60 protein-coding genes and 1 riboswitch (2 of these 61 only partly in view) are annotated in these 54,278 nt (G+C 68.2%); of the genes, 43 read left to right on the top strand and 17 right to left on the bottom strand.

Going from position 1 to position 54,278, the window contains the following annotated elements; genetic code table 11:
- The 9 genes from urtA to ureC all read left to right on the top strand — a co-directional run.
- Positions 1–56 carry the end of an urea ABC transporter substrate-binding protein gene (gene urtA, locus DKG74_RS11820; RefSeq protein ID WP_109905979.1) on the top strand. 1,240 nt of this gene lie to the left of the window's left edge, so 56 of the gene's 1,296 nt are visible here — the last part of the coding sequence; its start codon lies beyond the left edge, outside the window; the stop codon is at positions 54–56.
- A gap of 137 nt (positions 57–193) precedes the next feature.
- Entirely contained in the window at positions 194–1,810 is a 1,617-nt protein-coding gene (urtB, locus tag DKG74_RS11815) for an urea ABC transporter permease subunit UrtB (RefSeq protein ID WP_109905977.1), read from the top strand.
- Positions 1,811–1,812: 2 nt separating this feature from the next.
- Positions 1,813–2,961, top strand: a complete 1,149-nt coding sequence (gene urtC / locus DKG74_RS11810) for an urea ABC transporter permease subunit UrtC (protein WP_243404107.1) — start codon at positions 1,813–1,815, stop codon at positions 2,959–2,961.
- A 13-nt stretch (positions 2,962–2,974) separates the two neighbouring features.
- Positions 2,975–3,736, top strand: a complete 762-nt coding sequence (urtD, locus tag DKG74_RS11805) for an urea ABC transporter ATP-binding protein UrtD (protein WP_109905975.1) — start codon at positions 2,975–2,977, stop codon at positions 3,734–3,736.
- Positions 3,737–3,747: 11 nt separating this feature from the next.
- Positions 3,748–4,443 carry an urea ABC transporter ATP-binding subunit UrtE gene (gene urtE / locus DKG74_RS11800; protein WP_109905974.1) on the top strand — a complete coding sequence of 232 codons (696 nt, stop codon included), beginning with the start codon at positions 3,748–3,750 and terminating at the stop codon, positions 4,441–4,443.
- Positions 4,409–5,266 (top strand): urease accessory protein UreD, encoded by an 858-nt coding sequence (locus DKG74_RS11795; protein ID WP_109905973.1) that lies wholly within the window; start codon positions 4,409–4,411, stop codon positions 5,264–5,266. The genes urtE and DKG74_RS11795 overlap by 35 nt, the downstream gene beginning before the upstream one ends.
- 126 nt (positions 5,267–5,392) lie before the next feature.
- On the top strand, positions 5,393–5,695 hold the full coding sequence (locus DKG74_RS11790) for an urease subunit gamma (RefSeq protein WP_109905972.1): 303 nt from the start codon (positions 5,393–5,395) through the stop codon (positions 5,693–5,695).
- Positions 5,696–5,706: 11 nt separating this feature from the next.
- Positions 5,707–6,012: an urease subunit beta gene (locus DKG74_RS11785; protein ID WP_109905971.1), complete on the top strand. Its 306-nt coding sequence runs from the start codon at positions 5,707–5,709 to the stop codon at positions 6,010–6,012.
- A 1-nt stretch (position 6,013) separates the two neighbouring features.
- Complete coding sequence (gene ureC / locus DKG74_RS11780) at positions 6,014–7,726, top strand: urease subunit alpha (protein WP_109905970.1); 1,713 nt, start codon at positions 6,014–6,016, stop codon at positions 7,724–7,726.
- A gap of 9 nt (positions 7,727–7,735) precedes the next feature.
- Here the strand turns inward: ureC and DKG74_RS21765 are convergent, their stop codons facing one another.
- Positions 7,736–7,888 (bottom strand): hypothetical protein, encoded by a 153-nt coding sequence (locus DKG74_RS21765; RefSeq protein ID WP_165837645.1) that lies wholly within the window; start codon positions 7,886–7,888, stop codon positions 7,736–7,738.
- Positions 7,889–8,003: 115 nt separating this feature from the next.
- On the opposite strand from DKG74_RS21765, the gene DKG74_RS11775 reads away from it, so the two are divergent.
- From DKG74_RS11775 to DKG74_RS11765, 3 genes are all read left to right on the top strand, one after another.
- A complete protein-coding gene (locus DKG74_RS11775; protein ID WP_109905969.1) occupies positions 8,004–9,545 on the top strand; it encodes an AMP-binding protein in 1,542 nt (513 codons plus the stop codon).
- Between the two features lie 157 nt (positions 9,546–9,702).
- Positions 9,703–10,233 carry an EF-hand domain-containing protein gene (locus DKG74_RS11770; RefSeq protein WP_109905968.1) on the top strand — a complete coding sequence of 177 codons (531 nt, stop codon included), beginning with the start codon at positions 9,703–9,705 and terminating at the stop codon, positions 10,231–10,233.
- A 227-nt stretch (positions 10,234–10,460) separates the two neighbouring features.
- A complete protein-coding gene (locus DKG74_RS11765) occupies positions 10,461–15,647 on the top strand; it encodes an MG2 domain-containing protein (protein ID WP_109905966.1) in 5,187 nt (1,728 codons plus the stop codon).
- Between the two features lie 78 nt (positions 15,648–15,725).
- Here the strand turns inward: DKG74_RS11765 and DKG74_RS11760 are convergent, their stop codons facing one another.
- Entirely contained in the window at positions 15,726–16,649 is a 924-nt protein-coding gene (locus DKG74_RS11760; RefSeq protein ID WP_207779335.1) for a prohibitin family protein, read from the bottom strand.
- A 150-nt stretch (positions 16,650–16,799) separates the two neighbouring features.
- Between DKG74_RS11760 and DKG74_RS11755 the strand changes: the two genes are divergently transcribed.
- Both DKG74_RS11755 and DKG74_RS11750 read left to right on the top strand, forming a co-directional pair.
- Positions 16,800–17,933 (top strand): TIGR03364 family FAD-dependent oxidoreductase, encoded by a 1,134-nt coding sequence (locus tag DKG74_RS11755; protein ID WP_109905964.1) that lies wholly within the window; start codon positions 16,800–16,802, stop codon positions 17,931–17,933.
- A 127-nt stretch (positions 17,934–18,060) separates the two neighbouring features.
- The gene (locus DKG74_RS11750; protein WP_109905962.1) at positions 18,061–18,684 is read left to right on the top strand and encodes a superoxide dismutase; all 624 of its coding nucleotides are present in this window, start codon (positions 18,061–18,063) and stop codon (positions 18,682–18,684) included.
- A 154-nt stretch (positions 18,685–18,838) separates the two neighbouring features.
- On the opposite strand, the gene olsB is transcribed toward DKG74_RS11750, so the two are convergent.
- From olsB to DKG74_RS11735, 3 genes are all read right to left on the bottom strand, one after another.
- On the bottom strand, positions 18,839–19,687 hold the full coding sequence (gene olsB / locus DKG74_RS11745; protein WP_423841696.1) for a l-ornithine N(alpha)-acyltransferase: 849 nt from the start codon (positions 19,685–19,687) through the stop codon (positions 18,839–18,841).
- A gap of 150 nt (positions 19,688–19,837) precedes the next feature.
- Positions 19,838–21,520: an AmpG family muropeptide MFS transporter gene (locus DKG74_RS11740; RefSeq protein WP_109905958.1), complete on the bottom strand. Its 1,683-nt coding sequence runs from the start codon at positions 21,518–21,520 to the stop codon at positions 19,838–19,840.
- A 17-nt stretch (positions 21,521–21,537) separates the two neighbouring features.
- Positions 21,538–22,209 (bottom strand): hypothetical protein, encoded by a 672-nt coding sequence (locus DKG74_RS11735; RefSeq protein ID WP_109905956.1) that lies wholly within the window; start codon positions 22,207–22,209, stop codon positions 21,538–21,540.
- Positions 22,210–22,401: 192 nt separating this feature from the next.
- Here DKG74_RS11735 and DKG74_RS11730 point away from each other — a divergent pair, with 192 nt between their 5' ends.
- The 4 genes from DKG74_RS11730 (at position 22,402) to DKG74_RS11715 (ending at position 26,820) form a co-directional block, all read left to right on the top strand.
- On the top strand, positions 22,402–23,259 hold the full coding sequence (locus DKG74_RS11730) for an inositol monophosphatase family protein (protein WP_109905954.1): 858 nt from the start codon (positions 22,402–22,404) through the stop codon (positions 23,257–23,259).
- 102 nt (positions 23,260–23,361) lie between these two features.
- Entirely contained in the window at positions 23,362–24,615 is a 1,254-nt protein-coding gene (locus DKG74_RS22425) for an OmpA family protein (RefSeq protein ID WP_133251573.1), read from the top strand.
- A gap of 46 nt (positions 24,616–24,661) precedes the next feature.
- Positions 24,662–25,786 (top strand): flagellar motor protein MotA, encoded by a 1,125-nt coding sequence (locus tag DKG74_RS11720; protein ID WP_109905950.1) that lies wholly within the window; start codon positions 24,662–24,664, stop codon positions 25,784–25,786.
- A complete protein-coding gene (locus DKG74_RS11715) occupies positions 25,786–26,820 on the top strand; it encodes a peptidoglycan -binding protein (protein ID WP_109905948.1) in 1,035 nt (344 codons plus the stop codon). The genes DKG74_RS11720 and DKG74_RS11715 overlap by 1 nt, the downstream gene beginning before the upstream one ends.
- 123 nt (positions 26,821–26,943) lie before the next feature.
- Here the strand turns inward: DKG74_RS11715 and hemW are convergent, their stop codons facing one another.
- The 7 genes from hemW to DKG74_RS11680 all read right to left on the bottom strand — a co-directional run bounded on the left by hemW (position 26,944) and on the right by DKG74_RS11680 (position 31,561).
- Entirely contained in the window at positions 26,944–28,122 is a 1,179-nt protein-coding gene (gene hemW / locus DKG74_RS11710) for a radical SAM family heme chaperone HemW (protein WP_243404106.1), read from the bottom strand.
- Between the two features lie 95 nt (positions 28,123–28,217).
- Entirely contained in the window at positions 28,218–28,820 is a 603-nt protein-coding gene (gene rdgB / locus DKG74_RS11705) for an RdgB/HAM1 family non-canonical purine NTP pyrophosphatase (RefSeq protein WP_109905944.1), read from the bottom strand.
- Complete coding sequence (gene rph, locus DKG74_RS11700) at positions 28,820–29,539, bottom strand: ribonuclease PH (RefSeq protein WP_109905942.1); 720 nt, start codon at positions 29,537–29,539, stop codon at positions 28,820–28,822. The genes rdgB and rph overlap by 1 nt, the downstream gene beginning before the upstream one ends.
- A gap of 64 nt (positions 29,540–29,603) precedes the next feature.
- A complete protein-coding gene (locus tag DKG74_RS11695) occupies positions 29,604–30,545 on the bottom strand; it encodes a TAXI family TRAP transporter solute-binding subunit (protein WP_109905940.1) in 942 nt (313 codons plus the stop codon).
- A gap of 189 nt (positions 30,546–30,734) precedes the next feature.
- The gene (locus DKG74_RS22515; protein ID WP_207779334.1) at positions 30,735–30,968 is read right to left on the bottom strand and encodes a type II toxin-antitoxin system RelE/ParE family toxin; all 234 of its coding nucleotides are present in this window, start codon (positions 30,966–30,968) and stop codon (positions 30,735–30,737) included.
- A gap of 55 nt (positions 30,969–31,023) precedes the next feature.
- Positions 31,024–31,260: a CopG family ribbon-helix-helix protein gene (locus DKG74_RS11685; protein WP_109906294.1), complete on the bottom strand. Its 237-nt coding sequence runs from the start codon at positions 31,258–31,260 to the stop codon at positions 31,024–31,026.
- Between the two features lie 94 nt (positions 31,261–31,354).
- Positions 31,355–31,561 (bottom strand): hypothetical protein, encoded by a 207-nt coding sequence (locus DKG74_RS11680; RefSeq protein ID WP_109905938.1) that lies wholly within the window; start codon positions 31,559–31,561, stop codon positions 31,355–31,357.
- Positions 31,562–31,723: 162 nt separating this feature from the next.
- On the opposite strand from DKG74_RS11680, the gene hrcA reads away from it, so the two are divergent.
- From hrcA to DKG74_RS11655, 5 genes are all read left to right on the top strand, one after another.
- Entirely contained in the window at positions 31,724–32,758 is a 1,035-nt protein-coding gene (hrcA, locus tag DKG74_RS11675) for a heat-inducible transcriptional repressor HrcA (protein WP_109905936.1), read from the top strand.
- 19 nt (positions 32,759–32,777) lie between these two features.
- Positions 32,778–33,350 carry a nucleotide exchange factor GrpE gene (gene grpE / locus DKG74_RS11670; protein ID WP_109905934.1) on the top strand — a complete coding sequence of 191 codons (573 nt, stop codon included), beginning with the start codon at positions 32,778–32,780 and terminating at the stop codon, positions 33,348–33,350.
- 153 nt (positions 33,351–33,503) lie between these two features.
- The gene (locus DKG74_RS11665; protein ID WP_109905932.1) at positions 33,504–33,941 is read left to right on the top strand and encodes a DUF2946 family protein; all 438 of its coding nucleotides are present in this window, start codon (positions 33,504–33,506) and stop codon (positions 33,939–33,941) included.
- A 66-nt stretch (positions 33,942–34,007) separates the two neighbouring features.
- Entirely contained in the window at positions 34,008–35,360 is a 1,353-nt protein-coding gene (locus DKG74_RS11660; protein WP_109905930.1) for a PepSY-associated TM helix domain-containing protein, read from the top strand.
- An 11-nt stretch (positions 35,361–35,371) separates the two neighbouring features.
- Positions 35,372–37,429, top strand: coding sequence for a TonB-dependent receptor family protein (locus DKG74_RS11655; protein ID WP_109905928.1), 2,058 nt, complete (start codon positions 35,372–35,374; stop codon positions 37,427–37,429).
- Here DKG74_RS11655 and DKG74_RS11650 read toward each other — a convergent pair.
- The gene (locus DKG74_RS11650) at positions 37,419–37,787 is read right to left on the bottom strand and encodes a hypothetical protein (protein WP_109905926.1); all 369 of its coding nucleotides are present in this window, start codon (positions 37,785–37,787) and stop codon (positions 37,419–37,421) included. The genes DKG74_RS11655 and DKG74_RS11650 overlap by 11 nt on opposite strands.
- A 256-nt stretch (positions 37,788–38,043) precedes the next feature.
- On the opposite strand from DKG74_RS11650, the gene dnaK reads away from it, so the two are divergent.
- The 14 genes from dnaK (at position 38,044) to DKG74_RS11580 (ending at position 47,210) form a co-directional block, all read left to right on the top strand.
- A complete protein-coding gene (dnaK, locus tag DKG74_RS11645) occupies positions 38,044–39,969 on the top strand; it encodes a molecular chaperone DnaK (protein ID WP_109905924.1) in 1,926 nt (641 codons plus the stop codon).
- A gap of 83 nt (positions 39,970–40,052) precedes the next feature.
- Positions 40,053–41,195, top strand: a complete 1,143-nt coding sequence (gene dnaJ, locus DKG74_RS11640; RefSeq protein WP_109905922.1) for a molecular chaperone DnaJ — start codon at positions 40,053–40,055, stop codon at positions 41,193–41,195.
- 126 nt (positions 41,196–41,321) lie between these two features.
- Entirely contained in the window at positions 41,322–42,125 is an 804-nt protein-coding gene (gene dapB, locus DKG74_RS11635; protein WP_109905920.1) for a 4-hydroxy-tetrahydrodipicolinate reductase, read from the top strand.
- A gap of 62 nt (positions 42,126–42,187) precedes the next feature.
- Positions 42,188–42,439, top strand: coding sequence for a BrnT family toxin (locus DKG74_RS11630; protein ID WP_109905918.1), 252 nt, complete (start codon positions 42,188–42,190; stop codon positions 42,437–42,439).
- On the top strand, positions 42,436–42,750 hold the full coding sequence (locus DKG74_RS11625; RefSeq protein WP_109905916.1) for a BrnA antitoxin family protein: 315 nt from the start codon (positions 42,436–42,438) through the stop codon (positions 42,748–42,750). The genes DKG74_RS11630 and DKG74_RS11625 overlap by 4 nt, the downstream gene beginning before the upstream one ends.
- A 58-nt stretch (positions 42,751–42,808) precedes the next feature.
- Positions 42,809–43,081, top strand: coding sequence for a BrnT family toxin (locus DKG74_RS11620; RefSeq protein WP_109905914.1), 273 nt, complete (start codon positions 42,809–42,811; stop codon positions 43,079–43,081).
- A complete protein-coding gene (locus DKG74_RS11615) occupies positions 43,041–43,325 on the top strand; it encodes a BrnA antitoxin family protein (protein ID WP_207779333.1) in 285 nt (94 codons plus the stop codon). Before DKG74_RS11620 ends, DKG74_RS11615 begins: the two co-directional genes overlap by 41 nt.
- Before the next feature lie 75 nt (positions 43,326–43,400).
- Entirely contained in the window at positions 43,401–44,000 is a 600-nt protein-coding gene (gene hisB / locus DKG74_RS11610; RefSeq protein ID WP_109906290.1) for an imidazoleglycerol-phosphate dehydratase HisB, read from the top strand.
- The gene (locus DKG74_RS11605) at positions 44,000–44,359 is read left to right on the top strand and encodes a DUF2628 domain-containing protein (protein ID WP_109905912.1); all 360 of its coding nucleotides are present in this window, start codon (positions 44,000–44,002) and stop codon (positions 44,357–44,359) included. The genes hisB and DKG74_RS11605 overlap by 1 nt, the downstream gene beginning before the upstream one ends.
- Entirely contained in the window at positions 44,356–45,012 is a 657-nt protein-coding gene (hisH, locus tag DKG74_RS11600; protein ID WP_109905910.1) for an imidazole glycerol phosphate synthase subunit HisH, read from the top strand. The genes DKG74_RS11605 and hisH overlap by 4 nt, the downstream gene beginning before the upstream one ends.
- Positions 45,009–45,740 carry a 1-(5-phosphoribosyl)-5-[(5-phosphoribosylamino)methylideneamino]imidazole-4-carboxamide isomerase gene (gene hisA / locus DKG74_RS11595; RefSeq protein ID WP_109906288.1) on the top strand — a complete coding sequence of 244 codons (732 nt, stop codon included), beginning with the start codon at positions 45,009–45,011 and terminating at the stop codon, positions 45,738–45,740. Before hisH ends, hisA begins: the two co-directional genes overlap by 4 nt.
- The gene (hisF, locus tag DKG74_RS11590) at positions 45,740–46,498 is read left to right on the top strand and encodes an imidazole glycerol phosphate synthase subunit HisF (RefSeq protein ID WP_109905908.1); all 759 of its coding nucleotides are present in this window, start codon (positions 45,740–45,742) and stop codon (positions 46,496–46,498) included. Before hisA ends, hisF begins: the two co-directional genes overlap by 1 nt.
- Before the next feature lie 11 nt (positions 46,499–46,509).
- Positions 46,510–46,836 carry a phosphoribosyl-ATP diphosphatase gene (locus DKG74_RS11585; protein WP_109905906.1) on the top strand — a complete coding sequence of 109 codons (327 nt, stop codon included), beginning with the start codon at positions 46,510–46,512 and terminating at the stop codon, positions 46,834–46,836.
- 5 nt (positions 46,837–46,841) lie between these two features.
- Positions 46,842–47,210: an HIT domain-containing protein gene (locus DKG74_RS11580; protein ID WP_109905904.1), complete on the top strand. Its 369-nt coding sequence runs from the start codon at positions 46,842–46,844 to the stop codon at positions 47,208–47,210.
- Between the two features lie 3 nt (positions 47,211–47,213).
- Here DKG74_RS11580 and DKG74_RS11575 read toward each other — a convergent pair whose 3' ends face one another.
- A complete protein-coding gene (locus DKG74_RS11575) occupies positions 47,214–48,206 on the bottom strand; it encodes an adenosine kinase (protein WP_109906286.1) in 993 nt (330 codons plus the stop codon).
- A gap of 76 nt (positions 48,207–48,282) precedes the next feature.
- On the opposite strand from DKG74_RS11575, the gene DKG74_RS11570 reads away from it, so the two are divergent.
- The 3 genes from DKG74_RS11570 to DKG74_RS11560 all read left to right on the top strand — a co-directional run bounded on the left by DKG74_RS11570 (position 48,283) and on the right by DKG74_RS11560 (position 50,159).
- Positions 48,283–48,972, top strand: coding sequence for an EI24 domain-containing protein (locus DKG74_RS11570; RefSeq protein WP_109905902.1), 690 nt, complete (start codon positions 48,283–48,285; stop codon positions 48,970–48,972).
- A gap of 244 nt (positions 48,973–49,216) precedes the next feature.
- Entirely contained in the window at positions 49,217–49,753 is a 537-nt protein-coding gene (locus DKG74_RS11565; protein ID WP_109905900.1) for a bactofilin family protein, read from the top strand.
- Between the two features lie 55 nt (positions 49,754–49,808).
- Positions 49,809–50,159: a hypothetical protein gene (locus tag DKG74_RS11560; protein ID WP_109905898.1), complete on the top strand. Its 351-nt coding sequence runs from the start codon at positions 49,809–49,811 to the stop codon at positions 50,157–50,159.
- 16 nt (positions 50,160–50,175) lie between these two features.
- Here the strand turns inward: DKG74_RS11560 and nth are convergent, their stop codons facing one another.
- On the bottom strand, positions 50,176–50,805 hold the full coding sequence (gene nth, locus DKG74_RS11555; protein WP_109905896.1) for an endonuclease III: 630 nt from the start codon (positions 50,803–50,805) through the stop codon (positions 50,176–50,178).
- A 131-nt stretch (positions 50,806–50,936) separates the two neighbouring features.
- Here nth and DKG74_RS11550 point away from each other — a divergent pair, with 131 nt between their 5' ends.
- A complete protein-coding gene (locus DKG74_RS11550; protein WP_109905894.1) occupies positions 50,937–51,434 on the top strand; it encodes a DUF2244 domain-containing protein in 498 nt (165 codons plus the stop codon).
- 41 nt (positions 51,435–51,475) lie between these two features.
- On the opposite strand, the gene DKG74_RS21760 is transcribed toward DKG74_RS11550, so the two are convergent.
- On the bottom strand, positions 51,476–51,865 hold the full coding sequence (locus DKG74_RS21760) for a hypothetical protein (RefSeq protein WP_207779332.1): 390 nt from the start codon (positions 51,863–51,865) through the stop codon (positions 51,476–51,478).
- Between the two features lie 216 nt (positions 51,866–52,081).
- Between DKG74_RS21760 and DKG74_RS11540 the strand changes: the two genes are divergently transcribed.
- Together DKG74_RS11540 and DKG74_RS11535 are read left to right on the top strand one after the other, a co-directional pair.
- The gene (locus DKG74_RS11540; protein WP_109905890.1) at positions 52,082–52,666 is read left to right on the top strand and encodes an NAD(P)H-dependent oxidoreductase; all 585 of its coding nucleotides are present in this window, start codon (positions 52,082–52,084) and stop codon (positions 52,664–52,666) included.
- Between the two features lie 49 nt (positions 52,667–52,715).
- Positions 52,716–52,825: riboswitch (yybP-ykoY riboswitch) on the top strand.
- Between the two features lie 91 nt (positions 52,826–52,916).
- Positions 52,917–53,492 carry a TMEM165/GDT1 family protein gene (locus DKG74_RS11535; RefSeq protein WP_109905888.1) on the top strand — a complete coding sequence of 192 codons (576 nt, stop codon included), beginning with the start codon at positions 52,917–52,919 and terminating at the stop codon, positions 53,490–53,492.
- A 41-nt stretch (positions 53,493–53,533) separates the two neighbouring features.
- On the opposite strand, the gene DKG74_RS11530 is transcribed toward DKG74_RS11535, so the two are convergent.
- Positions 53,534–54,278: the 3' portion of a spinster family MFS transporter gene (locus DKG74_RS11530; protein WP_109905886.1), read on the bottom strand. 665 nt of this gene lie beyond the right edge of the window; only the last 745 of its 1,410 coding nucleotides appear in the window; the start codon falls outside the window, past its right edge; its stop codon occupies positions 53,534–53,536.

The following is a 54,278-nucleotide window of genomic DNA, read 5'->3' as shown; positions in this document are numbered from 1 at the left end:
TCAAGTGCGGCAACTTCAACGTCGCCACCGGCAAGTGCGGCGGCTCGGGCAAGTAATCGCCCGGGCAGCCTGAGTTAGTCTGTTTCTGGTCTCCTCCCTCGACTTGGCATACCCCGGGCGGCATCGTCCGCCCGGGGGCTCTTTTCAGGTCGGGGCCCTTTCGCGTTGACTGTTGTCGAGAGGCGGTCGGTCCATGGTAATTTCGACACTCTCGCGGTTACGGCGGCTCTGCCTGATCGCGATGGCGATCCTGACCCTGGCCGGTGCCGGCGCCATCGGGCAAGCCCGGGCGCAGGACGTTCAGGACACCCTGAAACTCTTCTCCGGTTCCTATGACGATATCCAGAAGGGTATCGAGGCGCTGGCCGTCAGCGGACAACCGACGGCAATCGAGATTCTGCAGGCGCTGACCGACAACCGGCTGCTGGCCGGTGCGGACGGCAGCCTCGTCTACAAGGACGCCGCGGGCGCGCTGCACGATGCCGCGACCGGCACGGTCGTCGCGGCGGAGCCTGCGGGCGCCAAGCCCGTGCGCGCCAACAACCGCATCCGCCGCGCGGTCGAGGCCGCGCTCGGCCAGCTGACCCTGGTCAGCCCCGATCCGGCGAAGCGGCTCGAAGCCGCGCTGTCGGTGTTCAAGTCCAAGGATCAGACGGCGCTGCCCCTGATCGAAACCGCGCTGGCGCGCGAGACGGACGCGAAGGTGAAGACCGCGCTCGAGCGGGCGAAGGCCGCCCTCGTGCTCTATGGCCCCGGCGAGGAGCCGGCCAAGCTCGCCGCGGTCGAGGTGATCGCGGCCCAGGGCGATCAGGACGCCCTCGCCATGCTGGCGGCGACGCCGTCGCCTTCGCCCGCGCTGGCCGCGGCGATCAAGGACGCTTCCGACGCCATCGAAGGCCGCCTCGCCCTGTGGTCCGGGGTGCAGAGCTTCTATTACGGCATTTCGCTCGGCTCGGTCTTGCTGCTCGCCGCCATCGGCCTCGCCATCACCTTCGGCGTGATGGGCGTCATCAACATGGCCCATGGCGAGATGGTGATGATCGGCGCCTACACGACCTTCGTCGTGCAGGACATCATCCGCAACTCGGCACCCTGGCTGTTCGACTATTCGCTGGCCATCGCGCTGCCGCTGGCCTTCCTCGTCTCGGGCGCGGTCGGCATCCTGATCGAGCGGGTGATCATCCGCTTCCTCTACGGAAGGCCGCTGGAAACCCTGCTCGCCACCTTCGGCCTGTCGCTCGTGTTGCAGCAGGCGGTGCGCAGCCTCTTCGGGCCGACCAACCGCGAGGTCGGCAATCCCGCCTGGATGTCGGGCGCCTTCGATCTCGGCGGCCTGACCCTGACCTATAACCGCATGTGGATCATCGTCTTCTCGATCGTCGTGCTGTTCGTCCTGATGGTCGTGCTGCGGCGGACCGCCTTTGGCCTCCAGATGCGGGCGGTGACGCAGAACCGGCGCATGGCCGGTTCGATGGGCATCCGCACCAACTGGGTCGACATGCTCACCTTCGGCCTCGGCTCCGGCATCGCCGGCATCGCGGGCGTCGCCCTGTCGCAGATCGACAACGTCAGCCCCAACCTCGGCCAGGGCTACATCATCGACAGTTTCATGGTCGTCGTCTTCGGCGGTGTCGGTAACCTCTGGGGTACGCTGGTCGGGGCCATGACGCTGGGCATCACCAACAAGCTGCTCGAACCCGTGGCCGGCGCCGTGCTCGGCAAGATCTTCGTCCTCGTCGCGCTCGTGCTGTTCATCCAGCGCAAGCCGCGGGGCCTGTTCCCCCAGAAAGGCAGGGCGGTCGAGCGATGATCATGAAACGCCTTTTCGGTTCGGACGCCATGGCCTTGTGGTTCCTGGCGTGCCTCCTCGTCGTCACCGTGCTGGTCGGGGTGCTCAATCTCGCGACGCCGGCCGACTCCGCACTGCATGTGCCGACCTATCTCGTCGCACTGCTGGGCAAATATCTGTGCTACGCCATCCTCGCGCTGTCGATCGACCTCGTCTGGGGGTACGTCGGCATCCTGTCGCTGGGCCACGGTGCCTTCTTCGCCCTCGGCGGCTATGCCATGGGCATGTATCTGATGCGCCAGATCGGCCCGCGCGGGGTCTATGGCGATCCGGTGCTGCCCGACTTCATGGTGTTCCTGAACTGGAAGGAGCTGCCCTGGTACTGGCTTGGCTTCGACAACTTCCTGTTCGCCATGGTGATGGTCGCGCTGGTGCCCGGCATTCTCGCCTTCGTCTTCGGTTATCTCGCCTTTCGCTCGCGCGTTACCGGCGTCTATCTGTCGATCATCACCCAGGCGATGACCTATGCCCTGCTGCTCGCCTTTTTCCGCAACGACATGGGTTTCGGCGGCAACAATGGCCTGACCGACTTCAAGGATCTGCTCGGTTTCAACCTGCAGACCGACGGGATGCGCGTCGCGCTTTTCGCCGCCTCAGCCCTCGCGCTTGCGCTGTGCTATCTGCTTTGCCTGTGGATCACCCGTTCGCGCTTCGGCAAGGTGCTGATCGCGGTGCGCGACGCCGAAAGCCGGACGCGCTTCATGGGTTACAGGGTCGAGGGTTACAAGCTCGCGGCCTTCACCCTGTCGGCGGTGATGGCGGGCGTTGCCGGCGCGCTCTATGTGCCGCAGGTCGGCATCATCAATCCGGGTGAATTCGCGCCGCAGAATTCGATCGAGGCGGTGGTCTGGGTCGCGGTCGGCGGCCGGGGCACGCTGGTCGGTGCCGCCGTCGGCGCCATCGTCGTCAACTTCGGCAAGACCGTGTTCACCGGCGTGTTGCCGGAACTCTGGCTCTTCGCCCTCGGCGGTCTGTTCGTCTTCGTCACCCTGCTGATGCCCAAGGGCATCGTCGGCACGGTGCCGCAGCTCCTCGACATGATGCGCAGCCGCAAGGCACAGAACGCAGGCGAGACGGCCAAGCCCGAAGCCCCCAGGCCGGCGGCGGAATAGAGGAGCGAGAGCCATGCAGATCGGCGATACATCCGCCCCCAAGCCCATCCTCTATGTCGACGGCGTGACCGTGACCTTCGACGGCTTCCGGGCGCTCAACGACCTCTCCCTCGTCATCGCGCCCGGCGAGATGCGGGCGATCATCGGCCCGAACGGCGCCGGCAAGACGACCATGATGGACGTCATCACCGGCAAGACCCGGCCCGACGTCGGCACCGTCGCCTTCAACGGCGATGTCGACCTGACCAAGCTGGACGAGGCGGCCATCGCCCAGCTGGGCATCGGACGCAAGTTCCAGAAGCCGACCGTGTTCGAAAGCCACACGGTGCGGGACAATCTGCAACTCGCCCTCGCGGGCCTGCGCAAGCCCTTCACCGTGCTCTTCGCCAAGGAGACGGCGAAGGAGCGGCAGCGCATCGACGAATTGCTGGAGCTGACCAAGCTGACCGAATCCCATGGCCGGCTGGCGGGCGACCTGTCCCACGGCCAGAAGCAATGGCTGGAAATCGGCATGTTGCTGGCGCAGGAGCCGGCGCTCCTCCTCGTCGACGAACCGGTCGCCGGCATGACCGACGCCGAGACGGCCGAGACCGCCGAACTGCTGGTCGAGATCAACAAGACCCGCTCGGTCGTCGTCGTCGAACACGACATGACCTTCGTGAAGGCGCTCGGGGTCAAGGTCACGGTGCTGCACGAGGGCTCGGTGCTCGCGGAAGGCCCGCTCGACCAGGTTCAGGCCAACGAGCGCGTCATCGAAGTCTATCTCGGCCGCTAGGGGATCTGATCATGCTCTCTGTCGAAAAGGTCGATCTCTTCTATGGCGCGGCGCAGGCGCTGCGCTCGGTCTCGCTCACCGTCGAGGTCGGCAAGGTTACCTGCCTGCTTGGCCGCAACGGTGTCGGCAAGACCTCGACGTTGCGCGCGATCACCGGCAATCAGGCGGTGAAGCGCGGCAAGGTCATGTGGGAAGGCGAGGATATCACCCATCTGAAGCCGTTCGAGCGGGCACGCCGGGGCATCGCCTATGTCCCGCAGGGGCGCGACATCTTCCCGCTGCTGACCGTGCGCGAGAATCTGGAGACCGGCTTCGCCGTGCTGCCGCGCAGCCAGCGCAAGGTGCCGGACGAGATCTTCGAGCTGTTCCCGGTGCTGAAATCCATGCTGCGGCGGCGCGGCGGCGATCTGTCGGGCGGACAGCAGCAGCAGCTGGCGATCGGCCGGGCGCTTGTGATGAAGCCGCGCCTCCTCGTCCTCGACGAGCCGACGGAAGGCATTCAGCCGTCGATCATCAAGGATATCGGCCGCGTCATCGACCTGTTGCGCGGGCGGGGCGAAATGGCAATCCTGCTGGTCGAGCAGTATTTCGATTTCGCGCACGAGCTGGGGCAGACGCTGGCGGTCATGGACCGGGGCGAAGTCGTCCTGGCCGGGCCCAAGGACGAGCTGGATGAAGCCGAGGTTCGCCGCCACGTCATGGTCTGAGCCGCCGAGTGCCGCGCCGCTTGCCCGGGCGGAGGGGCGGCTGGAACTCTCCTTCCGGCGGCGGGGCGAGGCGACCGTGCTCGATCACCTCTATCAGCAGGGCTGTGCCAAGGCCCGGTTCCCGAGGCGGGAGACGGGCGCGCATATGACCGCGGTCACCCTGAACACCGCGGGCGGCCTGACCGGCGGCGACCGGCTGTCGACCCGGGTCGACTGGGGGCCGGGGACCAGCGCCACCGTCGCCTCCCAGGCGGCGGAGCGGGCCTACCGCGCCATCGGCGGCGTGCCGGCCCGGCAGGAGACGCGGCTGAGCGTGGGCGAAGGCGCCTTCGCCGAATGGCTGCCGCAGGAAACCATCCTGTTCGACGATTGCGATCTTGCCCGCGACCTTTGCATCGACATGGCGCCGGATGCCGCCTTCCTCGGCCTCGAGCAGGTGGTGTTCGGCCGGACGGCCCGGGGCGAGAGCGTGAGCCGTGGCCGGTTCCGCGATGCCTGGCGTCTGAGCCGGGGCGGCCGGCTGATCTATGCCGACGTGCTGTCGCTCGAGGGCGACATGCAGGGAAGGCTCGACCGCCTGGCGGCGGCGCAGGGCTGCCGCGCCTCGGCCAGCATCGTTGGCGCCGGGGGCGGCCTTGCCGGGCGGCTGGACGATGTGCGTAATGCCCTCGGTAACTTTACCCTTTGGGGCGCCAGCGCCTTTGACGATATGATCCTGATCCGCTGCCTGGGGCAGACGGGCGCCGACCTCCGCCGCATGGTCCTGGCCGCCCTCGCCCCCTTGCGCGGCGCAAGGCCCATCCCACGGGTCTGGCAAATCTAACCCGGCGATGTCCCGGCAACGCCGGGACGAGCCACGACATTCAAGGGCCATTGAGGCCCCGCGCAGCTTTAGCGAAGCGAGCCAAGGTCGCGGATGCGACCGCCCGGCGCTTGAGGGACTGAAAAGATGAATCTTTCACCGCGTGAGAAGGACAAGCTGCTGATCGCCATGGCGGCCATCGTCGCCCGCAAGCGGCTGGAGCGGGGCGTGAAGCTGAATTATCCGGAAGCCATCGCCCTGATCACCGATTTCGTCGTCGAGGGCGCGCGCGATGGCCGCTCGGTCGCCGATCTGATGGCGGCCGGCGCCACGGTCATTACCCGCGACCAGGTGATGGAGGGCATCGCCGAGATGATCCACGACGTCCAGGTCGAGGCGACCTTCCCCGACGGCACCAAGCTCGTCACCGTCCACGAACCGATCCGCTAAAGGTACAGGCCATGATTCCGGGTGAAGTCATTCCCGCCGCCGGCGAGATCGAATTGAACGCGGGCGCGCCGACGGTGACGGTCAGCGTCGCCAATGTCGGCGACCGGCCGATCCAGGTCGGCAGCCATTACCATTTCGCCGAAACCAATGCCGGGCTGCAGTTCGACCGCGCGGCGGCCCATGGTTACCGGCTCGACATTCCGGCCGGCACCGCCGTCCGCTTCGAGCCGGGCCAGACGCGGGAGGTGACGCTGGTGCCCCTGCTGGGCCTGCGCCGGGCTGTCGGTTTCCGCGGCCTCGTGATGGGAGACCTGTGACATGCCGATGAAGATGAGCCGCGGCGCCTATGCCGACATGTTCGGGCCGACCGTCGGCGACCGCATCCGCCTCGCCGACACGGAATTGCTGATCGAGGTCGAGAAGGATTACACGACCTATGGCGAGGAGGTGAAATTCGGCGGCGGCAAGGTAATCCGCGACGGCCAGGGCCAGTCGCAGGTGACGCGCGCCGCGGGCGCCGTGGACACGGTGATCACCAATGTCGTCATTCTCGACCACTGGGGCATCGTGAAGGCCGATGTCGCGATCAAGGACGGGCGCATCGCCGGCATCGGCAAGGCCGGCAACCCGGATACCCAGCCGGGCGTTTCCATCATCGTCGGCCCGGGCACGGAAGTGATCGCGGGCGAGGGCAAGATCCTGACGGCCGGCGGCATCGACTGTCACATCCATTTCATCTGCCCGCAGCAGGTGGAAGAGGCGATCTCGTCGGGCATCACCACCCTGATTGGCGGTGGCACGGGGCCGGCGACGGGCACCAACGCGACGACCTGCACACCCGGCCCCTGGCACATCGCCCGCATGTTGCAGGCGGCGGAAGGCCTGCCGGTCAACCTGATGTTCGCGGGCAAGGGCAACGCTTCCGATCCCGCCGCCCTGATCGAACAGGTGAAGGCCGGCGCCGCCGCCCTGAAGCTGCATGAGGACTGGGGCACCACCCCCGCCGCCATCGACTGCTGCCTGTCGGTCGCCGACGATTACGACGTGCAGGTGATGATCCACACCGACACGCTGAACGAATCGGGTTTCGTCGAGGATACCGTCGGCGCCTTCAAGGGCCGCACCATCCACGCCTTCCACACCGAAGGCGCGGGCGGCGGCCATGCCCCGGACATCATCAAGGTCGCGGGCCTGCCCCATGTCATCCCGTCGTCGACCAACCCGACCCGGCCGTTCACGGTGAACACGCTGGACGAGCATCTCGACATGCTCATGGTCTGCCATCACCTCGACGCCAGCATTCCGGAAGACGTCGCCTTCGCCGAAAGCCGCATCCGGCGCGAGACCATCGCGGCCGAGGATATCCTGCACGACATGGGCGCGCTCTCGATCATCTCGTCCGACAGTCAGGCCATGGGCCGGCTGGGCGAGGTGATCCTGCGCACCTGGCAGACCGCCCACAAGATGAAGACCCAGCGCGGCGCCCTGGCCGGGGACGGCGCGGGCAACGACAATTTCCGCGCCCGCCGCTATGTCGCGAAATACACGATCAACCCCGCCATCGCCCATGGCATCAGCCCGCATGTCGGCTCGGTCGAGGTCGGGAAATATGCCGATCTCGTGCTGTGGTCGCCCGCCTTCTTCGGCGTGAAGCCCGACATGGTGCTGAAATGCGGCACCATCACCCAGGCGCTGATGGGCGATCCCAATGCCTCGATCCCGACGCCGCAGCCGGTGCATTACCGCCCGATGTTCGGCAGCTTCGGCCGGGCCATGGCGGCGTCCTGCATCACCTTCGTCTCGAAGGCGGCGCTCGATCTCGACATCGGCCGCCAGCTCGGTCTGCAGCGCATCGTCGCCGCGGTCGAGAACACGCGGATGAAGGCGGCCAAGGCCAGCATGGTGCTGAACGACGCCTGCCCGGCGATCGAGGTCGACCCGGAAACCTATGAGGTGCGGGCCGACGGCGAATTGCTGACCTGCGCGCCGGCCAAGGTCCTGCCCATGGCCCAGCGCTACTTCCTGTTCTGAAGCGAAGGTCTATTCGGCCTCGTCCTTCGGGGCGGGCGTGGGCGCGGCATCCCGGCTGCGCGCCTGCGCCTTGCGCCGGTGCAGATTGTCGCGCAGCGCCTTGGCGAGGCGTTCCGCCTTCAGCTCGGCTTCGGTCTTGGGCGGGTTTTTCTTGTCGGTCATCGCGATCGGTCGAACCAAGGTGACGAAGGCGTCAGCTTCGGGTTAGTGTTTCCCCCAGCATAAGAAGAAGGGACGAGCCGGGCAAACCGGCCGGACCGCATAAAGGGAGAGAAACATGCATCCGGGCATCCATGCCGCTACAACTCCGTCCAAGATCGCCTATCGCATGGCGGGCAGCGGCATCACGGTCACCTATGCCGAGCTGGAGGCGCGGGCCAATGCCTGCGCCCATCTGTTTCGCGACCTCGGGCTGAAGCGGGGCGACAGCATCGCCCTCATCGTCGAGAATCACCCGCGCTTCTTCGAGCTGTGCTGGGCGGCGCTGCGCTCCGGCCTCTATTACACCGCGATCTCGACCCGGCTGACCGCGGGCGAAGCCGCCTATATCGTGAACGACAGCGGCTCGAAGGCGCTGATCAGCACGAAATACATGGCCGATGTCGCGACCAAGGTCGCGGCGCAATGCCCGGGCCTCGCCACCCGCCTGATGCTGGACGGCACTGCCGACGGGTTCCAGTCCTACGAGACCGCCGTCGCCGACAAGCCGAAAGAGCCGATCCCCGATCCGTCGGAAGGCGCCGACATGCTCTATTCCTCGGGCACCACGGGCCGGCCCAAGGGCGTGCGCGTGCCCCTGCCGGAGGAGCCCTATGGCACCCCGGGCAAGCTGTTCATGCTGAATGCCGCGCTCTATGCCCCGAATGCCGACACGGTCTATCTCTCGCCCGCGCCGCTCTATCACGCGGCGCCTTTGCGCTTCTCGCTGACCATGATGCGTTTCGGCGCCACCGTGATCGTGATGGAGCATTTCGATCCCGAGGAATATCTGGCGCTGATCGAGAAGCACCGCGTCACCCATACCCAGGTGGTGCCGACCATGTTCGTGCGCCTGCTGAAGCTCGATCCGGGAACCCGCGCGAAATACGACGTCTCGTCGCTGAAATGCGCGATCCATGCCGCCGCGCCCTGTCCCATTCCGGTCAAGGAGCAGATGATCGAATGGTGGGGACCGGTCATCAACGAATATTACGCCGGCACCGAGGGCAACGGCTTCTGCGCCATCACCTCGGCCGAATGGCTGGGCCACAAGGGCTCGGTCGGACGGGCGATGATGGGCGTGCCCCATATCGTCGACGACGAGGGCAACGAGCAGCCGCCCTATGAGGCGGGCACGATCTATTTCTCGGACGGGCCGGTGTTCGAATATCACAACGACCCGGACAAGACGGCGTCCAGCCGCAACGACAAGGGCTGGTCCACCCTCGGCGACATCGGCTATCTCGACGCGGAAGGTTACCTGTACCTCACCGACCGCAAGGCCAACATGATCATCTCGGGCGGGGTGAACATCTACCCGCAGGAGGCCGAGAACCTGCTGATCACCCACCCCAAGGTGGCCGATGTCGCCGTCTTCGGCGTGCCCGACGCGGACTGGGGCGAGGCGGTGAAGGCCGTGGTCCAGCCCGCCGACATGCGCGACGCCGGCCCCGCGCTGGAAGCCGAGCTGATCGCCTTCTGCCGGGCCCATCTCTCGGCGATCAAATGCCCGCGCTCGGTCGATTTCGAGGCCGAGCTGCCGCGCCACCCCACCGGCAAGCTCTACAAGCGCCTGCTGAAGGACCGCTACTGGCAGGGCGAAAAGCGCCGCATCGCCTGAGACGGATTTGCCGGGCCGGCAGGAATTGCCGGCCCGTTTCCCGCCCCATGGTCCGCAACGCCGCGCATTCCGCGGCCCGTGACATGGCGCGTTTCTTGCTGCCCCTCCCGCCGGGTCCGGTCATGTGATCAGGCCCGTTCCACCATGGAGGGAAATCATGAGCAGCATCTCATCGGTTTCGGGTAGCCAGGCGACGCAAAGCCTGTTCTCGAAACTGGACACCAATAGCGACGGAACGGTGAGCCAGGACGAATTCGTCGCCAGCCGCCCCAAGGACATGAGCGAGACGGATGCCGCCGCGCTCTATGCCAAGATCGACGAGGATGGCACCGGCGCCCTGACCGAGGACCAGCTGAAGGCCGGCCTCGACGCCAACCGGCCGCCACCCCCGCCGCCGCCCGAGCTGACCGGCGGGGCGCCCAGCCTGTCGTCCGATCTCGTCTCGGCCCTGATCGACGTCCTGCAGCAGGCCAGCGAGGACGATTCGTCGGCCTCGTCGACTTCGACGGCGACATCCGCTTCCACCTCGGCGGCCGCCACGGCATCCGATATGACCGACACCGAAGCCAGCGGCACCGCCCTGTCGGGTGAATTGCTGACCTCGCTCTACAAGGCCATCCAGGCCTATGCCAGCAGCAACAACATCGCGCTCGACAGCACCAGCCCGACCGTGAACAGCGTCGGCTGAGATCAGGCTTGTCGCCGAGGGATGCGCAGAAGCGCGCCACCGGCCCGGGGGGCAAGCCCGTTCAGTCCCGGCGGAGACCGTCCGCCATCATCCCGTCACCTTCATCGTCAATCCTCGCTGCGCTGTGATCCGCGTCACAGGTCCGGCTGGTGCCGCGCGTCAAGATAGTCGGCACGGACCTCGGCCTTGGTGTAGGATCGCGCGGTTTTCGAGGGGGGAATCTCGTCATGGGCCGCATCGCTTCGGCGCTTCGCAGTCTGCTCGTCGCCTTTGTCCTGTCGGGGGCCGTGACCGGCGCCGCGATGGCGGGCACGCTGGACAGGCTTCAGGAACAGGCCGGCTATTACATGGATTCGATCGCCGGCCGCGACGAGGGTCCGAAAGACCTCGCCGAAGCCAAGCGCGCGGTCGAGGCGGCCGCGATCCAGGCCAAGCGCGAGCGCTGGTGGCAGGCCTCCGATTTCTACGAGCGGGCGATCGCCCTCGGCCTCGACGATGCCGCGACCTGGACGCTGCTGGCGGAAATCCAGCTGCGCAATTCCAACTACTGGCGCGCCACCCCCGCCGCCTATCGCGCCTATACGCTGGCCAAGACGAAGCCGGCGAAACTGGCCGCGCTCGAAATCCTCGGCACCTCGCTGTCGCGCAACGACAACCCGGAGCTGGCGCTCGAAGCCTATCGCGAGGCGGCCAAGGTCGCGGGATCCAACGCCTATGACGAGCAGATCGCCGAGCTGGAAGAGGCGACGCGCTTCCGGATCATCAACGCCTATGCCAACGAGGACGCGGACACCCCCGCGCTTTGCCTCGATTTCTACGGCGAGCTGAACCCGACCGCCCATTACGAGGATTACATCGAGGTCACGCCGAAATTCGACGGCGCCATCGTCGTCCGCGACAAGACCCTGTGCGTCGAAGGCGCGCGCTTTGGCGAAGCCTATGAGATCGCCGCCGCCAAGGGCCTGCCCGGCACCGAAGGTGTGAAGCTGGACCGCGACGAGGGCGCGGCGATCACCGTCGGCAACCGGCCGGAAAGCCTCGGCTTCACCCAGTCCGCCTATATCCTGCCCAAGGTCGGCGCGACCGGCATTCCGCTGCAGTCGGTCAATACCGACAAGGCCCGCCTCGTTCTCTACCGCATCAACGACCGCAACATCCTGCCGACCATCGCCAACGGCAATTTCATGCGCATCCTGACGTCCTATGACGCCGAGGAAATCGCCCAGACCTCGGGCGAGAAAGTCTGGCAGGGCGAGGTCACGATCGAGAACGAGGCGAACAAGCGCGTCGTCACCGCGATCGACATCGAGCAGATGCGCAAGACCGCCGCCCCCGGCGTCTATGTCCTGACCGCGGCGCCCGCGACCGGCGAACCCGACTATTGGGACGACCTCGCCACCCAGTGGGTGGTGGTGACCGATGTCGGCCTGACCACCTATGCCGCCAACGACGGGCTGACCGTGGTCGCCCGCTCGCTCTCGACCGGCAAGCCGGCGGCCGGGGTCGACATCGGCCTCTATGCCCGCAACAACGACGAGTTGTCACGGGCGAAGACCGACGACAAGGGCGTCGTCCGCTTCGACCCCGGCCTGCTGCGGGCCGAGGGCGGCCGTTCCCCCGCCGCCATCATGGCCTTCGCCGGGGGCGGCGATTTCACCTTCCTCGACCTGACCGGCCCTGCCTTCGACCTGTCGGATCGCGGTGTTTCGGGCCGGCCGCAGCCCGGCCCGCTCGACCTCTTCGCCTATGCCGAGCGCGGCGTCTATCGCCCGGGCGAGACCGCCCACATCATGGCCCTGCTGCGCGACGATGCCGGCAATGCCGTGGCCGACCTGCCGCTGACCCTGAAGGTCACCCGGCCCGACGGTGTCGAGATCGAGCGCCGGCCGCTGAAGCCGGCGGCGGGCGGCGCCTATGACGTGACCTGGGCGATCAGCGCCGGGGCGCGCACCGGCAGCTGGACCCTGTCGTGGCACACCGATCCGGACAAGGCGGCCGTCGGCAGCCTGTCCGTCCTCGTCGAGGATATCGTCCCCGCCCGCATCGAGACCAAGGTGAAGGCCGACGCCCCGGCGATCGAGCCGGGCCATCCGGTACCCCTGTCGATCGAGGCGAAATATCTCTTCGGCACGCCGGCCGCCGACCTGCGCAGCGCGGTCGAAGTCGTGATCGGCGAGGCCGAGGTGCCCTTCCCCGACTTCAAGGACTACAGCTTCGGCCTCGTCGACGAGAATGTGGAGCAGGTCCGCGTCAACCTCGAGGATCAGGTGACCGACGCCAAGGGCAAGGTCACCTTCGAGATCGACCCCGGCCAGCTGCCCGACACGGTGCAGCCGCTGACCGCGATGATCCGCGCCGATGTCTTCGAGACCAGCGGCCGCCCGGTCAGCCAGCGGCTGGAGCTGCCGGTACGCAACCGGCCCCTGTGGCTGGGCGTGAAGGCCGGTTTCGAGAATGCCGAACTGGCCGAGAACGGCACCCCCGGCTTCCAGCTGATCGCCCTCGACCAGTCGGGCAAACCGAGCGATGCCTCGGGCGTGCGCTGGTCGCTGGTGCGCGAGGACTGGAGCTATCAGTGGTATTTCCGCAATGGCGCCTGGAACTATGACGTCGTCGTGCGCGACAAGCCGCTGGGCACCGGCACCATCGACCTGAAGGCGGCCGGCCCGGTCACCCTGCAGACGCAGGCGGTGCAATACGGCCGCTACCGCATCGAGCTGACCGACGCCGGCACCGGCGCCGCCTCGTCGCTGCGCTTCACCGCCGGCTGGTTCATCGCCCCCTCGATCGGCGAGACCCCGGACAAGATGACCGTGGTCGCCGACAAGCCGCTCTATACCCCCGGCGAGACGGCGAAACTGCGCCTGCAGGCGCCCTTCGCCGGTGAAGTGCAGATCATCGTCGCCACCGACAAGGTGCTGGAAACCCGGAACGTCACCGTGCCCGCGACCGGCACCGACATCGAGGTGCCGGTTTCGGAAGCCTGGGGCGCGGGCGCCTATGTCCTCGCCACCGCCTTCCGCCCGGGCGATGCCGACAGCGAGCGTGGCCCGGGCCGCGCCATCGGCCTCGCCTGGCTGGGCGTCGATCCCGCTGCCCGCCAGTTGCAGATCGCGATGAACGCGCCCGACATGGTGCTGCCGCGCCAGAAGGTCTCGATCCCGATCGAGGTGAAGGGCATCGCGGGGGCATCGCCCACCTTCGTCACCGTGGCCGCGGTCGATGAAGGCATCCTGCAACTGACCGACTTCCAGACCCCCGATCCGCTGTCCCAGCTGTTCGGCAAGCGCCGCCTCGGCCTCGACATCCACGATGCCTATGGCCAGCTGCTGAACGCCAAGCTGGGCAAGCCCGGCGCGCTTCGCGAAGGTGGCGACGGCTATGCCCTCGGCCGGCGCGGCGCCCCGCCGTCGGACATCAAGCTGGTCTCGCTCTTCACCGGCATCGTCGCCCTCGACGCCAGTGGCAAGGGCACGCTGTCCTTCGACGTGCCCGATTACAACGGCCGCCTGCGCCTGATGGCCGTCGCCTGGAACGCCCGTCAGGTCGGCAGCGCCGACAAGGGCCTGATCGTGCGCGATCCGGTCGTCGTGCTCACCTCGACCGCGCGCTTCCTCGGCGTCGGCGACACCAGCCGGCTGACCGTCACCCTCAGCAACGCGGCGGGTGCGGCGGGGGCCTATTCGGTCTCCATCGCCGGGGACGACATCGTCCAGCTGGTGCCGGGCAAGAAGCCCGGCCCGGTCGATCTGCCGGTCGGCGCGACCAGGACGGTAAACATCCCGATCAAGGCGGTCGCCGCCGGTCTCGGCAAGCTGGCCCTGACCGTCGAGGGGCCGAATGGCTTCAGCTTCTCGCGCACCGTCAGCATCGGCACGCGGGCGCCGCAGCTGCCCTCCATCGACCGGCTGGTGCGCCAGCTGAAACCCCGCGACGGCTTGACCGTCGGGCAGAAGGCGCTCGACCCTTACGTCCCCGGCACGCCGGAGCTGTTGCTCAGTCTCAGCCCGCGGCCCAATGTCGATGTCGCCGGCCTGCTGCGCGGCCTCGACCGCTACCCCTACGGCTGCCTCGAACAGACCACCAGCCGGGCCCTGCCGCTGCTCTATGTCGGCGAGGTCGCCAAGCTGTGGGAGCAGCCGGACGAGCCCGACCTGACCGCGCGGATCGAGAAGGCCATCGGCCATATCCTCGAGATGCAGCGCGGCGACGGCAGCTTCGCCCTGTGGGACTATTACGGCGATACCCAGCCCTGGCTGACCGCCTATGCCCTCGACTTCCTGACGAGGGCGCGGGCGCGCGACATCGCCGTGCCGGACTTCGCCTATCGCCGCGGCCTCGCCTGGCTGAAGCGCCACGGCGAGAACCGGCGCGACGACGGGCCGGATGCCCTCGCCTCCCGCGCCTATGCGCTCTATGTCCTCGCCGAGGCGGGCGTGGGCGAAATCGGCGCCACCCGCTACATGCATGACGCGGTCGGCATCGACCTGCCGACGCCGCTGGCCATGGCCCAGGTCGGCGCCGCCCTCGCCCTGATGGGCGATACCGGCCGCGCCTCCGAGGCTTTCGACCGCGCCCTGGCGGCGCAGGACCGGCGCAACGCGGGCAGCGATTACGGCAGTCAGGTGCGCGACCTCGCCGCCATCGTCGCCCTCGCCGCCGAGACCAAGGTGCCAGGCATCGACCCCGAAGCCCTGGCCGCCAAGGTCGCCGACATGGTCGGTGGCAAGCGCTGGCTGTCGACGCAGGAAAGCGCCTGGCTGCTGATGGCCGCCCGGGCGCTGGCCGATGGCGACAACAGGATGCAGGTCGCGGTCGGCGCCACCGCCGTGCCGCCGCGCAGCACCGCCTATGCGGTGCGGCCCACCATCGCCGAGGTCGCGGCCGGTCTCCGGCTCGAGAACCAGGGCGAAGGTTCGGTCTGGTACACCGGCACGGTGATCGGCGTTCCCGCCAAGGACATGCCCGCCAGCAGCGCGGGCATCGAGGTGCAGCGCCGCTTCTTCACCCTCGACGGCAAGGCGATCGACCCCAAGGCGGTCGCTCAGGGGACCATGATGGTCGCGGTCGTCACCGGGCGGACCACGTCTGGTCTCGGCAATCAGCTGATGGTGATCGACCTCCTGCCCGCGGGCTTCGAGATCGAGAATCCGCGTCTCGTCGGCTCGACCACCGCGGGCGAGATCGGCTGGCTGCCTGAAATGACCTATCCGCAGTATCAGGAAGCCCTCGACGACCGTTACGTCGCCGCATTCGATACGACGGAAAACAGCAGCTTCGCCGTCGCCTATATCGTCCGCGCCGTGACCCCCGGCACCTATCGGGTGCCCGGCGTCGCGGTCGAGGACATGTATCGCCCCGAATACCGCGCCCGCGACGCCATGGGCACGGTGACCGTGGTGCCGGTGGAGTAACACGCAGGCCGCCCACCTCACCCCGGCCCACTCCCCCCTGAAGGGCGGAGAGGGGGGGGAGGTGGGCCGCCGCCCCTGCTATTTCCCGGGCGTCATCTCGATGAAGGGCATGGCGCCGCCGGGCACCATGGTCTGGGGCAGGCGGCCATCCCAGCGCTCGGCCCGGATCAGTTCGATCAGGGCCGGATTTTCCTTCATGGCGAGGCCCTTGGCGCGGATCGAATCGGCCTCCGCCTCGCCGCGCAGGCGCAGGGCGTCGGCCTCGGCCTTGGCCTGAAGCGCGCGCGAATCGGCCTCGGCCCGCGCCTGGACCACGGTCGAATCGGCCTGGCCCTGGGCGGCCGTCCTGCGGATTTCGGCCTGGACCTTTTCCCGCTCCAGATTCTGGCGCAGGCGGGTCACCTCGACCTCGGCCTGCATCCGCTGCTCGATCGCCTGCTCGAAGGCATCCGAGAAGTCGATGTTCTCGATCTGCACGCTCTCGATGATGATGCCTTCCTCGGTCACCGCCTCGCGCAGCGAATCGGTGATGTCGGCGACCAGTTTCGCTCGCTCGCCGACGATGCTCGGCGCGTTGTAGCGGCCGAACACCGCCTTGGTCCGGTCGAGGAGCGCCGGCATCAGGATACGGTCGGCGAAATTGACCCCGAGCTTGGCGTAGATCTCCGTCGCCTGCCCGGCGTTGATCCGGTAGTTCACCGACATGTTCAGGAAGGCCGCCTGGATATCCTGCGAATAGGCCGCGACTTCGGGCAGGTTCAGCTTCTCGGTCCGCGTCGACAGGCTGACCACATTGTCGATGATCGGCAGCTTGAAATGAAGGCCGGGCCCGGCGACGTCCAGCACCGCGCCATTGCGCAGGACGACGCCGACCTCGCCCTCGTCGATCGTGTACCAGCTCGACAGCACGACGACGGCGCCGGCGAAGATCGCGCCGATGGGACCGATCTTGCTCAGCACGGCAGGCGGCGACGGGCTGTCGCCCGATCTCTTCATGGACATGGTATTCCCCCCGAAAATGCGAAAACGCGGGGCCGGCAATACCCTTCGCGCGGGTCCCCGATGCGCGGCAGGGTCTTCCCGGTCCCCCCGCGATCCTGTCATGGTATGGCCCGGCCCGATAGCCGCCCGTACCCGCTGGAGTTCCCGACCATGTCCACCCGTGTTTTCGACCTCGCCATCGTCGGCGCCGGCATCGTCGGTCTCGCCCATGCCCTGGCGGCCGTGAAGGCCGGGCGGCGGGTGGTGGTGATCGACCGCGACGCCCAGGCCAACAGCGCCTCGATCCGCAATTTCGGCTTCGTCACCGTGACCGGCCAGCAGCAGGGCACGGTCTGGAACCGGGCCCTGCGCAGCCGCAACATCTGGGCCGAGGTCGCGCCGAAGGCGGGCATCGAGGTCATTCATCGCGGCACCGCGGTGATCGCCCACCGGCCCGAGGCCGCCGCCGTCGTCGAAGCCTTCGTCGCCTCCGAGATGGGCGCGGGCTGCGAGATGCTGTCGCCCGCGCAGATCGCCGCGCGCCTGCCCCTGCTGCGCCACGAAGATGCCACCGCCTGCCTGTGGAGCCCGCACGAGATGCGGGTGGAGCCGCGCCTCGCGGTGCCGAAGCTGGCCGCCTGGCTGGAAGCCGAGATGGGCGTGACGTTCCTGCGCAACACGCTGGTGAAGGAGATCGAGCTGCCACGAATCAGGACGACGGCGGGCGTGATCGAGGCCGGTCAGGCGGTGGTCTGCCCCGGCGGCGATTTCCTCGGCCTCTATCCCGAGCTTTGGGCGCGGCGCGATCTCGACCTGTGCAAACTGCACATGCTGCGCCTGGCGCCGCAGGGAACCGGCTGGGTCCTGCCCGGCTCGATCATGAACGACATGTCGCTCGGCCGTTACCTCGGCTTTTCGGAATTGCCCGCGGCCGAGGCGCTGAAGGCCGTGCTGGCGAAGGAAGAAGCGCCAAGCCTCGACAACGGTATCCATCTCATTGTCGTGCAGTCGGCGGACGGCTCCCTCGTCGTCGGCGATTCGCATCATTATGCGACGACGCCCGATCCCTTCGCGCCCGATGGGGTCGACGAGCTGATGATCGGCCATGCCCGGCGCGCCCTGCGCCTTGGCAGCGACAGGGTGGTGGAACGCTGGATCGGCATCTATCCCCATTCGAAGACCGAGGCGGCGCTGATCGAGGATGCGGCGCCCGGTGTCCGGGCCGTGATGGTGACGAGCGGCACCGGCATGTCGACCTCCTTCGCCCTGGCCGAGGACGCGCTTTCGGGCTGGCTCGCGGGGTAACAAAAGGCTGGCACCGGCCGGGCGCCGGGTCTATGTGATTAGCGGGGATGATCAGACACTTGCGGTCGATGGGCGAAGAATTCTAGAAACACTCTACGCCCCGCCGTCATCAACTGAGGAATGCGACATGGCCTTCAAGCTTCCCGAACTGAAATTCGATCCGAGCGCGCTCGCCCCCGCCCTGTCGGCCGAGAGCTTCTCGTTCCACCATGGCAAGCACCATCAGGCTTACATCACCGTCGCGAACGAGATCGTGGCGGCGACCCCGGCCCTTGCCGGCAAGTCGATCGAAGAGGTGGTGAAGATCGCCGCCGCCGATCCCGCGGGCAAGAAGCTGTTCAACAACGCCGGCCAGCACTACAACCACACGCTCTACTGGCTGTCGCTCTCGACCCCCGGCTCGACCAAGCCGTCGGCGGCGATTTCCGCGCTGATCGACAAGTCGTTCGGCGATTACGCCGGCTTCAAGACCGCCTTCACCACCGCCGCCCTCGGCCAGTTCGGCTCGGGCTGGGTGTGGCTGCTCAAGGAAGGCGACAAGCTGGCGATCACCACGACCGGCAACGCCGAGACCCCGCTGACCGCCGGCAAGGACGCCCTTGCCGTGATGGACGTGTGGGAACACGCCTATTACATCGACTATCGCAACAACCGTAAGGGCTTCGCCGAAACCTTCGTCGACAGCCTGATCAACTGGTCCTTCGTCGAGAAGCGCATCGAAGAGGTCACGACCCTCGACGCTGGCGTCTGATCGCTGAACCGGGAGCGGCGGCGGGCACCAGCCCCCGCCGCTTTCACGGCCCTCAATCCGGGGACACTATACTCAATTCCGCAGATGGCTACGAATTAAGTATAGTGTCCCCGGATCAGGGTGTCCCCGGATCAGGCCGGGTTGGGCGCCCGGCTCAGTCGGCCGGGTCGCCCTTCTGGTAGCGGGCGATATAGCGTTCGGTCAGGGTGTCGCAGGGCACCATGATGAAGCAGTCGACGGTCTTGAATTCGGGGTCGATCACCGCGCCGTCGCCGATATAGCCGCCGAGGCGCAGGTAGCCCTTGATCAGGGGCGGCAGGGTGCGCAGCCCGTCGCGCGGGCTGATCGCTTCCCTGGGCAGGCGGTTCATCTCGACATAGCGCCCGGGCAGGGCGCGCACGCGGCGCTCCGGCGGGGCCATGTGGTTGTGATAGAGATAGGACAGCGGCACGGCGAGGGCGTCCGGATCGGTGCCCGGCAGGCTGCCGCAGCCGAACATCAGGCTGATCTTGTGTTCGACGATATAGCCGGCGATGGCGCGCCACAGCATCTGGATGACCGCGTTGGTGCGATATTCCGGCGCGACGCAGGAGCGGCCAAGCTCGAGGAAATTATCGTCCGGCCGCCGGTTCTTCTCGAGGAAGGACAGATCGAATTCGCCGGCGGAATAGAAGCCGCCATGTTCGCGCGCCACTTCCTCGCGCAGCAGGCGATAGGTGCCGACCACACTCGGCCCATCGGTTTCCGCGACCGCGTGGTCGATCACCAGAAGATGGTCGCACAGGGGGTCGAAGTGATCGAAGTCCCGCCGCTCCGCCGCCGCGGCGGGCGAAGGGGTCGCGCCCATCTCGTCATAGAAGACCCGGTAGCGCAGGCGCTGGGCGGCAAGCAATTCCGCGCCGTCGTGCGCCAGGCGCACTTCAAGCTTGCCGGTATCGACCGGCCGCCGGACGGGGGCGGCATCGCCCGCCATGTCCTCGGTCTTCACGCTGTTCAGTGCCACGTTCATCCTGCTTCATGCGCGGGCCGGCGGTCAGACGGGGTTGTCCCCTGTTCCCTGAGTGCCGGCGTTACGCCCCCTCCGCTACGGTGGCTCCCTGGCTGGAGCGACACCGTGACAGTTGATCACATTAGACCCGCGAGACCCGCCTGGTCAAACCGGCTTGCCATCCCCGGTTACCGGCGCCTCCGTCCGTCGCCCCTGCCGGGCCGTCACGGCAAGGCAGAGAACCACGGCGAAAAGGCCAATCACCACTGAATACAGAAAGAATGTGACATATCCAGCACCGAGCCCCGTCGGCGAAGCCCCCAATTTGGCAGCACCATCGACGAAAGCGCCCGGTGGCAGCCCATCCATCAGGGGCAGCAGCGCGGCGGCGAAGCCCCCGGCATCGGCGGAATGGGCCGCGCCCTCGACGATGCGGCCGGACTGCGAGGCGATCAGCTTGCCCGGCAGGGCATAGAGCGAGGAAAACAGCGCATATTGGGTCGCGGTAAAGCCGGCCGAGGTCAGGCCGGACATATAGGCGATCAGGCACGTCCCGGCATAGCCGGAAGCGAGATTGTCGAGGCCGATGGCGGCGAACAGCACCTCGATCTGCGGGCCCGACAGGGCGAGCACGGCATAGACGAGGTTGGACAGCGGCCCGGCGAAGGCCCCGATCACCAGCGCACGAAGCACGCCGAGCCGCGCCACCGCCCAGCCGCCGAGGAAGACCCCGGCCATGGTCATCACCATGCCGAAGACCTTGCGCACCTCGGCGACCTCGATCTTGGAAAAGCCGAGATCGAGATAGAAGGGGTTCATGATGTTGAGCACGAAATCCGACAGGCGGTAGACGCAGATCAGGGCGAGGATCGGCCCCGCCAACCCGCCGAATTCGCGAAAGAACACCCGCAAGGGCTCGCCGAAGGCCGAGGCGAGCGCCCGCCCCGGCGCGCTGTCGAGCCCGGGCAGCGGCCGGCAGGCAAGGACGATCAGGCCAAGGCCGAGCACCACGGCGCCGAACTGCAGCCAGACCGCCGCTGCCCCGCCGCTCCACAGCGGCGCGAGGCCGAAGGCATCGGGGCTGAAGGTCAGCAGCGTCAGGGTGAAGGCATTGCCGGAGAGGCCGGCGCCGACGATCAGCGCCGCCGCCAGCAGCAGCAGCCCGCGCAAGGCCCATTCGCCGAGGGCGGCAGGCGCCAGATGCTCCCCCCCGCGCCCGGCAGGCGATGGGGCCGGGCGCGACGCCTCGGCCGGGGCGAGCAGCACGCCGGCCATGCCGAGCAGCATCAGGCTGCCCATGGCGGCATAGGAGAAATTCCAGTTCACCGTCTCGGCCAGCGCCAGCGAGGCACCCCCGGCGACGAGGCCGGCGATGCGGTAGCCCCACTGATAGGCGGCGGCCATCGCCCCCTGCTTCGAGTCGGGCGCCGCCTCGATGCGCCAGGCGTCGATGACGATATCCTGCGTCGCCCCGGCAAAGCCGACGAAGACGGCGAAGGCCGCGGTCAGGGCGAGATCGCCGCCCGCCTGCCGCCCGGCGATCAGGCCAAGGCCCACGACGATGGCGAGCTGCGCCGCCAGCATCCAGCTGCGCCGATGGCCGAGCCGGGCGCCGAGCAGCGGCAGATTCACCCGGTCGACCAGCGGCGCCCACAGGAATTTGGCCGAATAGGCAAGGGTGGCGAGGCTGAAGAAGCCGATCACCGAGAGCGAGACGCCCTCGTCCCGCAGCCAGGCGGACAAGGTGTCGAAGACGAGGAGATTGGGCAGGCCGGCGGAAAAGCCGAGCAGCAGCATGACGAACACGCGCCGCTCGCCATAAACCGCAAGTCCGCCTGCGCGTGCCATGTTCAACCCCGCCCGAATCAGAACTCCTCCATCCTTGCGCGATCGAGCCGTTCTTGCGAGGCCTCGTCGATACCCGGGCGCGGCCGGTTGGCCCAGCCATAGCGCAGCAGAAGGACGAGCACGGCGCCGATCGCCCCGAGGGACAGCGCGCCGCTCACCCCCGTCGGGCCTCCCAGCATGAAATAGAGCGCGCAGAGCAGCACCACGGCGGCACCGGCGACGCCCATCTGCACCGCGAAGGCGAGCCGACTCAGGCCCGTGGCCAGACGCACCGCCGGATTGGCCTGCGTGACCCTGTCGGTCAGGGCGCGGACGAAGCGCCAGAACGCCGGACCGCGATCCTCGAAATCGGCGAGGCCCTTGTAGCTGGTGGAGAAGATCACGACCCGGGTGCGCGCCGGACCGTCGAGCGCGCAGCTCCAGCGGTCGGGATCGACCCGGGTCGGATCGAAGCGCAGCCGGATCGCGCGAATGTCGCGGAAGCGCACGGTCGCCGGCCAGCGGTCCAGCAGGCGCTGGTGCAGGAAGGGCGCCAGCAGCCGCAGGGCGAAGCCGATGGCGCGCCGTGTCGCCGGGCGGGCGCCATCGCTCCCCTCGGTCATGACCAGGTCGTCGCCGGTCAGGCTCCAGTGCCGGGTCGGCTCGAGAATGCCGCTGCGGCTGCTGTGGCGGGGATGATCCTCGGCCATGATTGGTTTCGCTCCCGGTCTTCGGCGCCAGTCTGGCGCCGGGGCGGGCGGGCGACAAGCGGCCCTGCGCCGCGCACATGGCCATGGGTTTGACCGCGCCGCCCGGTCCTGATAGGTTCCGACCCCATCGCGCCGCCGGGACTCCCGCCCGGCCCTGCCCGCGCCGCTCCTTTTCTTGTCCGAGGTTCCCCGATGGCGTTCCGTTCGCCGCTCATCAACGTCATGGCGTCCGCCGCCACCAAGGCCGCCCGCGGCCTGAAGCGCGATTTCGGCGAAGTCGAGAACCTGCAGGTATCGAAGAAGGGACCGTCGGATTTCGTCAGTGTCGCCGACCAGAAGGCCGAGGACGTGCTCTTCGCCGAGTTGTCGCGCGTGCGGCCGGAATTCGGTTTCCTGATGGAAGAGCGCGGCATCGTCGAGGGCAGCGACAAGTCCCACCGCTGGATCGTCGATCCGCTGGACGGCACCACCAATTTCCTGCACGGCCTGCCCCAGTTCGCCATTTCGATCGGTGTCGAGCGCGACGGCGATGTCATCGCCGGGGTGATCTACAACCCGATCACCGATGAAATGTATTGGGCGGAAAAGGGTAACGGCGCCTATTGCAACGACCGCCGTCTGCGCGTCGCCGCGCGGAAAGACCTGAAGGAATGCGTGATCGCCACCGGCGTCCCGTTCCACGGCAAGGGTGACCATCTGCGTTTCCTGAAGGAACTCGGTCTCGTGATGCGGGAAGTCGCGGGCATCCGCCGCTTCGGCGCCGCCTCGCTCGACCTCGCCTTCGTCGCCTCGGGCCGGTTCGACGGCTTCTGGGAAACCGATCTGCAACCGTGGGACATCGCGGCGGGTATCATCCTGGTGCGCGAGGCCGGCGGTTTCGTCACCGACCAGCGCGGTGCCAAGAAAGTGCTGAACGCGCCCGAGATCGTCGCCGGCAACGAGATCGTCCACGAGAAGCTGCGCCGTCTGATCGAGCGGGCCGGCCTGCCACCCAAGCGGGCAAAAAAGCCAGCGGAGCCCGCCCCGGCTGCGGAAGGCGAAGGCGCCTGAGGCACTTCGCCCGGGCCGATGCATCGCGGCGCACCATTTCGCCGGTTTCGCGACTCGCCGCTTCCTGATAAGAGAGCAAGGCAACAGGGGAGTGCAAGGGGTATGAGGGTAACCGCCGGGGCACGCGCGTGTGTCTGGTCCGCGAGGTCCAGCGTATCGCTTTTCGCCCTCGTCGCGGCTCTTGCCTCCATCGGTCTGTCAGCGCCGGCCCGTGCCGGCGGCAATGACGATGCCCCCCCGACCCGCCTCGTGGTCACCCCGCGCGACAGCGACGCGGTGCAGTCCCGCCATCGCCCCCGCCGGCCCGATCCGCTCGACGGCCTGCAGTACGAGACCATCGTCATCGGCGGCGGCTCGAGCAGCGGCGTCAGCGTCGACATGTCCGTGCTCGACGACCTGATTGGCGGCGGTACGCCGCGGCGTCCGGCCCCCGCGCCGGCCCGCCCGCGCCGGCCCGCCGTGGCCGCGCCCGTCCTGACCCGCCCGGCCCCGGTGGAAGCCGAAGCGCCCGCGCCCGAGGCCCCCGTCGCCGAAGCCCCGGCCGAGACCGAGGTCGCGGTGGCGCCGCCCGCACCTCCGCCGCCCCCACCTCCTCCGCCTGTGGTGGAAGAGCCGGTAGCCGCGCCGGAGCCTGCCCCGGAACCGGTGGTCGAGCCGCCGGCACCGCCTCCTCCGCCTCCGCCTCCGCCCCCGCCTCCGCCCCCACCCCCACCGCCGCGTCCGGTGGTCGACGCCGCGAAGCCGCGCGTGATCGCCATGACCGAGCTGGGCTCGCGTCTCGACGAAATGGCACCGGCGACGGTGGCACCGACCGTGCCGCCGGCTCCGCCGCCGCCACCGCCGCCACCGCCTCCGCCTCCGCCGCCACCACCGCCACCACCGCCTCCGGCGCCCGAACCGGCGCCCAGGACGGATGCCGGCCGGCCGGCCGATCTGGCCGCGGCCTTGCCGCCGGAGCCGGCCGCCCCGGCACCGGTCCCGGCCCCCACCCCGACGGTGGCGACTCCGGCCCCGGCACGCCCGGGCAACGGTGGCCTGCCCGCCGTGGCCAAGGCCGTGGGCAGCATTCCCTTCGGCACCAGCAGCGATGCGCTGGACGATGCCGCCAGATCCGCGCTCGACGGCGTCGTGGCCCAGCTGCAGGCGCCCGATGGCCGCATCCTGCTGCGCGGCTTCGCCAGCGGCACCAATGACACCGCGACGGGCGCGCGGCGGCTGGCCCGCCAGCGTGTGCTGGCCGTGCGCACCTATCTGATCGAACACGGGGTAACCGCGAGCCGGATCGACATGCGGGCGGTCGGCATGGCCGACGACGCGCCGGTGGCCGACGGGGTCGATATCGCCATCATGCCCTGATCGCATCGGTGGTTGGCCGAGCCCGGCTTAACAGGGACGAGGACCGATGAAGCCTGATCGCTATCTGTTGCGCATGACGCTGTTCCTGCTGGCGATCGCCGCCCTGGTGGTCGTGCTGCTGGGCCGGGCGGTCAGTTTCTTCATGACCAATGTGCCGCTGAACACGGTGATCATCTCGGTCCTCGTGCTCGGCATCGTCTACCTGCTGCGGCAGGTTCTGCTGCTGCGGCCCGAGAGCCAATGGTTCGACCGGCTGGTGAACCAGGACCCCAATCTGGCCACGGCGCCGCCGCCCGACCTGCTCGGCCCGATCGCCGCGACCATGACGGAAAAGCGCAGCATCCGCTGGCAGCTCGGCCCGACCGCGACCCGCGCGCTGGTCGACGGCCTCGCCGCGCGGCTGGACGAGAAGCGGGAAATCGGCCGCTACCTCGTCTCGGTGCTGATCTTCCTTGGCCTGCTCGGCACGTTCTGGGGCCTGCTGTCCACGGTGTCGGCCATTGGCGATGCCATCCGCAACCTGAACATCGCGGGCGGCGGCGACTTCACCGCCATGTTCGGCGAACTGAAGCGCGGGCTGGAGGCGCCGTTGCAGGGCATGGGCACCTCTTTCTCGTCCTCGCTCTTTGGTCTGTCGGGCTCGCTGATCCTCGGCTTTCTCGAGCTTCAGGCCGGGCAGGCGCAGGGCCGCTTCCTCGGTGAAGTCGAGGATTATCTGACCGCCAACACCCGCCTCGGCGGCACCGGCATGGAAGGCGAGACCGGGGGCGGCGTGCCGGCCTATGTCTCGGCCCTGCTCGAGACCACGGCGGAAAGCCTCGACCGGCTGCAGCGGACCATGGCCCACGCCGAGGAGAACCGGGCGACCGCCAACGACGCCCTGCTGAACCTGACCGAGCGGCTGGCGACCCTCGCGACCCAGATGCGGGCCGAGCAGGAATTGATGGTGCGCATCGCCGAGGCGCAGATGGAACTGAAGCCGGCCCTGTCGCGCATCGCCCAGATGCAGGGCACCACCGCGCTCGACGATGCCAGCCGGGCGCATCTGCGCAATATCGACGCCGGCATCACCCGCGTCGCCGAAGGCCAGCGCGCCGGGCTCGACGAGGTGGCGGCGCAGGTGAAGATCCTGACCCGCACCATCGCGGCGATCGACGCGGGCGAGCGCTGATGGCCTCGCGCAGCCGCCGTTTCCGCGACCGGGGCGGGCCGGACATCTGGCCCGGCTTCGTCGACGCGCTGACCACGCTGCTGCTGGCGATCAGCTTCCTTCTGTCGGTCTTCATGCTGGCGCAATTCTTCCTCGGTCAGGCGCTGTCGGGCCGGGACGAGGCGCTGGCCCGGCTGAACAGCCAGATCGCCGATCTGACCGATCTCCTCGCGCTGGAGCGTCAGGCCAATGCCGAATTGCGCCTGTCGGTCTCCAGCCTGTCGTCCGGGGTCGAGAGCGCGACGAAGGAGCGGGACCAGCTGCGCGACCAGCTCGCCGCCCAGGGCGAGAAGGCGGGCGGACTGGAAAGCCAGGCCGCCCAGCTTTCCGCCGAACTCGATCGCGAGAAGGCGCTGAGCGCCGATGCCCAGGCCCAGGTCGACCTCCTGAACCGGCAGATCGCCGAGCTTCGCCAGCAGCTCACCGAAATCGCCGCCCTGCTCGACCAGTCCGACGTGAAGGACCGGGAATCCCAGGCCGTCATCGCCGATCTCGGCCGGCGGCTGAACCTCGCCCTCGCCAGCAAGGTCGAGGAGCTGGCCCGCTACCGTTCCGAATTCTTCGGCCGCCTGCGCGCGGTGCTGGGCGAGCGGCAGGATGTCCGCATCGTCGGCGACCGTTTCGTGTTCCAGTCGGAAGTGCTCTTCGCCTCCGGCTCGGCCGAGATCGGCCCGGGCGGGCAGGAGACGCTGGCCCGTTTCGCCGCCACCCTGAAGGACATCATGGCGCAGATCCCGACCGATCTGCCGTGGATCCTGCGCGTCGATGGCCATACGGATGTGACGCCCATCCTGAATTCGCCGCTCTATCCGTCGAACTGGGAGCTGTCGACCGCGCGCGCCGTCGCCGTCGCCAAATTCCTGATCGCGCAGGGCATTCCGCCGGAGCGCGTGGCGGCCGCGGGCTTCGGCGAGTTCCAGCCGCTCGAATCCGCGGGCACGCCGGAAGCCCTCGCCCGCAACCGCCGGATCGAGTTGAAGCTGACCGAACGCTAGGCGCGAGCCCCCTGATCCTTCGTCGTCATCCCGGCGCAGGCCGGGATCTTTTCCCACGAAGGGCGCCCCTCTCGTCCCAAGGCTCCGGCCTTCGCCGGAGCGACGAGACGTTCGGACGTTGCCTCAGGCCAGCAATTCGCCGAGCAGGGTGTTCAGTACCGCGCGGCCCCGTGCCGTCGCGGTCAGGGTGCCGTTCTCGAGGGTCAGGAACCCGCCGGCGATCAGCCGCTCCAGCCGGCGCGGCGCGATCAGCGTGTGGAACGGCGCGCCGCCGATCCGCTCCAGCCGGGCGACGGGCACGCCTTCGGTCAGGCGCAGGCCCATCATCGCCGCCTCGTCCAGCCGGGTCGCGGCGTCGAGTTCATGCTGCGTTTCCGTGCCGTCGCCCGCGGTCCGCACATGGTCGAGCCAGGTTTCCGGCTTGCGAAAGGCGGCGGTGGCGAGGGCGGTGCCATCCGCCCGCGACAGCCGGCCATGGGCGCCGGGGCCGATGCCGGCATAATCGCCATAGCGCCAGTAGGTCAGATTGTGCCGGCTCTCCTCGCCCGGGCGGGCATGGTTCGAGACCTCATAGGCCGGCAGGCCCGCCGCTGTCAGCGCCTCTTGCGTCGCTTCGTAGAGCGAGTCCTGCACCTCCTCGTCGGGCAGGGCCCAGTCGCCCCGGCGCACCGCCGCGTGGAAGGCCGTGCCTTCCTCGATCGTCAGCTGATAGACCGAGAGGTGATCGGGCCCGAAGGCCAGCGCCTGGCCGAGTTCGGCCAGCCAGCCTTCCACCGTCTGCCCCGGCCGGGCATAGATCAGGTCGAAGGAGACCCGGGGGAAAGTCCGCCGCGCCACCTCGACCGCCGCCAGCGCCTCCGCCGCCGAATGCTGGCGGCCGAGGAAGCGAAGATCGCCCTCCGCCAGCGACTGCACGCCGAGGCTGGCGCGATTGACCCCGGCGGCGGCGAAATCGCGGAGTTTACCCGCCTCGACCGAGGTTGGATTGGCTTCCAGCGTGATTTCGATATCGGGGGCGAAGCGCCATGCCCTCGCCGCCGCGCCGATCACGGCTTCGACGGTCGCCGGCGCCATCAGCGAGGGCGTGCCGCCGCCGAAGAAGATCGAGGTGAGGGTCTTGCCGGGCGTTTGCCGCGCGACCCGCCCGACCTCGGCGACCAGCGCCGCCGCCCAGGTCTCGTGCTCGACGGCTTCCCGCACATGGCTGTTGAAGTCGCAGTAAGGGCATTTCGACTTGCAGAACGGCCAATGGACATAGAGCGCCAGGGCGGCGGGATCGCCCGCCCCCACCTCACCCCCCACCCTCTCCCCCCGCAAGCGGGCGGAGAGGGAGCCATCGTCCCCCTCTCCGCCCTTCAGGGGGGAGAGGGCCGGGGTGAGGTGGGCGGGGCCGGATGTCACCGGGTCAGGCTCGCGACCAGCTTGGCGAAGGCGATGGCGCGGTGGCTGATCGCGTGTTTCGCCGCCGCCTCAATCTCGCCGAAGGTCTCGGTCATGCCGTCGGCCTGGAACACGGGATCGTAGCCGAAGCCATTCGAGCCGCGCGGCGGCCAGACCAGCGTGCCATGCACTTCACCGACAAAGGTGGTGCAGGTGCCGTCCGGCAGGCTAAGGGCGAGGGCGCAGGTGAACCAGGCGCGGCGGGCATCGGGCGTTACCGCGCCCTTGTCCTGCAGCAGGGCTTCGATCTTGGCCATGGCCTGGGCGAAATCCTTGTCCGGCCCGGCCCAGCGCGCCGAATAGATGCCGGGATCGCCACCCAGCGCCGCGACCGACAGGCCCGAATCGTCGGCAAGGGCCGGCAGGCCCGAGGCGAGGGCGGCGGCCTTCGCCTTCAACTCCGCATTGCCGGTGAATGTCGCCTCCGTCTCCTCCGGCTCGGGCAGGCCGAGGCTGGCGGCCGAGACGGGTTCGATCCCGAAGGGGGCGAGGAGTTCGGCGATTTCCCGCACCTTGCCCTTGTTGTGGCTGGCGACCACCAGCTTGCCGGCGAGCCTCATCAGAACAGGCCGAGCGCCTGGCGCTGATAGGTGACGAGGCGGGTGATGCCGTTCTGGGCCAGGGCGAAGAGATTGGCGAATTCCTCGGGCGAGAAGGGCGCCGCTTCGGCCGTGCCCTGAATCTCGATGATCTGGCCGGTGCCGGTCAGGACGAAATTGGCATCCGCCTCCGCCCCCGAATCCTCGGAATAATCGAGATCGAGCAGCGCCTTGCCGCCGACGATACCGCAGGAGACGGCGGCGACCTCGGTCCGGATCGGGTTTTCCTTCAGCGTGCCCTTGTTCATCAGGAATTCGATCGCCTGATAAAGCGCGACGTAAGACCCGGTGACCGAGGCGGTGCGGGTGCCGCCGTCGGCCTGAATGACGTCGCAGTCGATCTTGATCGACACTTCGCCCAGCTTGTTCAGGTCGATGGCGGCGCGCAAGGCCCGGCCGATCAGGCGCTGGATTTCCTGGGTGCGGCCCGACTGCTTGCCCTTCGCGGCCTCGCGGTCGTTCCGGCTGTGGGTGGAGCGGGGCAACATGCCGTATTCGGCGGTGACCCAGCCCCGGCCCTGACCGCGCAGCCAGGACGGCACGCGCTCCTCGACCGAGGCGGTGCACAGCACATGGGTATCGCCGAAGCGCACGAAGCACGAGCCTTCGGCATGTTTCGAGAAGCCGGGCTCGAGGCTGATCGGCCGCAACTGGTCGGCCTGACGGCCCTGTGCGCGCATGGGATTTTTCCTGCTGAAGATGTCCGGCCGCCCTTTTAGCCTCTCGGCACGCCGCTTGCACCTCTCACTTGATCAGGCCGGCCTTGCGATAGAAAGCCTCGGCCCCCGGATGGAGCGGCACGGTCAGCCCGTCGAGCGCGCCCTCGAGCCGGATCGACCGCCCCTGCGGGTGCCCGGCGTCGAGGATCGACCGTGCCCGCGTCGACCACAGGGCGGCGGTGATCGCCTCGATCACCTCGTCCGGCTGGCCGGCATCGGTCAGCCACAGGGTGCGCACGGCGAGGGTCTCCACCCCCTTCATGCCGGGATAGGCCTCGTCCGGGATCGTCTCGCGGGCGAAGCCTTCCCCCGCGGTCAGGGGCACGAGGGCGAACGCCCCCGGCTGCGCGGCCGCCAGTTTCGCGATCGCCGGCGCCGGCCAGCCGCCGACGAAGAAGAAACCGTCGAGGCCGCCGCTGGCGGTCAGCTGCGCGGCGAGGTCGGCCTTGTAATATTCGGCGGTGAAGTCCCGCTCGCTCAGGCCTGCCGCGCTCAGGATCAGCCGGACATCGGCCAGCGTGCCCGAGCCCGGCTCGTCGACCGAGACATGCTTGCCGGCGAGATCGGCGAGAGCATGGATACCGGCGCCCTTCCGCACCAGCAGGTGCACCGCCTCGGGGTAAAGCGCGGCGATGGCCCGAAGGCCCGGCCGCGCCCCCTTGGCCTCGAACACTCCGGTGCCCTCGAAAGCCCAGGCCGCGACATCGGCCTGGACGAGACCCGACTGCGCCCCGCCGCCCGCGATCGCCTCGACATTGGCGACGGAGCCATTCGACGCCACGGCCGAGACCACTAGCCCCGGCGGCGCGCTCACCGCCTCGGCCAGCGCCCGACCGACCGGAAAATAGGTGCCCGCCTCCCCCGCCGTCGCGATCGAGAAATACCGGCTCCCCTCCGCCCGCGCGGACCCGACTCCGAGGCCCAGCGCCAACCCAATCGCCGCGACCAGACCGATCATTCCCCTCATGGCCGATCCCCCGTTTCCCCAAGCGATGCTTGCAGGGGATCGGTGGCGGATCAATAGGACGTGGGCGGGCACCTGATCTGGGGGCGCCATATCGAGTTAATTAGGTATGGCGTCCCGTTAATACGCCGTTAATTACGTGGCCGGCCGCCCTTTTAACCTCTCGGCGCGCCGCTTGCACCCCTCACTTGATCAGAGCGCTTCGGGGGGCCAGCGCCGCGCACCGTGAAACACGGCGAGAATATCGATGGCGTCAGGCCCAATCGAATAGACCGCGACATAGGGCGTCCTCGGAATCACCAATTCTCGGGTATCAGCGACACGGCCAGCCCTCCCGAGATGCGGATGCTCGGACAACCGGCTACGGTTTCGAGGATCGAAGTCACGAGCCGGCTTGCTGCCACTGGATTGTCCCTGGCGATCCATTCCCCTATTTCGACGAGGTGCAGACGAGCCGGAGTGGTCCAGCGGACGCGCATGATCAGCGTGGCGCAAATCTGCGCGCAATCGCCGCCATCTCCTCGTCGGAAGCAAAATCGCCGCGACGCGCCGCGGCCAGGCCGTCCTTGATACGCTCCACCTGCCAGGCATTGACGGTCAGGTAATCAGCGATCGCCTGTTCGACCAGCCACTGGCGCGGCCGGCCGGTCTGGTCGGTCAGCCGGTCGAGGGCGGCGGCGGTTTCATCGTCGAGACGGATGGTCAGGGCTTTGGGCATTCCGTGTCCCCGGTCGGCCTGAAATTCGATCAAGCCCGATTCTAGCACTCTGGATTTCCATACCAAATCGAAGAAACCGCCAGGCAGCTCCCCCTCAATGCCGGGCGGCGAGTTCCGCCTTCAACTTCGCGATTTCCCTCGCCTGCGCCGCCACGGTTTCGCGGAGGGCCGCGATGGTGCGGTCGGCGTCGGCGAGGACGGGGGTGGGTCTGGCGGGGCCGGCGGCGCGCAGGATGGGCGAGAGGGCGGCGGCGGTTTCGCGGTTGGCCCGGTCGCGGGCGAGGACGTCCCAGTAGGTCATGGTCTGACTCCGTCTGTTCGTCTTGGGGACGGGTAGTGAACGCCCATGGGCCCGGCGAGTCCAGCCCCCCTTGCCCGATGCCCCGTGTTGCGGCGCACCGATTGACGGCCCCTGCCCCGCTTTCTAAAGTGCGGGGCGCCAGCACCATGTCGGGAAACGGGAATGATCCAGGAGCTGAACGAGCGTTCACGCCAGATCTTCCGCACCATCGTCGAGTCCTATCTCGAGACGGGCGAGCCCGTCGGCTCGCGCACCCTCGCCCAGCGCCTCGGCATCGCGCTGTCGCCGGCCTCGATCCGCAACGTGATGCAGGACCTCGAACATGCCGGCCTGCTCTATTCGCCCCATGCCTCGGCCGGGCGGATGCCGACGCAGGCCGGGCTGCGCATCTTCGTCGACAGTTTCCTCGAACTCGGCAATCTGACCGAGGACGAGCGCCGCTCGATCGAGGCTTATGGCGCCGCCGCCGGCAAATCGGTCGAGGAGTTGCTGACCGAGGCGACAAAGCAATTGTCCGGCCTGTCGCAATGCGCCGGCCTCGTCGTCGCGCCGAAAACGGACAAGGCGCTGTCCCATGTCGAATTCGTCTATCTTGGCCCCGGGCGGGCGCTGGCCGTCCTCGTCTCGGAAGACGGCTCGGTCGAGAACCGCATCGTCGAGGTGCCGGCGGGCCTGACCCCCAGCGCGCTGCAGGAAGCCTCGAACTACATGTCCGCCCGCCTCGGCGGCCGCACCATGGCCGAGGGGCGCAGCCGCATCCTGCGCGAAATCGACGAGCGCCGGGCCGAACTCGACCTGCTCGCCGCCAAGGTGGTCGAGGCCGGCCTCGCCACCTGGGCGGGGGACGAGGAGCGCAACATGCTGATCGTCTCGGGCCGGGCACGGCTGCTGGACGATCTCACCGCCCTTGCGGATCTCGAGCGGGTGCGGCAATTGTTCGACGATCTTGAATCCAAGCGCGACGTGCTCCAACTGATGGAACTGGCGCAGGACGCCGATGGGGTGCGCATCTTCATCGGCTCGGAGAACAAGCTGTTCAGCCTGTCCGGCTCGTCCCTCATCGTCGCGCCCTTCCGGCGCAAGGACGAGCGGATCGTCGGCATGATCGGCGTGATCGCGCCAACGAGAGTGAATTACGGGCGCGTCGTCCCCATGGTGGATTACACCGCGAGGATGATCGGCCGCCTGATGACTTGATTTGTATCGTGGACCAGACATGACGACCGAGACCGAAAACATCGACCCGACCCCGACCGACGCTCAAGGCCAGGCCGAGCCCCCCGCCGGCCCCACGGTCGAGAGCCTGCAGGCCGAAGTCGCCGACCTGAAGGACAAGCTGCTGCGCGCCTTCGCCGAGGCGGAGAACATCCGCCGCCGGGGTGAGCGCGAGCGCGAGGACACGGCGAAATATGCCGTGACCAAATTCGCCCGCGACCTGACCTCGGTCGCCGACAACCTGCGCCGCGCCATCGAGGCGGTGCCCGCCGAGGCCCGCAGCGGCGATGAGGCGGTGGCCAATCTGCTGGCCGGCGTCGAAATGACCGAGCGCGAGCTTTTGTCCGCCTTCGAGAAGGCCTCCATCACCCGCATCGCCCCGGCCCTGGGCGAGAAGGCGGACCCGAACAAGCACGAAGTCCTGTTCGAGATCCCGGGCACCGGCCAGCCGGGCGGCGCCATCATCCAGGTGGTGCAGACTGGCTATCAGATCCACGACCGCCTGCTGCGCGCGGCCAAGGTCGGCGTCGCCAAGGCCGAGGCCCCGGCCGCCGCGGTCGACCAGACGGCGTAAGCCGCCCCCTTCCCGGCGCGGGGCCCGCCGCGCCGGGATATCTGCGCCGCTGGCGATCTACTGGCGGCTGCGGCAATCTGTTCATTGTCCACCTCTTTTATTGCTTCTAGAAAGCATTCAGGGGAGACGATGGGCAGACGCAAGTTTTCACAAATGCGCGCAGGACAATCGCGCCGGCACCATGCCGGCGGGATCGCGGCCGCCTGTCTTGCCCTGCTGATCCAGATCCTGTTGCCCGCGCTTCATGGCGTGGCCATGGCGCGGCAGGCCCGGCCCCCCGCGGGCGGGGAGATGACGGTCGTCATCTGCACGCTCTATGGCTATCAGGTGGTGCCGCTGTCGAAACTGGTCGGCGGCAACACCGGCAAGTCCGAGGATCGCACGCCCCCCGCCGGCCAGGTCTCGCGCATTTGCGCCCTGTGTCAGGCCATTATCCAGGCCGACCTCGCGCCGCCACCGGGCATCGACCTGCCGGCGCCGCTGCCGGCGGCGGTCGCCGTCGCCCCCTGGGGCCATGTCGCCGGGCGCGTCCTGCCCGCCGATCCGCGCGCCATCCCGCAACCCCGCGCGCCCCCCGCCCTTCACGCCTGACCCCGACCGAAATTCCGTCGAGCCGACCCCGTCCGGGGCCCGGCGCCGTCATGCCGTGGAGAAACCATGTCCCAAGCCCTTGCCGGGACGGACGCGGGCGATGCCGCCCGCCGCCGTGCCCATGTCTATCGCGCCGTCTGGCGCTGGCATTTCTATGCCGGCCTGTTCTCGCTGCCCTTCCTGATCCTGCTGGCGGTCACGGGCGGCCTCTATCTGTTCAAGGACGAGATCGACCTTGCCCGCCATGCCGATCTGCTGAGCGTTTCCCCGTCGGAGGCGCCGAAACCCTGGTCCGACCTCGTCGCCACCGCGCTGTCGGCACAGCCGGGCCGGGCGGCGAAGCTGGTCCTGCCGGCGACCCCCAGCCGCAGCCTGGAAGTCCAGATCGACGATGCCGAAAGGGCTCGCCAGTCGGTCTATGTCGATCCGGGCCGCGGCGCGGTGCTGGGCGCGCTCCCGACCGACGGGAAGCTGATGCAGGTCGTGCGCAAGCTGCACAGCCTCGCCTTCTTCGGCGACATTCCGAACCGCGCGATCGAGATCGTCGGCGGCTGGACCATCGTTCTGGTCGTCACCGGCATCTATCTGTGGTGGCCGCGCGGCGGACAGGCCCTGCGCATCCGCGGCACGCCGGGTGGTCGCCTGTTCTGGCGCGATCTCCATGCCGTCACCGGTCTGTTCGCCGGCGGCTTCATCCTGTTCCTGGCCGTGACCGGAATGCCCTGGAGCGGCATCTTCGGCGACCTGCTGAACCGGGGGGTCAGCGCGGCCGGTCAGGGCTATCCGCTCTATCTCTGGGATGCGACGCCCACCTCCACCGTGCCGCTGGGCGCGGACGGGCCGGTGGCCTGGACGCTGGAGCAATCGCCGGTTCCCGTTTCCACCCCCGTGCCGGCCGCGCGCCCCATCGGCATCGACCGGGCCGTCGCCATCGCCGGGGCGGCCGGCATCGCGCCGGGCTTCACCCTGGTCCTGCCGAAGGGGGCCGAAGGTGTCTATACCGCGACCGTCTTTCCCGACGACATCACCCTGCAGCGAGCAATCCACATCGACCAATATTCGGGCGCGATCCTCGCCGATGTCGGCTTCGCGGACTATGGCCTCGGCGCCAGGGCGATCGAATTCGGCACCAATGTCCATGTCGGCCAGGAATTCGGCCCGCTGAACCAGATGCTGATGCTGCTCGCCTGCGTCGCCATCGTCGGCCTTTCCGTCTCCGCCCTTGTCATGTGGTGGAAACGGCGGCCGGCCGGCGGTCTCGCGGTGCCGCCGCTGCCCGCGCCCCGCGCCCTCGCGGGGGTCACGGCGATCGTGTTCGCCCTCGCCCTGATCTTTCCCCTGACCGCGGCCAGCCTCGTCGTCGTCGCTCTCCTCGACACCCTGTTCCACCTGCCGGCGCTGCGCGCCCGGGCGGCCTGAAAGCTCCTGCCATGAAGACCATCGTTTCCACCCTCGCCCTGCTGCTCGCGGCCGGCCCCGCCCTCGCCGGGGAGATCAGCGCCCTGCCGACGGTCACCATCAATGCCGAGAGTTTCTCGCTGACCGCGCCGGACACGGCGGCGGCGACCGAAGCCCTGACGCGGACGCCGGGGGCCGTCGCCGTCATCCCGGCGGAGGCTTACGCCGATACCGCGTCGGCCACCCTGAAGGATATTTTCGACTATACGCCCGGCGTGTTCGTGCAGCCGAAATGGGGCGGCGACGCCCGCTTCTCGATCCGGGGCAGCGGATTGTCGCGCAATTTCCACCTGCGCGGCATTCAGCTGTTCCAGGACGGCGTGCCCATGATCTTCGCCGACGGCAGCGGCGACGCGCAGGAGATCGACCCGACCGCCTACGATCATGTCGAGGTGTGGAAGGGCGGCAATGGCCTCGCCTTCGGCGCCAACTCGACGGGGGGCGCGATCAATTTCGTCACCCCGACCGGCCATGGCGCCAGCCCGCTGTCGGGGCGCGCCACTCTTGGCAGCTACGGTTTCCGCCAGCTCCAGCTCGCCAGCGGCAAGGTCAGCGGACCCGTCGATGCCCATGTCACCGGCTCCTGGGTGAAGGACGACGGTTTCCGCGACCATTCGGAAGGTGAGGCTTTCCGCGGCTCGGCCAATCTCGGCTGGCGCATCGCCGACAATGTGGAAACCCGCTTCTATGTGAATGCTTCCGACATCGACCAGCGCATCCCGGGCGCGGTCACCCGCGATGCCGCCCTGAACGACCCGAAGACGGCGGCCAACGTCAACGCGACCACCGGCAATCTGGCCCAGGATCACCAGCGCAACATCGTGTCGCTTCGCTTCAGCAACAAGACCACCGTCGTTCTTGACGAAACGACGCTGGAATTCGGTGCCTATGGCTCGGAAAAGCGGCTGATTCACCCGATCTATCAGTATCTCGACTACAAATACCGGGATCAGGGCCTGTTCGGCCGGGTGCAGGACGACCGCAAGCTGTTCGGCCATGACAACCTCTTCACCCTCGGCGCCACCTTCGCCGACGGGCGCCTGGATTCGGCCAATTACGCCAATCTGCCGGGCGCGGAACGGGGCAGCCTGATCCAGAAGGCGACGGACCGGGCGGAAACCGGCAACCTCTATGCCGAAAATGCCTTCGATCTTGTGCCTGGCGTCGCCTTCGTCGTGGGCGGGCAATACGTCTGGATGTCCCGAGACCGGCAGGCCATCGTCAACACCACCGCCGGCCGGATCGAGAAGGACGCCTTCAACCCCAAGATCGGCCTCCTGTGGGACGCTGCCGCCGACTGGCAGGTCTTCGCCAATGTCACCAAGGCGACGGAAATGCCGAGCTTCGGCGAGCTGAACTTCGCCCGGGCGGCATTGTCCGACACCAGGCCGCAGAAGGCGCTGACCTATGAGATCGGCACCAGAGGCGGCACGGCCGATCATCATTGGGATGTCACGCTCTATCATTCGCGGCTGCGCGGCGAATTCCTGTTCGAGGATCTGGGCGGTGGCCTCGTCGCCGTCTCCAATGCCGACAGGACCATCCATCAGGGCATCGAGGCCGGCTTCGGCGTCACCCTGGCGAAGGGCCTGTTCGCGGAAGCGGCGGAAGATCGTCTGGTGCTGAACGGCGCCTATACGTTCAGCGACTTCCGTTTCGACGGCGACGCCCGCTTCGGCGACAACGATCTGCCGGGCGCGCCCCGCCACTTCCTCCGCGCCGAAGTCCTCTACGAGACCGCGGCCGGCGTCTCCTTCGGCCCCAATGTCGAATGGGTGCCGCGGGGCTATTACGTCGACAACGCGAATTCGGACCCGGCGAAGACCGAGGCCTATGCCCTGCTCGGCTTCAACGCCGGCTGGCAGGCGGCCGAGGGTCTGAATCTGTTCCTCGAAGGCCGCAACCTGCTGGACGAACAGTATATCGCCAGCGCCAGCACGGCGATCGCCATCGCGGCGGGCGCAACCCCCTCGCTCTACGAGCCGGGCCCGGGCCGCAGCCTCTTCGTCGGGACGACCTTCAACTTCTGACCGCGCGAGGACTCCCGCCGTCATTGTCGCGGGCGAAGCGAAGCGCGGCGGCGGCGAGTTCGCCATGAAGCTCGAGGGCGGCGATCCCGCCCTCGAGCGCGATCCATTCCCGCATCGGACTGCGGCCATAGGGCTGGAACGGGTGGGCGCGCCCTGCCTCGATGGCGGCCGACGCCACGTCCTGCGGCACGCGGAGCGCGATTTCGGCCCCGAAGACGCAGAGCGCCATACGCCGCCCGCGATAGACCGACGGGCAACCGAACATGCGGCCCCGGCGCACCTCGGGATCGAGGGCCGCGGCATGGGCGAAAACGGCCTCGAACAGGGCCGTGTCGTGCTGTGCCGCCTTTGCCGCCATCCTTGCCGATGCCTCCGCCGATGCCTCGCCAGCCTGCGCCCGCTGCGGGGTCCGGGACAAGGACTGCGTCGCTGACGTTTTTTTCATCAGGCGGCCCCTGGAAGCCTTCTCCGCCCGTTGCGGCCCAAAAATTCCCGCCCTATATAAGCCTCAGCGCGAATGGGGGCTTTCCCGGCCCCCGTCGCCCGTTCCCGGAAATCAGGGGGCTTCGCCGGTGCCATTCGGGCCGCCGGAGCCTGCCGAAAAGGAGAGAGTCATGGGTAAGGTTATCGGTATCGACCTTGGCACCACCAATTCCTGCGTCGCCATCATGGACGGCGCCAAGCCGAAGGTGCTGGAAAACGCCGAAGGCGCCCGCACCACCCCGTCCATGGTTGGTTTCTCGGGCGATGGCGAGCGTCTGGTCGGCCAGGCCGCTAAGCGCCAGGCCGTCACCAATCCCGAAGGCACGCTGTTCGCGATCAAGCGCCTGATCGGCCGCTCCTTCGCCGACCCGATGACCCAGAAGGACAAGGGCATGGTGCCCTACAACATCGTCAAGGCGGACAATGGCGACGCCTGGGTCGATATTCGCGGCACCAAGTACAGCCCCAGCCAGGTTTCCGCCTTCATTCTGCAGAAGATGAAGGAAACCGCCGAATCCTTCCTGGGCGAGACCGTCACCCAGGCCGTGATCACGGTCCCCGCCTATTTCAACGACGCCCAGCGCCAGGCGACCAAGGACGCCGGCAAGATCGCCGGCCTCGAGGTGCTGCGCATCATCAACGAGCCGACGGCGGCGGCCCTCGCCTATGGCCTCGACAAGCAGGACGGCAAGGTCATCGCGGTCTATGACCTCGGCGGCGGCACCTTCGACGTTTCGGTGCTCGAGATCGGCGACGGCGTGTTCGAGGTGAAGTCGACCAACGGCGACACCTTCCTCGGCGGCGAGGACTTCGACATGCGCCTCGTCGACTATCTGGCCGACGAATTCAAGCGCGAGAACGGCGGCATTGATCTTCGCAAGGACAAGCTCGCCCTGCAGCGCCTGAAGGAAGCCGCGGAAAAGGCCAAGATCGAGCTGTCGTCGTCGATGCAGACCGAGGTGAACCTGCCGTTCATCACGGCCGATGCGACCGGCCCGAAGCACCTGACCCTGCGCCTGACCCGCGCCAAGTTCGAAAGCCTCGTGGACGATCTCGTCCAGCGCACGATCGAGCCCTGCCAGAAGGCCCTGAAGGACGCCGGTCTGTCGGCCGGCCAGATCGACGAGGTCGTTCTCGTCGGCGGCATGACCCGGATGCCGAAGATCCAGGAAATCGTGAAGTCCTTCTTCGGCAAGGAACCCCACAAGGGCGTGAACCCGGACGAAGTGGTGGCCATGGGCGCCGCCATCCAGGCCGGCGTGCTGCAGGGCGACGTCCGTGACGTTCTGCTGCTCGACGTCTCGCCGCTGTCGCTCGGCATCGAGACCCTGGGCGGCGTCTTCACCCGCCTGATCGAGCGCAACACGACGATCCCGACCAAGAAGAGCCAGGTTTTCTCCACCGCCGACGACAATCAGAACGCGGTGACGATCCGGGTCTTCCAGGGCGAGCGCGAGATGGCGGCGGACAACAAGCTGCTCGGCCAGTTCGACCTGATGGGCATTCCGCCGGCGCCGCGCGGCGTGCCGCAGATCGAGGTGACCTTCGACATCGACGCCAACGGCATCGTCCAGGTCTCGGCCAAGGACAAGGGCACGGGCAAGGAACAGCAGATCCGCATCCAGGCTTCGGGCGGCCTCTCGGACGCCGACATCGAGAAGATGGTGAAGGACGCGGAAGCGCACGCGGCCGAAGACAAGAAGCGGAAGGAAGTGGTCGAGGCGAAGAACCACGCCGAAGGCCTGATCCATTCGACCGAGCGGAACCTGAGCGAACACGCCGACAAGATCACCGCTGACGACAAGGCGGCGATCGACAGCGCGATCGCCGAGCTGCGCACCGCCCTCGAGGGCGGCGACGCGGACGCGATCAAGGCCAAGACCGAAGCTCTCACCAATGCGGCGATGAAGGTCGGCGAGGCCATCTACAAGGCGGAAGCGGAAAAGGCTCAGGGCGCGGCGGGTGCCGGCGCCTCGGCCGGTGCGGCCCCGGGCGGCGAAGACGTGGTCGACGCCGACTTCGAGGAAGTGGACGACAAGAAGAAGTCGTCCAACTGATCCGCTGCACACCGACAGGACGTGGCGTGCCGGCCGTTGCCCGATAAGGGGACGGCCGGCACGGCCGGTTAAGGGAGTCCGCCATGGCGAAGGCCGATTATTACGAACTTCTGGGCGTCGCGCGCGAGGCCTCGGCCGACGACATCAAGAAGGCATTCCGCAAGGCCGCGATGAAGTGGCACCCGGACAAGAACCCGGGCAACGCGGAAGCCGAACAGAAGTTCAAGGAATTGAACGAAGCCTATTCCGTCCTCTCCGACGAGGAGAAGCGCGCGGCCTATAACCGTTACGGCCATGCCGCCTTCGAGGGCGGCGGCGGCGGTCCGGGCGGCGGCGCGGGCGGCTTCGGCTTCAGCTCGTCCTTCGCCGATGTCTTCGACGACCTGTTCGGCGAATTCATGGGCCGGGGCGGCCAGCGCGGCAATCCGAACGGCGCCACGCGCGGCTCGGACCTGCGCTACAACATGGAAATCAGCCTTGAGGACGCCTTCAAGGGCAAGAAGTCCCAGATCAAGGTTCCGACCACCATCGCCTGCGAAGTCTGCGACGGCTCGGGTGCGGCGGCCGGCTCCAAGCCGAGCACCTGCCCGACCTGCCAGGGCGCCGGCAAGGTGCGCGCGGCGCAAGGCTTCTTCACCGTCGAGCGGACCTGCCCGACCTGCCAGGGCGCCGGCCGCATCATCAAGGATCCCTGCAAGGCCTGCGGCGGTCACGGCCGCACCGCCAAGGACAAGACCCTGTCGGTCAATATCCCGCAGGGCGTCGAGGACGGCACCCGCATCCGTCTCGCCAGCGAGGGCGAGGCGGGCCTGCGCGGCGGGCCGCCGGGCGACCTCTATATCTTCCTGACCGTCTCGCCCCATGCCCTGTTCCGGCGCGACGGCACCAATCTGTTCTGCCGCGTGCCCATCCCCATGGTGACCGCGGCGCTTGGCGGCAGCATCGAGGTGCCGACCATCGACGGTGCCCGCGCCAAGGTCGCGATCCCGGCCGGCACCCAGACCGGGCGCCAGTTCCGCCTGAAGGGCAAGGGAATGCCCACCCTGCGCGGCGGCGCCTTCGGCGACCTCTACATCAACGCCGTGGTCGAGACGCCGATGAACCTGACGGCCAAGCAGAAAGAGCTGCTGAAAGAGTTCGAAAAGGCCGGCGGCAAGGGCACCAGCCCCGAATCCGAGGGTTTCTTCGCCAAGGTGAAGGAACTCTGGAACGACCTGACCGAATAGCCGCCGCCCAGCCTGTATCGTCACCCCGGCGAAAGCCGGGGTCTCGGGGCGGAAAAGCACCGAAGCCAACACCCGCGAGATCCCGGCCTGCGCCGGGATGACGCTCTGTAGGGGAGCCCTAACGCCATGACCACCATCGGCATCCTCGGCTGCGGCGGCCGCATGGGGCGCAGCCTGATCAACGCCGGCCTCGCCGCCGGGGCCACCATCGCCGGCGGCACCGAGCGCCCGGGGGCCGAGCTGATCGGCACCGATCTTGGCACGCTGGTCGGCAAGGCGCCGCTCGGTGTCGTCGTGACCGACGATGCCGCCGCGCTCTTCGCCGTCTCGGACGTCGTCATCGACTTCACCGCGCCCGTCGCCGCGCCCAGCCACGCCACCCTGGCCGCCCGGACGGGCAAGGCCCTCGTCATCGGCACCACCGGCCTGTCCGCCGACCAGCAGGCGGCCATTGTCGCCGCCGCGGGCCATGCCCCCGTCGTGCAGGCGGCTAATTTCAGCCTCGGCGTCAATCTGCTTTCGGCCCTCACCCGCAAGGTCGCCGCCATCCTCGGGCCGGAGGAATGGGATATCGAAATCGTCGAGATGCACCACCGCCACAAGGTCGACGCCCCCTCGGGCACCGCCCTTGCCCTGGGCAAGGCGGCGGCGGCCGGGCGCAATGTCGCGCTGGACGCGGTGTCGGACCGGGTGCGCGACGGCCATACCGGCGCCCGGGTGAAGGGCCACATCGGCTTCGCGACGTTACGCGGCGGCGATGTCGTCGGCGAACATTCGGTCCTCTTCGCCGCCGACGGCGAGCGCGTGGAGCTGACCCACAAGGCGACCGACCGCGGCATCTTCTCGCGCGGCGCCATCCACGCCGCCCTCTGGGCCGCCGGCAAGCCCGCCGGCCTCTACGACATGGCGGACGTTCTCGACCTCGGCTGACGGGGAATTATCGTTACAACGAAAATTGTGGCGCGAGCCCTTTTTCGTTGTTACGTTAATTCATGCGCATCACTTGGGACGAGCCGAAGCGGCAACTGAATCTCGCCAAGCACGGTTTCGACTTCGTCGATCTGGCCGATGGCTCGTTCTTCGAGACCGCCGTCATCACACCCTCGGTCCAGGGCCGGTTCAAGGCCATCGGCATTTTGCGCGATGGCACGATCGCCGTCATTTTCGCCCGTCTCGGCACGCAAGGGATTGCCGTGATCAGTATGCGCCCCGCCAACCGCAAGGAACGGAGTCTGCTGCCATGACCGCCAGGAAGAAACTCCTGACCAGCTTCGAGCCCGGCCACGGCTTCACCAGGGAAGACTGGGACGAGGTCGAGGCCGTTGAAGCGTCCTTCACCGACGAGGACCTGAAAGCCGCCCGGCCCTTCGCCGAAGTCTTCCCCGATCTGGCCGAGAGCCTGCGCCGCAACCGGGGCCGGCCGAAGTCGGACAGTCCCAAGGTCTCGACCACCATCCGCCTGTCGCAAGCCGTGCTCGACCATTTCAAGGCCGGTGGGCCGGGCTGGCAGACCCGCATCGACGAGGCGCTGAAGAAAGCCGCTGGAATCGAATGATATTTCGTACCCACGATAACCCCTTGCGCGACATGAAATCGTGGATACATAAATAACCATGGAAATCAGCTTCGACCCGTCCAAGCGGTTGAAGACCTTGGCGGAACGCGGTCTGGATTTCGCCGACGCGACTCAGGTGTTTCAGGGCGTCGCCTTCACGATCGAGGATGATCGCGAGCCCTATCCGGAGCCGCGTTTCATCACGATCGGCCTGTTGGGTGAACGCATGGTGGTTCTGGTTTGGACCCCGACAGCCGACGGACGGCGGATCATTTCGATGAGGAAAGCCAATGAACGGGAACAAGCGCGCTATCGCGACCGACTGGGTTGATCCGGACGACGCCCCGGAAATCACCGACGAGATGTTCAACCGGGCCGAGCTGTCGGTCGGCGGCGAGGTTCTGCGGCCAGCCACGGGTACGCTGCGAAAAGCGGGGCGGCCGAAATCCACTTCGCCCAAGGAACACATCAACATCCGCCTGTCGCAAGCCGTGCTCGACCATTTCAAGGCCGGGGGTCCGGGCTGGCAGACCCGCATCGACGAGGCGCTGAAAAAGGCCGCTGGAATCAAGTAGAAGGCCGCCCAATCTATGGCTTGACGCGCGCGCCCGTGCTAAACGGGCGCCATTCAATGCTTCGAGGACATGCCGATGCGGACCGCCACGATCGCCCGCAAGACCAAGGAGACCGAAATCTCGGTCACCATCGACCTGGACGGCACCGGCCAGTATCAGGTCTCGACCGGGGTCGGCTTCCTCGACCATATGCTCGAACAGCTGTCGCGCCATTCGCTGATCGACCTGACGGTGACCGCGAAGGGCGATACCCACATCGACTTCCACCACACGACGGAAGACGTCGGCATCGCCATCGGCGAGGCCTTCACCAAGGCGCTGGGCGACCGCAAGGGCATCCGGCGTTATGGCGACGCGCTGATCCCGATGGACGAGACGCTGACCCGCGTCGCCCTCGACTGTTCGAACCGGCCCTATCTGATCTGGAAGGTGAAATTCACCCGCGACAAGCTGGGCGAAATGGACACGGAGCTGTTCAAGGAATGGTTCCAGGCCTTCGCGCAGGCCGGCGGCATCACCCTGCATGTCGAGAATCTCTACGGCGAGAACAATCACCACATCGTCGAGAGCAGCTACAAGGCGCTGGCCCGGGCCCTGCGCGCGGCCATCGAGATCGACCCGCGCGCCGCCGCCGCCGTGCCCTCGACCAAGGGCGTGCTGGGCGGCACGCTCTGATGCGGCCCATCGCCTATACGGTGCACGGCCCCCTGCCGGAGATCGAGCTGGTGGCGGAGCGTTTCTCGCTCGCCGCCTTCCTGTTCGGTCCCCTGTGGCTGCTGGCTCAGGCCGCCTGGATCGAGGCTGTCCTTTGGCTCGGCTTCGTCGCAGCCGGCATCGCCGCCGGGATTTTCCTGCTGCCCGAGCGGCCGCTGCCCGAATTGACCGTGCTGGCCGCCGCCCTGTTCACGGGCTTCGAGGCCGGTGAAATCCGCCGCCGGGTACTGGCCCGCCGCGGCCACCCCGCGATCGGTGTCGTCACCGGCGAGAGCCGCGCCGACGCCGTGGACCGGGTCGTCCTGAAGGTGCGTTCATGACCGCGAAACCCGCCGTCGCCATCATCGACTATGGCGCGGGCAACCTGCGTTCCGCCGCCAAGGCGTTCGAGCGCATGGGCGCCGAGATCGGCCTGAAGCCGGAACAGATCGTCGTCACCGACCGGCCCGAGGTGGTGCTTTCGGCCGAGCGCGTGGTGCTGCCCGGCGACGGCGCCTTCGCCGATTGCAAGACCTCGATCCAGGCCCTGCCCGGCATGATGGATGCCCTGACCGAAGCGGTGAAGGTCAACGCCCGGCCCTTCTTCGGCATCTGCATCGGGATGCAGCTGATGGCGACCGAGGGGCTGGAGCATGGCCACCACGCCGGTTTCGGCTGGGTGCCGGGCGTGGTCGACCGGCTGGCGCCGGACGACAGGCGCCTGAAGATCCCGCACATGGGCTGGAACAATCTGTCGATCCGCCATCATCACCCGGTGCTGGGCCATGCCCGCTCGGGCGAGCACGCCTATTTCGTCCATTCCTATGCCCTGCAGGTCGAGCGCGGCGAAGACCTGGTGGCGACCGCCGATTACGGCGGCCCGGTCACCGCCATCGTCGCCCGCGACAATCTGTTCGGCACCCAGTTCCACCCGGAGAAGAGCCAGGCCTTCGGCCTCTCGCTCATCGCCGGTTTCCTGAGGTGGCGCCCGTGATCCTTTACCCCGCGATCGACCTCAAGGGCGGCGAATGCGTCCGCCTCGCCCAGGGCGACATGGCCCGGGCCACCGTCTACAACAAGGACCCGGCCGCCCAGGCCGCCGCCTTCAAGGCGCAGGGTTTCGAGTGGCTGCATGTCGTCGATCTCGACGGCGCCTTCGCCGGCAACGCGGTGAACGGCCCGGCGGTCGAGGCGATCCTGAAGGCGACCGACGTGCCCGTGCAGCTCGGCGGCGGCATCCGCAATCTCGAGATGATCGAGGGCTGGCTGGCTCGCGGGTTGACCCGGGTCATCCTCGGCACCGTCGCCCTGCGTAATCCCGATCTCGTCATCGAGGCTTGCAAGCTGTTCCCCGGCCATGTCGCCGTCGGCATCGACGCGCGCGACGGCATGGTCGCGGTCGAGGGCTGGGCCGAGACCTCGTCGATCACCGCGATCGACCTCGCGAAGCGCTTCGAGGACGCGGGCGTTTCCGCCCTCATCTTCACCGATATCGCCCGCGACGGCCTGCTGACCGGTGTCAACGTGCCGGCGACGGCCGCCCTCGCCGACGCGGTCTCGATCCCGGTCATCGCCTCGGGCGGGCTGGCCGGCCTTGGCGATATCGAGGCCCTGATGGCGGTCAGGGGCACGCCCATCGCCGGGGCCATTTCGGGCCGCGCGCTCTACGACGGGCGGCTGGACCCGGCGGCGGCGCTGGCCCTTACCAAAAGGGCGGCGTGATGCTGAAGGCCCGGGTCATCCCCTGTCTCGACGTCCACAACGGCCGGGTGGTCAAGGGCGTCAATTTCGTCGACCTGCGCGATGCCGGCGATCCCGTGGAACAGGCGAGGCTTTATGACGCCGCCGGTGCCGACGAGCTGACCTTCCTGGACATCACGGCATCGAGCGACGACCGGGCGATCATGCTCGACGTCGTGCGCCACACGGCGGAACAGGTCTTCATGCCGCTGACTGTCGGTGGCGGCGTCCGCACCCTCGACGATGTGCGGCAATTGCTGCTGGCCGGGGCCGACAAGGTCTCGATCAATTCCGCCGCCGTGGCCCGGCCCGATTTCGTGCGCGAGGCGGCGGAAAAGGTCGGCAGCCAGTCCATCGTCGTCGCCATCGACGCCAAGGGTGACAGTCACGGCCAGTGGCATGTCCACACCCATGGCGGCCGGCGCAACACCGGGATCGACGCGGTCGAATGGGCCAAACGCATGGTCTCGCTCGGCGCCGGGGAAATCCTGCTGACCTCGATGGACCGGGACGGCACCAAGGCGGGCTTCGACATCGGCCTGACCCGGGCGGTGTCCGATGCCGTCACCGTGCCCGTCATCGCGTCCGGCGGGGTCGGCACCCTCGACCATCTGGCGGACGGCATTCTCGAAGGTCATGCCTCGGCCGTGCTCGCCGCCTCGATCTTCCATTTCGGCACCTTCTCGATCCGCGAGGCCAAGGAACACATGGCCGCGCGGGGCGTGCCGATGCGCCTGTGACGGGGAAGACCATGAGCGATCCCGCCATCCTCGACCGGGTGTTCCAGGTCATCCTGTCGCGAAAGGGCGCCGACACGGCCAACAGCCATGTCGCCCGCCTGTTCGCCAAGGGCCGCGCCAAGATCGCCCAGAAGGTGGGCGAGGAAGGCGTCGAGGCCGCCCTCGCCGGTCTTGCCGGCAGCGAGACGGAACTGGTCGGCGAGGCCGCCGACCTGATCTTCCACCTGTTCATCCTGCTGGCCGAACGGGGCCTGACCCCGGCCGACGTCTGGGCCGAACTCGAGGCCCGGGAAGGCCTGTCGGGGGTCGCCGAAAAGGCCAGCCGTCCGAAGGGTTAGTTCCGATGGCCTATGATCCGAACAATATCTTTGCCCGCATCCTGCGCGGCGAAATTCCCTGCAACCGGGTGCACGAGACCGAACACGCCCTGGCCTTCCACGACATCCACCCGCAGGCGCCGGTGCATGTCCTGGTGATCCCCAAGGGCGCTTACGTCTCGTGGGACGATTTCTCGGCCCATGCCTCGGATGCCGAGATCGCCGGCTTCGTCCGCGCCGTGGGCGAGGTCGCCCGGCTGGTCGGGGTCGACGCCGACGGCTACCGCCTGCTGGCCAACCATGGGGCCAACAGCCACCAGGACGTGCCGCACCTGCATGTGCACGTCACCGGCGGCCGTCCGCTGGGCCCCCTGCTGCTGCGGCAGAAGGATTGAAGGTCAGTAACGGCCGGCGACGAAGTCGGCCAGATTGACCTGCGGCCGCGGGCCGTAATGCGCCAGCACCTCGGCGGCGCAGAGCGAGCCGAGGCGGCCCGAGCGGGCAAGGCCGAGATCGTGGGTCAGGCCATAGAGGAAACCGGCGGCATAGAGGTCGCCGGCCCCGGTCGAGTCGACCAGTTTCTCGGGCACCGCCGCGTCGATCACATGCACTTCGTCGCCGCCGACGATGACCGAGCCCTTTTCCGAGCGGGTGAGCGCGGCGGTGATGCCGAGGCTTCGCGTCGCCTGCAGGGCGGCGTCGAAATCGCCGGTCTCGAACAGGGCGGAAATCTCGCCCTCGTTGGCGAAGAGGATATCGACCCCGCCGCCCGAGACGAGGTCGAGGAATTCGGCCCGCCAGCGGTGGACGCAGAAAGCGTCCGACAGCGACAGGGCGACCCGGCGCCCGGCGTCATGGGCGGCGTTGATCGCCTTGCGGAAGGCGGCCTTGCCGTTTTCCGGATCCCACAGATAGCCTTCGAGATAGGTGATCTCCGCCTCCGCCACGAGGGCGGGGTCGACATCGTCCGGGCCGAGGCCGACGCAGGCGCCGAGATAGGTCGCCATGGTGCGCTGGGCATCCGGCGTCACCATCACGAGACAACGCGCGGTGTTCGGGCCGTCCACCGCCGGCGCGGTCTCGAAGGAGACGCCAACGGCGCGGATGTCGTGGCTGAAGACCTTGCCGAGGCCGTCGTCCCGCACCCGGCCGATGAAGGCGGCGGCGCCGCCGAGCGAGGCGATGCCCGCCATCGTGTTGGCGGCCGAGCCGCCCGACGCCTCGACCCCGGCGTTCATCCGGCCGTAGAGGGCTTCGGCCTGGGCGGCGTCGATCAGCGCCATGGAGCCCTTGATCAGGCCCTCGCGGGCGATGAAGGCGTCATCCGCCGGAGCCAGCACGTCGACGATCGCATTGCCGATGCCAAGGACATCGAAACGGGCAGTGGTCATGTTCATCCCCGAAAATCTCGCGGGCGCAGTATAAGGATGGAGACGCACCCGTCCAGAACCGAGGAAACTTCGCCCCATGTCGCTGATCCCCGCCTTCCTGAAGGGACTGGAGGACGCCCTGTCGCCGCCCTTGCGCGCGATCCTGTGGCGGGTGCTGTTCATGGGCCTCGCGCTCACCCTGCTTCTCGTCGCCGGGGCCTATCAGGGCCTCGGTTTCGCGCCCAGCACCGGCTGGGGCTGGCTGGACGAGACCCTGCGCATCCTGGGCGGCATCCTGACCGGGATCGGCCTCGCCTTCATGTTCCCGGTGATGATGACGACCCTGCAATCCCTGTTCCTCGACGAGGCGGCGGCCAAGGTCGCCGCCCGGGACTATCCGGCCGATCCACCCGGGCGGGACATCGGCTTCGTCGAGGGGACGGTCTCGGGCCTGAGGTTCCTCGCGGTCACCATCGCCCTGAACATCCTGTTCCTGCCCCTGCAGATAGCGGGCATCTTCCTGCCGCTCCTCAACCTCTTGGTTTTCCTTGGCCTCAACGGCTATCTTGTCGGACGGGAATATTTCGAGCAGGTTGCCTTGCGGCAAGCGTCGCCCGCGGAGGCCACAAGGCTGCGGCGGGCGAATCGCCTGCTCGTTTTCAGTGCCGGTCTGCTGGGGACGGCATTGATGGTGGTGCCGGTCGTCAATCTGATCGCGCCGCTCGTCACGCTCGCGGCCATGGTGCATCTCGAACGCGGGGTACGCCTGTCGCGGCGAGGGGGTTGAGGAACGGGCTTCGTCTCCCGCTCCGAGGGATTGAGAGAAGCCGGCCCCGGCCGGTGCTGACATTGCGAACTGGCCTGGCCAGCGAACGAGGATTCAGGAGAGATCAATGTTCGGAAAGAGAAGCGGTCCCCCGGAACCACCCCCGGCGCCGCCGCAGCCCGCGAAACCCGCCACCGCCTTCACCCCGACGCCGGCCCGCCCGGCCACCCCCGCCCCTTCCCTTCAGCAGCAAGGCAGCGCCGCCATGGCCGACCATGATTCGACGAGTTTCCGCCCCGAAGTCGCCCGTCCCAGCCGCGAATTGCCCGGCATGAGCCGCCCGCTGACGCCGGCCACGCCGTCGGCGCCGCCGCCGTCGTCCGACGACAAGAAGCTGATCGTCGGCCGCAACATCGTCCTGTCGGGCCAGATCACCGCCTGCGACAAGCTGGTGGTCGAAGGCCGGGTCGACGCCACCCTGACCGAAAGCCGGGTGATCGAGATCACCTCGACCGGCGTCTTCAAGGGCGCGGCCGAGATCGACGAGGCACTGATCGGCGGCACCTTCGAGGGCAAGCTGATCTGCCGCGGCCGCCTGCTGATCCGCGCCACCGGCAAGGTGAAGGGCGAGATCCGCTACGGCCAGCTGGAAATCGAATGCGGCGGCGAACTGGTCGGCGACATCAATACGGTGCAGGGCAACCCGATCGCCGCCGAGCCGGCGCCGCTGGCCGTCGCCCCGACACCCGCGCCGACCCCGGCCCCGGTCACCTTCCCGTCGAGCGAAGGCACGCTGGTCTGACCCTGCGGCGCCCCGTCGTGCGTTGAGTCCCGCGTCTCTCATCAGGGCGGCCGCTGTGGCCGCCCTTCCGCTCCTGATGGCCGCCTGCGCCGAGACGCCGGCACCGCGGCACCGACCCCTCGCGCCGGAGTTGCCGGCCGGCGGTCTCGTCGGCCTGACCGGCCCCGAGCTTCCCCTGCTGCTGGGCACGCCGGCCCTGCGGCGCAGCGAGCCGCCCGCGGAAATCTGGCAATATTCCGCCCGCGACTGCCTGCTTCATGTCTTTCTCTATCTCGATGAGGATGTGCTGAGCGTGCGCCACGCCGATGCCCGCGACCGGCGCGGCAAGCCGGTCGACGTCAATGCCTGCGCCGGCCGGGTCGGGGCCGAGGCGGCGGCCCGCGCGGCGGCGCGCGGCGGCGCCTGAACCACGGCCGCCGGCGTCAGGCCTTGCCCGCCGACGGGCAGAGGTCGTTGACGATGCAGCCCTCGCAATCGGGTTTCCGCGCCTTGCAGACATAGCGCCCGTGCAGGATCAGCCAATGGTGGGCGTGCAGGCGAAAGGCCGGCGGCACCACTTTTTCCAGCTTGGCCTCCACCGCCTCGACCGTCTTGCCCGGGGCGAGGCCCGTCCGGTTGGACACCCGGAAGACATGGGTATCGACCGCGATCACCGGCACGCCGAAGGCGATGTTGAGGACGACATTCGCCGTCTTGCGCCCGACACCCGGCAGCGCCTCCAGCGCCGCGCGGTCGCGCGGGACCTCGCCGCCATGCCGCTCGACGAGGAGGCGCGACAGCTCGATCACATTCTTCGCCTTGTTGCGGTAAAGGCCGATGGTCCGGATCGTCTCGGTCAGCCGCTCCAGCCCGTAGTCCAGCATCTGCCCCGGTGTCTTCACCACGGCGAACAGGGGCGCCGTCGCCTTGTTCACGCCGACGTCCGTCGCCTGGGCCGACATGACGACGGCGACCAGCAGCTGATAGGCATTCTCGTGCTCGAGTTCGCCCTTGGGCTCGGGCCGCTGGGCTTCGAGCCGCGAGAAGAAGGTGACGATATCCGCCTTGCGCATGGTGGGTTTGCCGATTCGAATGCTTCGCGTGTGCAAGGCCCGCTTGCCGCAGGCAACTGCACTTCCTATCATCGGCGGGCCGGAGCGCGAAGGCCCGGCCTTTTTCATCTTCAGGAGCGCGGCCAGCCGCCATGCAGGATCATCCCGCCGATCGCCTGTGGTTCGACGCCGTGCTGACGCCGCATCGCTCCCTCGGGCCGCGGGCCTTCACCGCCCTGATGGTGGCGGTGGCGGCGGTCAGTTTCGCGGCCGGGGTGCTGTTCCTGTCCATCGGCGCCTGGCCGGTATTCGGCTTCTTCGGCCTCGACGTGCTGCTGGTCTGGTTCGCCTTCAGGGCCAATTACCGCGCCGCCCGCGCCTTCGAGCGGGTGCGCCTGACCGACCGCGACCTGACGGTGCATTGCGTCAGCGCCAAGGGCGCCGCCCGCCAGTTCCGCTTCGAGCCGGGCTGGGCACGGATTGAGATGCGCGAAATGTCGGAGGACGAGAACGAGATCGCCATCGCCAGCCATGGCCGGCGCTTCGTCTTCGCGCGCAGCCTGACCCCGGGGGAACGGCTGGACCTGGCGGCGGCCCTGCGCGGCGCCATGGCCCTGCGCCGGGACAATATGACGACGGCGGCACCCTGAGGGGCACCGCCGTCCGGTTCAATCACTGACCGCGTAAGCGATTATTGCGCGGGGGTCGCCGGGGCGGTCGCGGGCGGGGTGGTCGTCGCCGGCTCCACCGTCGCATTGCCGACCGCGTCCTGAACCGCCTTGGCGGCATCGTTCACCGCATCGCCGGTCGCCTTGGCGGCGCTGTCGAGCGCTTCGCCCGTGGCCTTGGCGGCATCGTCGATCGCCTTGCCGGCATCCTGGCCCATCTGTTCGGCCGGGCCGGGCTGCGGCGCGGCGGCGGCCGGCGCGGGGGTGGCAGGGGTGGCCGGCGCCGGAGTCGCGGCGGTCGCGGGCGCGGCGGCGGGCGCCTGCTGCTCGGCCGAACCTTCCTTCTTGCCGTCGTCACAGGCGGCAAGGCCGCCGGCAAGCAGAAGCGCGAGAGCAATGGCCGAAATCTTCATGATTCTCCTCACAGGCTTGTTCGACTGTTCGATGTCGACATGGGAAATAACCCGGCCCGCGCGAATTTGATCCTTGGCCGTTTCGTGCAATTTACTGATCGTCTTGCGCCCAATTCATCGGCACATTGTTTCAGCTGCTTAATTTCGCGGCATGAGCCAGGTCAATGCCAAAGGGGCGACGGCCTGCCTTGATGGGGCAAAGCCACGGAACCCGCCATGCCGAGCAAGATCGTCCTCATCCAGGGGCACCCCGACAAAGACGGGAAGCGCCTGTGCCGCCAGCTGGCGGATGCCTACGCTCAAGGGGTGTCTGACGCGGGGCACCAGTTGCGCCGTATCGACCTCGCCAGCCTCGACTTCCCGCTGCTCGCCTCGCAATACGCCTATGATCACGAGCCGATCCCGCCGGGCCTTGCCGGGGCGGTCGCCGACCTGTTGTGGGCCGATCACATCGTCCTGGTCTTTCCCCTGTGGATGGGCACCATGCCGGCCCTGGTGAAGGCTTTTTTCGAACAGGCGCTGCGGCCGGGCGGCACCTTCGTCCGCGACGACAAGGGCGGCGCGCAGAGCCTGCTGGCCGGCCGCACGGCTCGCCTCGTCGTCACCATGGGCATGCCGGTGCCCCTGTTCCGCTTCTGGTTCGGCGGCCATGGCCTGAAGCTCATCAAGCGCAGCATCCTTGCCTTCGCCGGCATCCGCGTGGTGCGGCACAGCTTGTTCGGCCTTGTCGATACCGCGGGGCCGGACCGGATACGCGGCTGGCTGGACGAGATGCGCCGGGCCGGTGCTTCCGCCCATTGAGGCCAGCGCGCGAAAGGTTTTCTTGCGCACGTGATCGCCGATTGTTATGACTGCCCCGTCATTGGGGAGTAGCCGCCCGCGGGTCAGCGGGGGCCGCGTCAACAGACTTGGGGGACGGTGTCCGTCCGCCATGGCGCGATCAGCGGAGCCCTTCCGCCTGGCGAGACCTTTGGCAGGTTGCGTCCGTCCTTGCAGGGTCGGGCCGCGGCTTGCCATCGGTTATGTGCCCGGCCCTGCCCTGTGATCCGTCATGGAAGCCTTTCTCACTTCGACCGGCATCGTCGCCATCGCCGAAATCGGCGACAAGACCCAGATGCTCGCCATCCTGCTGGCCAGCAAGTTCCGCCGGCCTTTCGCGATCTGCGCCGGCATCTTCGCCGCGACCGTGCTCAACCACCTGCTCGCCGCCGCCTTCGGCACGCTGGTCGCGGGCTGGATCGGGCCCGAGATCATGCGCTGGGTATTGGGCCTGTCGTTCATCGCCATGGGCGCCTGGGTGCTGATCCCCGACAAGATGGACGACGACGAGGCCGGCGCGGACAAGCGTCGCTTCGGCGCCTTCCTGACGACGACGATCGCCTTCTTCCTGGTCGAGATGGGCGACAAGACCCAGATCGCCACGGTGGCGCTGGGTGCCCGTTTCGACAATCTCTTCCTCGTCACCCTGGGCACGACCTTCGGCATGATGCTGGCCAATGTCCCCGCCGTCTATCTGGGCGAGGCGGCAACGCGGGTGGTGCCACTGAACATCGTGCGCATGGTGGCGGCGGCGATCTTCGTCGCGGTCGGCATCGTCACCCTGTTCCTGCCCGGTCTGCTGGGCTGAGGGACCGGGGCGGCGAGACCATCGCCGCCCCGTACCGCCGGTCAGGCGGTATAGGTCTTCACCCGCTCGAGCGCCTGGCGATAGGGCGCGCAGCCGGCCCAGAGCACGGCGGCGGCAAGCGGCAGGGCGATGCCCGCGACCAGCGCCAGCGAATAGCCGACCATGTTCTCGTCCCGGAAGACGAAATCGGTGACGAGGGCCACCACGGTCGGCCCGAGGCCAAGTCCGATCAGATTGACGATGAAGAGATAGACCGCCGAGGCCTGACCGCGCATCTGGTTCGGCATGATCTCGGCGATCGCGGCGGGGGCCGCGCCGAAGCACATCGTATAGAAGAAGGTGGTGGCGATGGAGAGCGCCAGCACCATGTTGCCATCGCCGACGAATGGCATGGCGACGGCGAAGGGCACGCCCAGCACCGCCGCGACCATGCCGACACGCAGGCGGCCGTCAGCGATGCCCTTCTGCTTGAGAACATCGCCCAGCCAGCCGCCGAAGATCACGCCGATCACGCCCGCCGTGAGCTGGACGATGCCGAAGGCGAAGCCGATTTCGGCCGGGGTCCAGCCATGGGCGCGGATGAAGAAGCTGGGCAGCCAGGTCGCCACGCCATAGCCGACGAGGGAGAGCAGCGCGAAGCCGACATTGTGGCACAGCACGGCCTTGGCGTTGCCGCCGATGTAGCGCACCACCTCGGACACCGGCACCGCCTTCACGGCCAGGGTGCCATCGGCCTGACGCACCGCCTTGATACCCTGACGGATCGGTTCGCGCACGGTGAACATC

Source organism: Zavarzinia aquatilis, assembly GCF_003173035.1.
Lineage (GTDB): Bacteria > Pseudomonadota > Alphaproteobacteria > Zavarziniales > Zavarziniaceae > Zavarzinia > Zavarzinia aquatilis.
The sequence above is the reverse complement of the archived record's forward strand: the minus strand, read 5'-3'. Positions and strand labels throughout refer to the sequence as shown.

Excerpts from the sequence above, each read along its gene's own strand:
- urtB (WP_109905977.1), top strand. The coding sequence starts at position 194 with ATGGTAATTTCGACACTCTCGCGGTTACGGCGGCTCTGCCTGATCGCG.
- urtC (WP_243404107.1), top strand. The coding sequence starts at position 1,813 with ATGAAACGCCTTTTCGGTTCGGACGCCATGGCCTTGTGGTTCCTGGCG.
- urtD (WP_109905975.1), top strand. The coding sequence starts at position 2,975 with ATGCAGATCGGCGATACATCCGCCCCCAAGCCCATCCTCTATGTCGAC.
- urtE (WP_109905974.1), top strand. The coding sequence starts at position 3,748 with ATGCTCTCTGTCGAAAAGGTCGATCTCTTCTATGGCGCGGCGCAGGCG.
- DKG74_RS11795 (WP_109905973.1), top strand. The coding sequence starts at position 4,409 with ATGAAGCCGAGGTTCGCCGCCACGTCATGGTCTGAGCCGCCGAGTGCC.
- DKG74_RS11790 (WP_109905972.1), top strand. The coding sequence starts at position 5,393 with ATGAATCTTTCACCGCGTGAGAAGGACAAGCTGCTGATCGCCATGGCG.
- DKG74_RS11785 (WP_109905971.1), top strand. The coding sequence starts at position 5,707 with ATGATTCCGGGTGAAGTCATTCCCGCCGCCGGCGAGATCGAATTGAAC.
- ureC (WP_109905970.1), top strand. The coding sequence starts at position 6,014 with ATGCCGATGAAGATGAGCCGCGGCGCCTATGCCGACATGTTCGGGCCG.
- DKG74_RS21765 (WP_165837645.1), bottom strand. The coding sequence starts at position 7,888 with ATGACCGACAAGAAAAACCCGCCCAAGACCGAAGCCGAGCTGAAGGCG.
- DKG74_RS11775 (WP_109905969.1), top strand. The coding sequence starts at position 8,004 with ATGCATCCGGGCATCCATGCCGCTACAACTCCGTCCAAGATCGCCTAT.
- DKG74_RS11770 (WP_109905968.1), top strand. The coding sequence starts at position 9,703 with ATGAGCAGCATCTCATCGGTTTCGGGTAGCCAGGCGACGCAAAGCCTG.
- DKG74_RS11765 (WP_109905966.1), top strand. The coding sequence starts at position 10,461 with ATGGGCCGCATCGCTTCGGCGCTTCGCAGTCTGCTCGTCGCCTTTGTC.
- DKG74_RS11760 (WP_207779335.1), bottom strand. The coding sequence starts at position 16,649 with ATGTCCATGAAGAGATCGGGCGACAGCCCGTCGCCGCCTGCCGTGCTG.
- DKG74_RS11755 (WP_109905964.1), top strand. The coding sequence starts at position 16,800 with ATGTCCACCCGTGTTTTCGACCTCGCCATCGTCGGCGCCGGCATCGTC.
- DKG74_RS11750 (WP_109905962.1), top strand. The coding sequence starts at position 18,061 with ATGGCCTTCAAGCTTCCCGAACTGAAATTCGATCCGAGCGCGCTCGCC.
- DKG74_RS11740 (WP_109905958.1), bottom strand. The coding sequence starts at position 21,520 with ATGGCACGCGCAGGCGGACTTGCGGTTTATGGCGAGCGGCGCGTGTTC.
- DKG74_RS11735 (WP_109905956.1), bottom strand. The coding sequence starts at position 22,209 with ATGGCCGAGGATCATCCCCGCCACAGCAGCCGCAGCGGCATTCTCGAG.
- DKG74_RS11730 (WP_109905954.1), top strand. The coding sequence starts at position 22,402 with ATGGCGTTCCGTTCGCCGCTCATCAACGTCATGGCGTCCGCCGCCACC.
- DKG74_RS22425 (WP_133251573.1), top strand. The coding sequence starts at position 23,362 with ATGAGGGTAACCGCCGGGGCACGCGCGTGTGTCTGGTCCGCGAGGTCC.
- DKG74_RS11720 (WP_109905950.1), top strand. The coding sequence starts at position 24,662 with ATGAAGCCTGATCGCTATCTGTTGCGCATGACGCTGTTCCTGCTGGCG.
- DKG74_RS11715 (WP_109905948.1), top strand. The coding sequence starts at position 25,786 with ATGGCCTCGCGCAGCCGCCGTTTCCGCGACCGGGGCGGGCCGGACATC.
- rdgB (WP_109905944.1), bottom strand. The coding sequence starts at position 28,820 with ATGAGGCTCGCCGGCAAGCTGGTGGTCGCCAGCCACAACAAGGGCAAG.
- rph (WP_109905942.1), bottom strand. The coding sequence starts at position 29,539 with ATGCGCGCACAGGGCCGTCAGGCCGACCAGTTGCGGCCGATCAGCCTC.
- DKG74_RS11695 (WP_109905940.1), bottom strand. The coding sequence starts at position 30,545 with ATGAGGGGAATGATCGGTCTGGTCGCGGCGATTGGGTTGGCGCTGGGC.
- DKG74_RS22515 (WP_207779334.1), bottom strand. The coding sequence starts at position 30,968 with ATGGATCGCCAGGGACAATCCAGTGGCAGCAAGCCGGCTCGTGACTTC.
- DKG74_RS11685 (WP_109906294.1), bottom strand. The coding sequence starts at position 31,260 with ATGCCCAAAGCCCTGACCATCCGTCTCGACGATGAAACCGCCGCCGCC.
- DKG74_RS11680 (WP_109905938.1), bottom strand. The coding sequence starts at position 31,561 with ATGACCTACTGGGACGTCCTCGCCCGCGACCGGGCCAACCGCGAAACC.
- hrcA (WP_109905936.1), top strand. The coding sequence starts at position 31,724 with ATGATCCAGGAGCTGAACGAGCGTTCACGCCAGATCTTCCGCACCATC.
- grpE (WP_109905934.1), top strand. The coding sequence starts at position 32,778 with ATGACGACCGAGACCGAAAACATCGACCCGACCCCGACCGACGCTCAA.
- DKG74_RS11665 (WP_109905932.1), top strand. The coding sequence starts at position 33,504 with ATGCGCGCAGGACAATCGCGCCGGCACCATGCCGGCGGGATCGCGGCC.
- DKG74_RS11660 (WP_109905930.1), top strand. The coding sequence starts at position 34,008 with ATGTCCCAAGCCCTTGCCGGGACGGACGCGGGCGATGCCGCCCGCCGC.
- DKG74_RS11655 (WP_109905928.1), top strand. The coding sequence starts at position 35,372 with ATGAAGACCATCGTTTCCACCCTCGCCCTGCTGCTCGCGGCCGGCCCC.
- DKG74_RS11650 (WP_109905926.1), bottom strand. The coding sequence starts at position 37,787 with ATGGCGGCAAAGGCGGCACAGCACGACACGGCCCTGTTCGAGGCCGTT.
- dnaK (WP_109905924.1), top strand. The coding sequence starts at position 38,044 with ATGGGTAAGGTTATCGGTATCGACCTTGGCACCACCAATTCCTGCGTC.
- dnaJ (WP_109905922.1), top strand. The coding sequence starts at position 40,053 with ATGGCGAAGGCCGATTATTACGAACTTCTGGGCGTCGCGCGCGAGGCC.
- dapB (WP_109905920.1), top strand. The coding sequence starts at position 41,322 with ATGACCACCATCGGCATCCTCGGCTGCGGCGGCCGCATGGGGCGCAGC.
- DKG74_RS11630 (WP_109905918.1), top strand. The coding sequence starts at position 42,188 with ATGCGCATCACTTGGGACGAGCCGAAGCGGCAACTGAATCTCGCCAAG.
- DKG74_RS11625 (WP_109905916.1), top strand. The coding sequence starts at position 42,436 with ATGACCGCCAGGAAGAAACTCCTGACCAGCTTCGAGCCCGGCCACGGC.
- DKG74_RS11620 (WP_109905914.1), top strand. The coding sequence starts at position 42,809 with ATGGAAATCAGCTTCGACCCGTCCAAGCGGTTGAAGACCTTGGCGGAA.
- DKG74_RS11615 (WP_207779333.1), top strand. The coding sequence starts at position 43,041 with ATGAACGGGAACAAGCGCGCTATCGCGACCGACTGGGTTGATCCGGAC.
- hisB (WP_109906290.1), top strand. The coding sequence starts at position 43,401 with ATGCGGACCGCCACGATCGCCCGCAAGACCAAGGAGACCGAAATCTCG.
- DKG74_RS11605 (WP_109905912.1), top strand. The coding sequence starts at position 44,000 with ATGCGGCCCATCGCCTATACGGTGCACGGCCCCCTGCCGGAGATCGAG.
- hisH (WP_109905910.1), top strand. The coding sequence starts at position 44,356 with ATGACCGCGAAACCCGCCGTCGCCATCATCGACTATGGCGCGGGCAAC.
- hisF (WP_109905908.1), top strand. The coding sequence starts at position 45,740 with ATGCTGAAGGCCCGGGTCATCCCCTGTCTCGACGTCCACAACGGCCGG.
- DKG74_RS11585 (WP_109905906.1), top strand. The coding sequence starts at position 46,510 with ATGAGCGATCCCGCCATCCTCGACCGGGTGTTCCAGGTCATCCTGTCG.
- DKG74_RS11580 (WP_109905904.1), top strand. The coding sequence starts at position 46,842 with ATGGCCTATGATCCGAACAATATCTTTGCCCGCATCCTGCGCGGCGAA.
- DKG74_RS11575 (WP_109906286.1), bottom strand. The coding sequence starts at position 48,206 with ATGACCACTGCCCGTTTCGATGTCCTTGGCATCGGCAATGCGATCGTC.
- DKG74_RS11570 (WP_109905902.1), top strand. The coding sequence starts at position 48,283 with ATGTCGCTGATCCCCGCCTTCCTGAAGGGACTGGAGGACGCCCTGTCG.
- DKG74_RS11565 (WP_109905900.1), top strand. The coding sequence starts at position 49,217 with ATGGCCGACCATGATTCGACGAGTTTCCGCCCCGAAGTCGCCCGTCCC.
- nth (WP_109905896.1), bottom strand. The coding sequence starts at position 50,805 with ATGCGCAAGGCGGATATCGTCACCTTCTTCTCGCGGCTCGAAGCCCAG.
- DKG74_RS11550 (WP_109905894.1), top strand. The coding sequence starts at position 50,937 with ATGCAGGATCATCCCGCCGATCGCCTGTGGTTCGACGCCGTGCTGACG.
- DKG74_RS21760 (WP_207779332.1), bottom strand. The coding sequence starts at position 51,865 with ATGAAGATTTCGGCCATTGCTCTCGCGCTTCTGCTTGCCGGCGGCCTT.
- DKG74_RS11540 (WP_109905890.1), top strand. The coding sequence starts at position 52,082 with ATGCCGAGCAAGATCGTCCTCATCCAGGGGCACCCCGACAAAGACGGG.
- DKG74_RS11535 (WP_109905888.1), top strand. The coding sequence starts at position 52,917 with ATGGAAGCCTTTCTCACTTCGACCGGCATCGTCGCCATCGCCGAAATC.